The sequence below is a fragment of the Bartonella sp. MR90HLJMH genome, assembly GCF_042194115.1.
In the GTDB taxonomy this organism is placed as follows: domain Bacteria; phylum Pseudomonadota; class Alphaproteobacteria; order Rhizobiales; family Rhizobiaceae; genus Bartonella; species Bartonella grahamii.
Genome location: NZ_JBHIMM010000006.1, coordinates 57,672 through 115,342 on the forward strand (window position 1 = coordinate 57,672; position 57,671 = coordinate 115,342).

General features: G+C 35.5%; 51 protein-coding genes, 1 tRNA gene and 3 pseudogenes (1 of these 55 only partly in view). 26 read left to right on the plus strand and 29 right to left on the minus strand.

Annotated elements, in window-relative coordinates; translation table 11 throughout:
* A protein-coding gene (topA, locus tag ACFIJ9_RS05440) for a type I DNA topoisomerase (RefSeq protein ID WP_375636077.1) crosses the window boundary here: on the minus strand, positions 1–1,145 show its 5' end (the start). 1,429 nt of this gene lie to the left of the window's left edge; 1,145 of the gene's 2,574 nt are visible here — the first part of the coding sequence; the start codon lies at positions 1,143–1,145; the stop codon falls past the left edge of the window.
* Positions 1,146–1,410: 265 nt separating this feature from the next.
* On the opposite strand from topA, the gene ACFIJ9_RS05445 reads away from it, so the two are divergent.
* Positions 1,411–1,617, plus strand: a complete 207-nt coding sequence (locus ACFIJ9_RS05445; protein ID WP_005773510.1) for a hypothetical protein — start codon at positions 1,411–1,413, stop codon at positions 1,615–1,617.
* Here ACFIJ9_RS05445 and dprA read toward each other — a convergent pair.
* Genes dprA through ACFIJ9_RS05465 form a run of 4 tightly spaced genes read right to left on the minus strand, consistent with a single transcriptional unit; the run spans position 1,547 to position 5,643 of the window.
* The gene (gene dprA / locus ACFIJ9_RS05450; protein ID WP_375636078.1) at positions 1,547–2,761 is read right to left on the minus strand and encodes a DNA-processing protein DprA; all 1,215 of its coding nucleotides are present in this window, start codon (positions 2,759–2,761) and stop codon (positions 1,547–1,549) included. The two genes, ACFIJ9_RS05445 and dprA, sit on opposite strands and share 71 nt — an antisense overlap.
* Positions 2,736–3,368: a glycerol-3-phosphate 1-O-acyltransferase PlsY gene (gene plsY, locus ACFIJ9_RS05455; protein WP_375636079.1), complete on the minus strand. Its 633-nt coding sequence runs from the start codon at positions 3,366–3,368 to the stop codon at positions 2,736–2,738. Before plsY ends, dprA begins: the two co-directional genes overlap by 26 nt.
* Before the next feature lie 11 nt (positions 3,369–3,379).
* Positions 3,380–4,681: a dihydroorotase gene (locus tag ACFIJ9_RS05460; protein WP_375636080.1), complete on the minus strand. Its 1,302-nt coding sequence runs from the start codon at positions 4,679–4,681 to the stop codon at positions 3,380–3,382.
* Positions 4,678–5,643 carry an aspartate carbamoyltransferase catalytic subunit gene (locus ACFIJ9_RS05465; RefSeq protein WP_375636081.1) on the minus strand — a complete coding sequence of 322 codons (966 nt, stop codon included), beginning with the start codon at positions 5,641–5,643 and terminating at the stop codon, positions 4,678–4,680. Before ACFIJ9_RS05465 ends, ACFIJ9_RS05460 begins: the two co-directional genes overlap by 4 nt.
* A gap of 125 nt (positions 5,644–5,768) precedes the next feature.
* On the opposite strand from ACFIJ9_RS05465, the gene ACFIJ9_RS05470 reads away from it, so the two are divergent.
* On the plus strand, positions 5,769–7,388 hold the full coding sequence (locus ACFIJ9_RS05470) for an acyl-CoA dehydrogenase family protein (RefSeq protein ID WP_273787944.1): 1,620 nt from the start codon (positions 5,769–5,771) through the stop codon (positions 7,386–7,388).
* Here the strand turns inward: ACFIJ9_RS05470 and ruvX are convergent.
* Positions 7,373–7,852, minus strand: a complete 480-nt coding sequence (gene ruvX / locus ACFIJ9_RS05475; protein WP_375636082.1) for a Holliday junction resolvase RuvX — start codon at positions 7,850–7,852, stop codon at positions 7,373–7,375. The two genes, ACFIJ9_RS05470 and ruvX, sit on opposite strands and share 16 nt — an antisense overlap.
* A 138-nt stretch (positions 7,853–7,990) precedes the next feature.
* Here ruvX and gatC point away from each other — a divergent pair, with 138 nt between their 5' ends.
* Both gatC and gatA read left to right on the plus strand, forming a co-directional pair.
* Complete coding sequence (gene gatC / locus ACFIJ9_RS05480; protein ID WP_015856421.1) at positions 7,991–8,278, plus strand: Asp-tRNA(Asn)/Glu-tRNA(Gln) amidotransferase subunit GatC; 288 nt, start codon at positions 7,991–7,993, stop codon at positions 8,276–8,278.
* Positions 8,279–8,309: 31 nt separating this feature from the next.
* On the plus strand, positions 8,310–9,794 hold the full coding sequence (gene gatA / locus ACFIJ9_RS05485; RefSeq protein ID WP_375636083.1) for an Asp-tRNA(Asn)/Glu-tRNA(Gln) amidotransferase subunit GatA: 1,485 nt from the start codon (positions 8,310–8,312) through the stop codon (positions 9,792–9,794).
* Between the two features lie 95 nt (positions 9,795–9,889).
* On the opposite strand, the gene ACFIJ9_RS05490 is transcribed toward gatA, so the two are convergent.
* The 5 genes from ACFIJ9_RS05490 to ACFIJ9_RS05510 all read right to left on the minus strand — a co-directional run bounded on the left by ACFIJ9_RS05490 (position 9,890) and on the right by ACFIJ9_RS05510 (position 14,748).
* Positions 9,890–10,600, minus strand: a complete 711-nt coding sequence (locus ACFIJ9_RS05490) for an ABC transporter ATP-binding protein (RefSeq protein ID WP_015856419.1) — start codon at positions 10,598–10,600, stop codon at positions 9,890–9,892.
* The gene (locus ACFIJ9_RS05495) at positions 10,587–11,369 is read right to left on the minus strand and encodes an ABC transporter ATP-binding protein (RefSeq protein WP_015856418.1); all 783 of its coding nucleotides are present in this window, start codon (positions 11,367–11,369) and stop codon (positions 10,587–10,589) included. The genes ACFIJ9_RS05490 and ACFIJ9_RS05495 overlap by 14 nt, the downstream gene beginning before the upstream one ends.
* Positions 11,366–12,424 (minus strand): branched-chain amino acid ABC transporter permease, encoded by a 1,059-nt coding sequence (locus tag ACFIJ9_RS05500; RefSeq protein WP_273787947.1) that lies wholly within the window; start codon positions 12,422–12,424, stop codon positions 11,366–11,368. The genes ACFIJ9_RS05495 and ACFIJ9_RS05500 overlap by 4 nt, the downstream gene beginning before the upstream one ends.
* Positions 12,424–13,500, minus strand: a complete 1,077-nt coding sequence (locus ACFIJ9_RS05505) for a branched-chain amino acid ABC transporter permease (RefSeq protein WP_273787948.1) — start codon at positions 13,498–13,500, stop codon at positions 12,424–12,426. Before ACFIJ9_RS05505 ends, ACFIJ9_RS05500 begins: the two co-directional genes overlap by 1 nt.
* A gap of 114 nt (positions 13,501–13,614) precedes the next feature.
* Positions 13,615–14,748: an ABC transporter substrate-binding protein gene (locus ACFIJ9_RS05510; RefSeq protein WP_015856415.1), complete on the minus strand. Its 1,134-nt coding sequence runs from the start codon at positions 14,746–14,748 to the stop codon at positions 13,615–13,617.
* A 323-nt stretch (positions 14,749–15,071) separates the two neighbouring features.
* Here ACFIJ9_RS05510 and ACFIJ9_RS05515 point away from each other — a divergent pair, with 323 nt between their 5' ends.
* The 4 genes from ACFIJ9_RS05515 to ACFIJ9_RS05530 all read left to right on the plus strand — a co-directional run bounded on the left by ACFIJ9_RS05515 (position 15,072) and on the right by ACFIJ9_RS05530 (position 18,000).
* Entirely contained in the window at positions 15,072–15,647 is a 576-nt protein-coding gene (locus ACFIJ9_RS05515) for a cold-shock protein (protein WP_015856414.1), read from the plus strand.
* Positions 15,648–15,890: 243 nt separating this feature from the next.
* Entirely contained in the window at positions 15,891–16,403 is a 513-nt protein-coding gene (locus tag ACFIJ9_RS05520; RefSeq protein ID WP_375636084.1) for a DUF192 domain-containing protein, read from the plus strand.
* A complete protein-coding gene (locus ACFIJ9_RS05525) occupies positions 16,400–17,173 on the plus strand; it encodes an alpha/beta fold hydrolase (RefSeq protein WP_375636085.1) in 774 nt (257 codons plus the stop codon). The genes ACFIJ9_RS05520 and ACFIJ9_RS05525 overlap by 4 nt, the downstream gene beginning before the upstream one ends.
* Before the next feature lie 614 nt (positions 17,174–17,787).
* Positions 17,788–18,000, plus strand: a complete 213-nt coding sequence (locus tag ACFIJ9_RS05530) for a DUF3126 family protein (RefSeq protein ID WP_015856411.1) — start codon at positions 17,788–17,790, stop codon at positions 17,998–18,000.
* A gap of 44 nt (positions 18,001–18,044) precedes the next feature.
* Here ACFIJ9_RS05530 and radC read toward each other — a convergent pair whose 3' ends face one another.
* Genes radC through sfsA form a run of 3 tightly spaced genes read right to left on the minus strand, consistent with a single transcriptional unit; the run spans position 18,045 to position 20,396 of the window.
* Positions 18,045–18,839, minus strand: a complete 795-nt coding sequence (radC, locus tag ACFIJ9_RS05535) for a DNA repair protein RadC (RefSeq protein ID WP_375636086.1) — start codon at positions 18,837–18,839, stop codon at positions 18,045–18,047.
* Between the two features lie 17 nt (positions 18,840–18,856).
* Complete coding sequence (gene map / locus ACFIJ9_RS05540; RefSeq protein ID WP_375636087.1) at positions 18,857–19,687, minus strand: type I methionyl aminopeptidase; 831 nt, start codon at positions 19,685–19,687, stop codon at positions 18,857–18,859.
* On the minus strand, positions 19,680–20,396 hold the full coding sequence (sfsA, locus tag ACFIJ9_RS05545) for a DNA/RNA nuclease SfsA (RefSeq protein ID WP_375636088.1): 717 nt from the start codon (positions 20,394–20,396) through the stop codon (positions 19,680–19,682). The genes map and sfsA overlap by 8 nt, the downstream gene beginning before the upstream one ends.
* 285 nt (positions 20,397–20,681) lie before the next feature.
* On the opposite strand from sfsA, the pseudogene ACFIJ9_RS05550 reads away from it, so the two are divergent.
* From ACFIJ9_RS05550 to ttcA, 4 genes and pseudogenes are all read left to right on the plus strand, one after another.
* A pseudogene (locus ACFIJ9_RS05550) lies at positions 20,682–21,519 on the plus strand (RNA methyltransferase).
* Positions 21,512–22,330 carry a glutamate racemase gene (gene murI, locus ACFIJ9_RS05555; protein ID WP_273787953.1) on the plus strand — a complete coding sequence of 273 codons (819 nt, stop codon included), beginning with the start codon at positions 21,512–21,514 and terminating at the stop codon, positions 22,328–22,330. The pseudogene ACFIJ9_RS05550 and the gene murI overlap by 8 nt, the downstream one beginning before the upstream one ends.
* 179 nt (positions 22,331–22,509) lie before the next feature.
* Positions 22,510–23,127: a 30S ribosomal protein S4 gene (gene rpsD, locus ACFIJ9_RS05560; RefSeq protein ID WP_273722651.1), complete on the plus strand. Its 618-nt coding sequence runs from the start codon at positions 22,510–22,512 to the stop codon at positions 23,125–23,127.
* 267 nt (positions 23,128–23,394) lie between these two features.
* On the plus strand, positions 23,395–24,270 hold the full coding sequence (gene ttcA, locus ACFIJ9_RS05565) for a tRNA 2-thiocytidine(32) synthetase TtcA (RefSeq protein WP_375628391.1): 876 nt from the start codon (positions 23,395–23,397) through the stop codon (positions 24,268–24,270).
* 409 nt (positions 24,271–24,679) lie between these two features.
* Here the strand turns inward: ttcA and rimO are convergent, their stop codons facing one another.
* Both rimO and lexA read right to left on the minus strand, forming a co-directional pair.
* The gene (gene rimO / locus ACFIJ9_RS05570; protein ID WP_015856403.1) at positions 24,680–25,993 is read right to left on the minus strand and encodes a 30S ribosomal protein S12 methylthiotransferase RimO; all 1,314 of its coding nucleotides are present in this window, start codon (positions 25,991–25,993) and stop codon (positions 24,680–24,682) included.
* Positions 25,994–26,441: 448 nt separating this feature from the next.
* The gene (gene lexA, locus ACFIJ9_RS05575; RefSeq protein ID WP_375636089.1) at positions 26,442–27,155 is read right to left on the minus strand and encodes a transcriptional repressor LexA; all 714 of its coding nucleotides are present in this window, start codon (positions 27,153–27,155) and stop codon (positions 26,442–26,444) included.
* A 1,173-nt stretch (positions 27,156–28,328) separates the two neighbouring features.
* Between lexA and ACFIJ9_RS05580 the strand changes: the two genes are divergently transcribed.
* A tRNA-Lys gene (locus tag ACFIJ9_RS05580) sits at positions 28,329–28,404 on the plus strand.
* Positions 28,405–28,494: 90 nt separating this feature from the next.
* Here the strand turns inward: ACFIJ9_RS05580 and ACFIJ9_RS05585 are convergent.
* Positions 28,495–28,680: pseudogene (locus tag ACFIJ9_RS05585) on the minus strand (integrase); the annotation flags it as partial.
* Positions 28,681–28,965: 285 nt separating this feature from the next.
* On the opposite strand from ACFIJ9_RS05585, the gene ACFIJ9_RS05590 reads away from it, so the two are divergent.
* The 8 genes from ACFIJ9_RS05590 (at position 28,966) to ACFIJ9_RS05625 (ending at position 37,527) form a co-directional block, all read left to right on the plus strand.
* Positions 28,966–29,865, plus strand: a complete 900-nt coding sequence (locus tag ACFIJ9_RS05590; RefSeq protein ID WP_375636090.1) for a septal ring lytic transglycosylase RlpA family protein — start codon at positions 28,966–28,968, stop codon at positions 29,863–29,865.
* A 1,088-nt stretch (positions 29,866–30,953) separates the two neighbouring features.
* Positions 30,954–32,117, plus strand: a complete 1,164-nt coding sequence (locus ACFIJ9_RS05595; protein WP_375636091.1) for a D-alanyl-D-alanine carboxypeptidase family protein — start codon at positions 30,954–30,956, stop codon at positions 32,115–32,117.
* Between the two features lie 28 nt (positions 32,118–32,145).
* Entirely contained in the window at positions 32,146–32,790 is a 645-nt protein-coding gene (gene tmk / locus ACFIJ9_RS05600; RefSeq protein WP_273787959.1) for a dTMP kinase, read from the plus strand.
* On the plus strand, positions 32,787–33,830 hold the full coding sequence (locus ACFIJ9_RS05605; RefSeq protein ID WP_375636092.1) for a DNA polymerase III subunit delta': 1,044 nt from the start codon (positions 32,787–32,789) through the stop codon (positions 33,828–33,830). The genes tmk and ACFIJ9_RS05605 overlap by 4 nt, the downstream gene beginning before the upstream one ends.
* Before the next feature lie 84 nt (positions 33,831–33,914).
* Positions 33,915–35,474: a methionine--tRNA ligase gene (gene metG / locus ACFIJ9_RS05610; protein ID WP_375636093.1), complete on the plus strand. Its 1,560-nt coding sequence runs from the start codon at positions 33,915–33,917 to the stop codon at positions 35,472–35,474.
* Positions 35,464–36,237, plus strand: coding sequence for a TatD family hydrolase (locus ACFIJ9_RS05615; protein ID WP_375636094.1), 774 nt, complete (start codon positions 35,464–35,466; stop codon positions 36,235–36,237). The genes metG and ACFIJ9_RS05615 overlap by 11 nt, the downstream gene beginning before the upstream one ends.
* Positions 36,238–36,247: 10 nt before the next feature.
* Complete coding sequence (locus tag ACFIJ9_RS05620; RefSeq protein WP_375636095.1) at positions 36,248–37,057, plus strand: MBL fold metallo-hydrolase; 810 nt, start codon at positions 36,248–36,250, stop codon at positions 37,055–37,057.
* A gap of 110 nt (positions 37,058–37,167) precedes the next feature.
* Complete coding sequence (locus ACFIJ9_RS05625; protein ID WP_375636096.1) at positions 37,168–37,527, plus strand: hypothetical protein; 360 nt, start codon at positions 37,168–37,170, stop codon at positions 37,525–37,527.
* Positions 37,528–37,909: 382 nt separating this feature from the next.
* On the opposite strand, the gene ACFIJ9_RS05630 is transcribed toward ACFIJ9_RS05625, so the two are convergent.
* From ACFIJ9_RS05630 to pcsA, 3 genes are read right to left on the minus strand one after another with little or no spacing between them, the layout of a single operon-like run.
* Positions 37,910–38,302 (minus strand): DUF6163 family protein, encoded by a 393-nt coding sequence (locus ACFIJ9_RS05630; protein ID WP_375636097.1) that lies wholly within the window; start codon positions 38,300–38,302, stop codon positions 37,910–37,912.
* A complete protein-coding gene (locus ACFIJ9_RS05635) occupies positions 38,299–39,345 on the minus strand; it encodes an enoyl-CoA hydratase/isomerase family protein (RefSeq protein ID WP_375636098.1) in 1,047 nt (348 codons plus the stop codon). Before ACFIJ9_RS05635 ends, ACFIJ9_RS05630 begins: the two co-directional genes overlap by 4 nt.
* Before the next feature lie 25 nt (positions 39,346–39,370).
* Positions 39,371–40,183: a phosphatidylcholine synthase gene (gene pcsA, locus ACFIJ9_RS05640; protein WP_375636099.1), complete on the minus strand. Its 813-nt coding sequence runs from the start codon at positions 40,181–40,183 to the stop codon at positions 39,371–39,373.
* Between the two features lie 182 nt (positions 40,184–40,365).
* Between pcsA and ACFIJ9_RS05645 the strand changes: the two genes are divergently transcribed.
* From ACFIJ9_RS05645 to sodC, 4 genes are all read left to right on the plus strand, one after another.
* On the plus strand, positions 40,366–41,592 hold the full coding sequence (locus ACFIJ9_RS05645; protein WP_375636100.1) for a UbiH/UbiF family hydroxylase: 1,227 nt from the start codon (positions 40,366–40,368) through the stop codon (positions 41,590–41,592).
* A gap of 542 nt (positions 41,593–42,134) precedes the next feature.
* A complete protein-coding gene (locus tag ACFIJ9_RS05650) occupies positions 42,135–42,479 on the plus strand; it encodes a hypothetical protein (RefSeq protein WP_015856389.1) in 345 nt (114 codons plus the stop codon).
* Positions 42,457–42,813 carry a hypothetical protein gene (locus ACFIJ9_RS05655; RefSeq protein WP_375636101.1) on the plus strand — a complete coding sequence of 119 codons (357 nt, stop codon included), beginning with the start codon at positions 42,457–42,459 and terminating at the stop codon, positions 42,811–42,813. Before ACFIJ9_RS05650 ends, ACFIJ9_RS05655 begins: the two co-directional genes overlap by 23 nt.
* Positions 42,814–43,025: 212 nt before the next feature.
* Positions 43,026–43,553, plus strand: coding sequence for a superoxide dismutase [Cu-Zn] SodC (sodC, locus tag ACFIJ9_RS05660; protein WP_273787969.1), 528 nt, complete (start codon positions 43,026–43,028; stop codon positions 43,551–43,553).
* A 570-nt stretch (positions 43,554–44,123) separates the two neighbouring features.
* Here sodC and ACFIJ9_RS05665 read toward each other — a convergent pair.
* The 9 genes and pseudogenes from ACFIJ9_RS05665 to ACFIJ9_RS05705 form a co-directional block, all read right to left on the minus strand.
* Entirely contained in the window at positions 44,124–45,080 is a 957-nt protein-coding gene (locus ACFIJ9_RS05665) for a COG2958 family protein (RefSeq protein WP_375636102.1), read from the minus strand.
* Between the two features lie 443 nt (positions 45,081–45,523).
* Positions 45,524–48,274 carry a DEAD/DEAH box helicase gene (locus ACFIJ9_RS05670; protein ID WP_375636103.1) on the minus strand — a complete coding sequence of 917 codons (2,751 nt, stop codon included), beginning with the start codon at positions 48,272–48,274 and terminating at the stop codon, positions 45,524–45,526.
* Positions 48,275–48,296: 22 nt separating this feature from the next.
* Positions 48,297–49,738, minus strand: a pseudogene (locus tag ACFIJ9_RS05675) (site-specific DNA-methyltransferase).
* A gap of 281 nt (positions 49,739–50,019) precedes the next feature.
* Positions 50,020–50,421 carry an SUF system Fe-S cluster assembly protein gene (locus tag ACFIJ9_RS05680; protein ID WP_375636104.1) on the minus strand — a complete coding sequence of 134 codons (402 nt, stop codon included), beginning with the start codon at positions 50,419–50,421 and terminating at the stop codon, positions 50,020–50,022.
* A complete protein-coding gene (locus ACFIJ9_RS05685) occupies positions 50,421–51,659 on the minus strand; it encodes a cysteine desulfurase (RefSeq protein WP_375636105.1) in 1,239 nt (412 codons plus the stop codon). The genes ACFIJ9_RS05680 and ACFIJ9_RS05685 overlap by 1 nt, the downstream gene beginning before the upstream one ends.
* Before the next feature lie 10 nt (positions 51,660–51,669).
* A complete protein-coding gene (gene sufD / locus ACFIJ9_RS05690; protein WP_375636106.1) occupies positions 51,670–52,932 on the minus strand; it encodes a Fe-S cluster assembly protein SufD in 1,263 nt (420 codons plus the stop codon).
* 11 nt (positions 52,933–52,943) lie between these two features.
* On the minus strand, positions 52,944–53,699 hold the full coding sequence (gene sufC / locus ACFIJ9_RS05695) for a Fe-S cluster assembly ATPase SufC (protein WP_375636107.1): 756 nt from the start codon (positions 53,697–53,699) through the stop codon (positions 52,944–52,946).
* Between the two features lie 159 nt (positions 53,700–53,858).
* Positions 53,859–55,370 (minus strand): Fe-S cluster assembly protein SufB, encoded by a 1,512-nt coding sequence (sufB, locus tag ACFIJ9_RS05700; protein WP_375636108.1) that lies wholly within the window; start codon positions 55,368–55,370, stop codon positions 53,859–53,861.
* 192 nt (positions 55,371–55,562) lie between these two features.
* A complete protein-coding gene (locus tag ACFIJ9_RS05705; protein ID WP_015856378.1) occupies positions 55,563–56,708 on the minus strand; it encodes a cysteine desulfurase family protein in 1,146 nt (381 codons plus the stop codon).
* A gap of 161 nt (positions 56,709–56,869) precedes the next feature.
* Here ACFIJ9_RS05705 and ACFIJ9_RS05710 point away from each other — a divergent pair, with 161 nt between their 5' ends.
* Positions 56,870–57,550, plus strand: coding sequence for an alpha/beta hydrolase (locus ACFIJ9_RS05710; protein ID WP_015856377.1), 681 nt, complete (start codon positions 56,870–56,872; stop codon positions 57,548–57,550).
* Positions 57,551–57,671: the final 121 nt, after the last annotated feature.

The following is a 57,671-nucleotide window of genomic DNA, read 5'->3' on the forward strand; positions in this document are numbered from 1 at the left end:
TTCCATATCAGCTCATAGAGCTTTGCTTGATCGCTATCAAGAAAATTACGGACTTGACTAGGATTGCGTTGAAAATCTGTTGGACGGATCGCTTCGTGTGCTTCCTGTGCATTTTTTGCCTTTGTTGAATAAAAACGTGGTTTTTCAGGAATATAGTCTTTACCGAAAGTTTCATGAATAACTTTTCGTGCTGAATCTATAGCCTCTGGTGCTATTTGCACACCATCGGTACGCATATAAGTAATAAGCCCTGCCGTTTCACCATTAATTTCAATGCCTTCATAAAGCTTTTGGGCAATTTGCATAGTGCGAGAAGCTGAAAATCCTAATTTTGAAGAAGCTGCTTGTTGTAGTGTGGAGGTTGTAAATGGAGGAAGAGGATTTCTCTTTGTAGGTTTTGCTTCAACACTGAGTGTATGATATTGGGCTTTCTCCAACATAAAGCGAATTTGGTCTGCTTGTTCTTGAGATTGAATATCAAGCTTGCCTATTTTTCTTTGATTAAACATTGTCAATCTTGCTTGGAAACTATCATTTCGGATGGTTTTTAACTGTGTTGTAACGGACCAATAATCTTCTTTGATAAAATGTTCTATTTCTGATTCACGATCACAAATAATACGCAAAGCAACCGATTGAACGCGTCCTGCTGAACGTGCACCAGGGAGTTTTCGCCATAAAACAGGTGAAAGTGTAAAACCAACGAGATAATCAAGTGCGCGACGTGCAAGATAAGCATCTACAAGTGATGTATCAATATCACGTGGATTGTTCATAGCATCAAGCACAGACTTTTTTGTGATGGCATTGAAGACAACTCTTTTAATAGGTTTATCTTTTAAAACTTTTTTTTGACGAAGAACATCCAGAATATGCCATGAAATAGCCTCCCCTTCACGATCAGGGTCTGTTGCTAATATAAGGCTATCGGCTTCTTTAACGGCTTTTGCTATTTCATTTAAACGTTTAGCGGCAGAAGAATCTATATCCCATTTCATAGAAAAATCTTGATCCGGTAAAACAGAACCATCTTTTGCAGGTAAATCACGAACATGTCCAAATGATGCGACAACTTTGTATTGAGACCCAAGATATTTATTAATTGTTTTTGCTTTTGCTGGAGATTCAACGATAACGATATTCATAATTTTACCCAAATATTGAAATAAAAAACTTTTTTATAAACGCCTTTTACGCGAATAGCTAATGACAATTGCTTAAGAGCACATAAAAAAATATTAGCCATATAAAAAACATGAATATTGTACAACTTATGATTGTTATTATTAGAATACACCCTATATAGAATTACACGATTTATTTTCCACTGTTATTACAAAAACATACGACGAAATACTAAGATAACGTCTATTGAGAGGTAGGAGGGGAAATGCTCAAGGATAGAGGATTATGTTTATAAATCATTTAAAAGTTATCCAATATATTACAGACATGTCTAAGCAAATGAATCAGATGGCGCGTCAGGCGCATAGTCCGCTTTTAGCATTGCTTTTGGATATGGTTGCCAAAGAAGGGCAAAGCATTATTAATAGTGCTGAGGCTCTTGGGGAAGATCAAGATTCGACAATGACACACAACCACCAGAGTGTCGAATAAGCTTTCCAGCAAGCTCGAGTTCTACCAACAAGAGGTAGAGAGTTGGAAGTGAAACACCTGTGTGGGTGCTGAGAGTGTCTAAATCGATTGGCGTTGTTGAAAGAGCGGAGAGAACTGCTGCACGTGCTGCATCATCACCTGCTAAAGAGGGACCGCTGTTTTTTTCATCTGCTAAATTGAAATTCTCCTTTTCAAGTTGTAAAGAGGATGGTTCCTCAAAAAAATTGAGTTGCGAATTTGGAAGCGGTGAAATTAATGGCGTAAGTGTTTCTATGATGTCAGAAGGATGTGTGGTGAGTAGAGCACCGTCCTTGATAAGATTGTTTGTACCAACAGATCTTGGATCAAGTGGTGAGCCGGGAATGGCAAAAATTAACCGCCCCATTTCAGCTGCTTGACGTGCGGTAATTAAGGACCCTGAGCGCAGGGCTGCCTCTACAACCAAGAGACCAAGTGATAGAGCTGCAATAATACGGTTTCTTCTTGGAAAGTCGATAGCACGCGGCTTCCAAGAAATGGGCATTTCGCTGATGATGGCTCCACCATTGGCGATAATATCTTCATGCAACTTTTTATTTTCAGGAGGATAGATATGATCAATTCCCCCAGCCATAACTGCAACAGTTCCTGTTTTTAAACTTGCTTGATGCGCAACGCTATCAATTCCACGAGCGAGCCCAGAAATTGTTACAAAGTCTGCTTCTCCGAGAAAACGCGCAAATTGAGCCGTAAGCTTTTTTCCCGCAGCTGAAGCATTTCGAGAACCTATAATTCCAATAGAAGTTTTTTGAAAAATTGAAACATTACCTTTGATAGCAATAAGCGGCGGAGGGGCTTCTGTAACCTTAAGAAAAGCTGGATAATCTGGTTCTCCCATACCGATAAACCGAACACCTAATCTTTTCGCTTTTTGTATTTCTTTTTCTGCATCTTCTAAGCTTGCTATTTTAATAGATACAGAACCACCGCCTTTTCTACTAAGCTCTGGCAGCGCTTCCAGAGCATTTTCTGCTGTTTTATAATGATCAATGAGATTGCGAAAACTCACTGCTCCAATATTTTCACTACGCAACAACCGTAACCAATTTAGACGTTGACGATCAGTGAGCAGGATTCCTTTATTTATCCCCGTTTTGAGTCCCAATCTTACTTTCTTCCCCAATTAATAATCTACCGATATTTGCGTAATGCTTTATATACACAAATATGCTCATCACAATCAGCATAAAATAGAAATAAGGATCGGAAAAGTAAAAAACAAATATCGCAGTTATAACAACAGAAACGAGTGCGGATAATGAAGAATAGCGTGTGAGGAGAAAAATCGTTATCCATACAATAATAAAAATAATTGCTGCAGGCCAATAGATTCCTAAGCAGATCCCTAGATAGGTAGCAACACCTTTGCCGCCTTTAAATTTAAGCCATATGGGGAAAAGATGCCCTAAGAAAACAAAAAAACCTGCTAGAGAAACAAGGATACTATTGTCTAGCGGATCACTAAAAAACTTTATAACGAAAACAACGATAGTTCCTTTCAACATATCACAAAGAAGTGTTAGAGCAGCAAGTTTTTTATTTCCTGTTCGTAAAACATTTGTAGCTCCAATATTGCCGGAACCAATTGTTCTCACATCGCCAAGTTTGGCTAATCTCGTAAAAAGAAGACCAAATGGAATCGAGCCAATGATATAAGATATGAGGAAAATAAACCATGGAGTGGACTGAAAAAATATTTCTGCTTCATTCATTAAAAATCTCATTAAGTTTGTTGATCAAGTTTAAAAACGGTTTTCCCTTTCACAATGGTCTGGAGCACGCGTCCTTGAAAACGTGCATTCTCAAAAGGGGTATTTTTTGAACGTGAATAGAGCTTCTCTTTCGAAACAACCCATGGTTCTTCAAGATCAACCACAATAAGGTCTGCATGAGCACCTTTCTTCAGTGTTCCTGCATTGAGTCCAAAGAGCTTTGCAGGCGCCGTTGACAAAAGTTCAGTTATCCGTAGAAGAGATAGGCTCTCATCATGATAAAGGCGTAAGGCTGCACTCAATAAAGTCTCCATACCAATAGCGCCAACTGCTGCGTCATTAAATGGTAAATGTTTTGTATCTTTACTTTGAGGATCATGAGAAGAGACAATAACATCTATAGTCCCATCCTTTATTGCTTCAATCATTGCTATACGGTCTTCTTCTGTACGCAATGGGGGCATTAAGCGAAAAGAGGTGCGATATTCGCCAATGTCATTTTCATTGAAAGATAAATGATTAATAGATACACCCGCTGAAATTTTCTCACTGCGTTTTTTACCTAAACGAAGTGCATCAGCAGAGAGTGCTGTTGATATTTGAGCGGCATGATAGCGTGTTTGCGTTAATACTGCTAATCGCAGATCCCTTTCAAGTGGGATAACTTCTGCTTCGCGGGGGATGCCAGAAAGACCAAGCCAACTGGCGAGCAGCCCTTCATTCATCACACCTTGTCCTGTAAGATCTTTATCTTGCGTTTCATGCATCAATGGAACATCAAAATCACGCGCATAAGTCATTGCACGTCGCATAACAGATGAACTTTGAAGCGTTTTTTTTCCTTCATAAAAGGCAACAGCTCCTGCATCTTTTAGTAAGCCGAATTCCGCTATTTGCTGTCCGTTGAAACCTTGTGTGATCGCAGCAACGGGATAAATATTGACCGATGACTTTTCTTGTACTGTATGCCTAATAAATTCAACAAGTGCCACATTATCAATGACTGGACGCGTATCTGGCATCATGAGGAAAGAAGTAATACCACCTGCGGCGGCGGATTGACTTGTTGATGCGATTGTTTCACAGTGTTCATTCCCTAATTCTCCAACAAAAACGCGCGCATCAACAAGGCCAGGGAGAATTGCTTTGTTTTGTGCGTTAACAATTTCTGCTTCTTCTGGGAAACCCTGATTCAGAGCATCTTTTCCAGCGGCTATAATCCGTCCATTTTCAACAATAACTGTACCAATTTCATCGACTGCGCGTGAAGGATCAATAATACGAGCATTTTGAAAAACAATTGGTTTTATCATTTTTTTTCTCCACTGATCTTTGCGCGTGAATCTAATAAAGCCTCCATGACCGCCATACGCACTGCAATTCCCATTTCTACTTGTGTATGAATCATACTTTGTGATCCATCTGCTATGTCAGATGCAATCTCTACACCACGGTTTATTGGGCCAGGATGCAGAATAATGGAATCATTTTTGGCATAGGCTAAATTTTCTTTATGTAAGCCAAAATAATGGAAATATTCATGCGTAGAGGGAATAAAAGAACCTGTCATCCGTTCATGCTGTAAGCGTAACATCATGATAACGTCAGCATTTTTAAGACCTTCTTTCATTGTGTTAAAAACCTCAACACTCATATGAGTGATTTCTGCGGGTAAGAGTGTTGAGGGAGCAACAACACGAACACGAGCACCCAAAGCATTGAGACTCAGGATATTGGAACGGGCAACACGTGAGTGTAAGATATCTCCACAAATCGCAACAGTTAATCCTTCAATACGACCTTTTGCTCTTTTAATGGTTAGAGCATCTAATAAAGCCTGTGTTGGATGTTCATGAGCACCATCACCTGCATTAATGACACAACAATCAACTTTTTGCGCTAATAAAGCTGCCGCTCCTGCACTGTTATGGCGAAAAACCAGTATATCCGGCTTCATCGCATTGAGAGTTGCAGCTGTATCAAGTAATGTTTCTCCTTTTTTTACAGATGAGTTGCCGATCGCAAGACTCATCACGTGTGCACCTAGCCTTTTACCCGCTAATTCAAAAGAAGATTGTGTTCGCGTAGAGGCTTCAAAAAAGAGATTAATTTGAGTCCGTCCATGCAAAGTAGATTTTATTTTATCAATTTTGTTAGAAAGGATAACATTTGCTTCTGCACGATCAAGCAATGTATTAAGATCTTGTACACTTAGATCTTTAATAGCTAAAAGATGTTGATGAGGGAAAAGTGGAAAAAAATTATCTTGAATCATAGCATTCTTCTTTATCTCTCTCTAAACAGGTTAAACAAGCATTTGTTTGAATATGATAAATGTTTCTTAACTCTAAAAAGACAAATAGTCTATGATATGAATGGTTTGAATGTAGGAATATACCTATGAGTGCTGTATCTGCGCAAAATAATCGTCGAAAAAATACATTTCTTAGCGATACGCTTATGTTTCGTATTGCCTCTACTTTGCCTAAGTTTTTGTTAGCAAGTTTTGAAGAAATAGGAGATTTTGCAGCGAGTCGAGAAGCATGGAAACTCTCTTGCTTGGCAAATCATTATAAGCCTTTATTGTGTTATAATGATGAATGGGGGCAACCGACGGAAAAATTAGAGATCCATTCTTCCTATCAAGCTCTTCAACAATATTCTAGACAAGCTGGTTTGGTTACCTCACTTTGGGAAAATACGAGCTCAGAAAATGGAGTACGCTATCAAGCGCGTGCGATTCGTTTAGCTTTATCTGCTGGTTTAGAAACAGGACATTTGAATGAAGTTATCATAACGAGTGCAGCTATTGCTGTGTTAATTAGTGATATTGAGCTCTTCAAAAAATGGCAAAATGTACTTTTATCACGCCAATATGATTCCTCATCAAAGCCTATTCATCATAAAAAGGCTGCTTCTCTAACTTGTGCATTTGATGATATTGAAAAATACGCTTTTAATTTTCCAAGTGTTAAGAAGATTTCTTTCGATGAAAGTATGGAACGTGATCTATATCGTTTAAATGTTGTAAAAACCAATGTTATTAATCCTACCGCTGACGGATATCTTGTTAGTGCAGATTTAAATGGTCATTTAAGTTGTTTTTTTATTCCACGCATACAAGAAAATGGCGCATTAAATGGATTTATATCGATTCGTCATTTAATTCAGCGTTCTGGAGAACTTTTAACACCAGAGGGGGTTGTTGATTTCCAAGGCAGTTATGGTTGGCTTTTGGGAAATGCTGGAGAAGGGCTTAAAGTTATTAAAGATATCGAGACGATGATGCGTTTCGATCAATCAGTAATATCGGCAGGTGTTTTGCGAGCGGCTCTTCAATTTGGCATAGATTTTTTCCGGAAAAAAATGCCCAATCAACCTTTACCACCACTGACAGAACGTATTTTTGCAGATATTGCATTAGATATAGCTGCTTCACAAGCATTGGTTTTGCGTTTAGCGAGAGCATTTGACAATGCAGCAAATGACCGTTCTGAAGCAGCTTTTGCCCGCATTATGACACCTATTATTGCTTATCACGTAAGTCAATTGGTTGTGCCTATTATTGGCGAAATTATTGCACAACTTGGTATTGAAAGTTTTATAGAGAATAATCCATTATCGCAAATGTTGCATAATGGGCCTGCACGAATTGTGAGAAATAGTTCTGCTAATCAATTGGTAAAGGATGCCATTCTTATTGCTGAAAAAGCACCGGGACTGTTTCAGAAATTGTTAGAAAAAATTGCTCTTGATATTGGACCAGCGGGACCACGAGCAATTGAAATTATTAAGTCAGCAGGTGATATGGCATCAGCAAATGAAGGTGCAGGAAGGTTTTTTGTTGAACAGGTAGCCTATGCAGCAGCAGCAGCAGCATTACGTTCTACAGACATAGAACATGTTGCAAATGCCTATATGGAAAGCCGTCTTGGGGGACAGTGGAGATCTTCCTACGGGATGCTCATTGCACGATATAATGCAGGGCATTTGCTCAATGTCCTCTATCCTTCCATATGATGAAAGTTTTGAATTCTATTGAGAGCACCTTGCAATATAAAAGCAGCGGCTGCCGAATCAATTCGGCTTGCTCTTTTAGCGCGCGATACATTCATTTCTAGAAGAGAACGCTCTGCAGCAATTGTTGACAAACGTTCGTCCCAAAAAACAAATGGAATTTTTGTATAAGCTTTCATATTGCTCACAAAAGCTCTGGTTGCTTGAACACGAGAACCGCTGCTCCCATTCATGTTAAGGGGTAAGCCGATGATAATAACGCCTACATTTTCACGGTCAAAAGTTTTAATAAGTGTGTAAGCATCTTCTGTAAATTTTTTTCGCTGTAGTACAGGACGCGGATTTGAGACAGTCAGCCCCATATCAGAAATCGCAATTCCGATAGTTTTTGTCCCTAAATCTAAGCCTGCTATTGTTTGTCCAGGCAAAAGATGTGTCATAACTTCGTTTATATTAATAACGGTCATAAGGGTATAATGCGTTTTTTAATGTTTCAGATCTAATGGTTATATTCTTCATTCATGTTATCTAATATTCTTGCGCTTGCAAGCTCAGCCTTGTATAGCCAGAATAAAGATTAATAAAAACAGAAAGGCGTAAATAGTATGTCTGTTGATCAAGAGACCGTCAAGCGGGTCGCACATTTAGCGCGGATTGCTATCCACGATGATGAGATAGAACCTGTGACAAAAAAATTCAATGCTATTTTAGGTTTTGTAGAGCAATTGAATGAAGTTGATGTCAGTGGAGTTGAGCCATTAACATCTGTGATGCCGATGACTCTACGAATGCGTGAAGATAGTGTTACAGATGGCGATAAAGCAGCAGATATTGTAGCCAATGCCCCTGTTACAGAAGAAAATTTTTTTCTTGTCTCAAAAATTGTTGAGTAACTTTTTATATTTTTGAAATTTGAGAACCAATATGACCGATTTAACAACCCTCACAATTGCGCAAGCTCGTGATTCTCTAACAAAGAAAAATCTCAAAGCAACAGAATTAACGGAAGCTTATTTACAAGCAATAGAATCAGCTAATCCAATTTTGAATGCTTATGTAACAATAACAGCAGAACAGGCAATGAAAATGGCTGTTGAATCAGATAGTCGCTTAGCGAGAGGGCAGGGAGGGCTTTTAGAAGGAATTCCTTTGGGGATTAAAGATCTTTTTGCAACCTATGGTGTTCATACTCAAGCCTGTTCACATATCCTTGATGGTTTTAAACCGCATTATGAATCAACTGTCACGGCTAATTTATGGCAAGACGGTGCTGTAATGTTAGGAAAACTTAATATGGATGAGTTTGCTATGGGCTCATCCAATGAAACATCATATTATGGTCCCGTTATTAATCCGTGGAGAAAAAAAGACTCGAATGAAAAACTCGTACCCGGTGGTTCTTCGGGAGGATCTGCTGCCGCTGTTGCTGCACAAATTTGTGCCGGTGCAACTGCAACCGATACAGGTGGCTCAATACGTCAACCAGCAGCTTTTACTGGAACTGTAGGAATAAAGCCAACTTATGGACGTTGTTCACGGTGGGGCGTTGTTGCATTTGCTTCATCCCTTGATCAAGCTGGACCTGTTGCTAGAGATGTTCGTGATTGTGCTATCTTACTAAGATCAATGGCCTCTTTTGATGAAAAAGATTCTACTTCCGTGAATTTACCAGTTCCTGATTATGAAAGTTATCTTGGTCAATCAATTAAAGGAATGAAAATTGGTATCCCAAAAGAATATCATATGGATGGAATGTCTCCAGAAATTATTGAGCTTTGGAAAAAAGGCATAAGTTGGTTAAAGGAAGCAGGAACTGAGATTAAGAACATTTCTTTGCCCCATACAAAATATGCTCTACCTTCTTATTATATTATAGCTCCTGCAGAAGCCTCTTCTAATTTAGCACGTTATGATGGTGTGCGTTTTGGTCTACGCGTGCCTGGAAAAGACATCATTGAGATGTATGAAAACACGCGCTCTGTTGGTTTTGGTGATGAAGTCAAGCGACGTATTTTGGTTGGGACTTATGTTCTTTCATCTGGTTATTATGATGCCTGTTATCTAAGAGCTCAAAAAGTAAGAACACTCGTAAAACGTGATTTTGATCAATGTTTTGCTTCAGGCATTGATGCTATTCTAACACCAGCAACACTAACACCTGCCTTTGGTATTGCTGATGAAAAAATAAAAAATGATGCTGTAGCAATGTATCTTAATGACATTTTTACGGTACCCGTTAATATGGCTGGTTTACCAGGAATTTCTGTTCCTGCAGGTCTGTCATCAAATGGTTTGCCTCTAGGATTGCAATTGATTGGTAAACCTTTTGCTGAGGAAGTCATTTTTCAGATAGCGCACATTATTGAAAAAGAAGCAGGGATATTCAGTGCAGAAAAATGGTGGATGTAATAATCAAACTTCGTAAAGGAGCATTTCTCATTGAGGATGAGAAATGCTTTTTTAAAAGGTGGAGTGATGAACTCTATTTCCTCAATTCGTAGTCTTTATCCACCAAGATAGGCTTCTTTAACACGCGAATCAGAGAGCATAGTTTTACCTTCACCGTGAAATAAAATATGCCCTACCTCTAAAATATAAGCATAGTCAGCTATAGAAAGCGCAGCAAATGCATTTTGTTCAATAAGAAGAACAGTTTTTCCCATCTCATTAATTTTTCTAATAATCGAAAAAATTTCTCGAACGAGAAGCGGTGCCAACCCCAACGATGGTTCATCTAATATGACCATATCAGGATTGCTCATGAGTGCACGACCCACAGCAACCATCTGTTGTTCACCACCTGACATTGTTCCTCCTAACTGTTTTGCTCTTTCACGTAGACGCGGAAAAAGATCAAATATCCATTCAATATCACGGGAAATTCCCTGCTTATCGTGACGAATATAAGCGCCTAGATGAAGATTCTCTAAAACAGTGAGATGGGGCATGATACGGCGTCCTTCAGGACTTAGAGCAATACCTAATCGCAAAATCTCTTCTGGTGATTTTTTAATAATAGATTTGCCATTATAGGTAATTTTTCCATAAACAGAGCGATTAAGTCCTGTAATAGAACGTACAATACTGCTTTTTCCTGCACCATTGGCTCCAATTAAAGTGACAATACTTCCCTTTTTTATGGACATAGAAAGATTTTGGACAGCTTTAATGGCGCCATAATGAACGTAAAGATTTTTTATTTTAAGAATATCCATAAACATCTCCGCCAAGATAAGCTTCAATAACTTTAGGGTTATTACGAATTTCATCTGGTGTACCATTGGCAATGCAACAGCCATATTCCATAACCAAAATATGTTGGCAAAGCCCCATAACCACTTTCATATCGTGCTCAATAAGAAGAATTGTAAGATCAAAGTCTTTTTGCACTTTTGCTATGAATTTTCTAAGATCCTCACTTTCTTGTGGATTCATGCCAGCAACAGGTTCATCAAGAAGAAGCAATTTGGGCTTTGTGGCTAACGCGCGTGCAATTTCTAGACGTCGTTGCACACCATAAGGTAAAGCTGTTGCCGATTGATTGGCAAGGTGATCAAGTTGTAGCTGTTCAAGGAGCTCCAAGGAATTTTTATAAACTTCCTTCTTTTCTTTCATTGCTTTTGAAAAAAATAGAGCTGAAGAAAACCAAGGATATTTTTGTCGAACATGCGCTCCTACCATAACATTCTGCAAAACCGTTAACCCTGAGAAAAGACGAATATTTTGAAATGTTCTGGCAATATGGCGTCTACAGATAATATAAGGAGGCGCTCCAGAAATTTTTTGCTCATCAAAAAGAATGACGCCGCTTGTAGGAGCATAAAATCCAGAAATCATATTGAAAACTGTTGTTTTTCCAGCGCCATTGGGACCAATTAATCCAGTAATACTTCCTCGTTTAATTGCCATATTAATATTATTTACAGCAACTAATCCGCCAAAACGCATTACAATATTATTGAGTGAAAGGATGGTGTCGTTCATAGCTTTCCCTCAGTATTAGAAAGCTTTTTGCGTGTCAAAAAGCTATAAATTCCATTCCATGAGAATTCTCGTTGTCCCATCAACCCTTTTCTCCAAAACAAGATAATTACCAGCAATAAAAGAGAAAAAACAACCATGCGAAGTCCTGGTGTTTCTGGGATATGTATAAAACCTAAGTCAAATGGACTTTCAATAATACGAAGCCATTCAAGCATAACTGTAATAATAATGCTGCCAATAATGCTTCCTGTAATTGAGCCGAGACCACCAGCAACTACAATCATCAAAATATTAAAAGTTAGAAGAAAATTAAACATTTTGGGATCAATAGTTGAAATAAGAGCAGCCATTAATGCTCCACCTATACCTGCAAAAAACGCTCCAACAGTAAAAGAAAAACTACGGTAGAAAAAAGCGTTAATTCCCATAGTTTTCGCAGCAATTTCATCATCACGAATGGCACGTAATACGTTACCAGTATTGCTTTGCAGTAAAAGGACAATAAAGAGAACAGTAAATGCTAACCAACCATAGTTCCACCATAATGTTGCATTTTGAGGTATTCCCTTGATACCTAAAGAGCCATTTGTAAGCGATGTTGCGTTCGTAATGACAATGCGAATAATTTCTGCAAAACCCAATGTTGCAATTCCAAGATAATCACCACCAAGACGTAATATTGGCAAAGCAATCAATAAACCTACAACTGCAGCACATATACCACTTATAACAACAGCGACAAAAAAAGGTAATTGCAGATGATACAATGGTTCAGCGATAGGCTCCAGAATCCACATCATTTCTTTTTGTTCAGGGGAAAGAAGTAAAATTGCGCAAACATAAGCACCAATAGCCATAAATCCAGCATGTCCAAGAGAAAACATACCTGTGAAACCGTAAATCAAATTAAGCGAAATTGCTAATATCGCATTAATAGCAATCAGATTTATGATACGAAGCGTATAGTCATTAAAATGGCTATCAGCATAAAATAAAAAACCTATGAGAACTAAAACACTTATACAAGATAAAACAGTTGTCACTGACTTTGCCATTAGATTTTCTCCTGACTTTTTTTACCCATTAATCCTGTGGGCAATATCAATAAAATCAGAATCAATAAAATGAAAGCGAAGGCATCTCGATATCCAGATAGCGCGGGGAAAAATGCGATAATCATAATTTCAATAAACCCTAATAACAATCCTCCCAACATTGCTCCTGGTATCGAACCAATACCTCCGATAACAGCAGCGATAAATGCTTTGAGACCAGGAAGAACGCCCATATAAGGCTGAATTTGAGGATAACGTAAAGACCACATAATACCTGCTATAGCGGCAAGAGCTGAGCCTATTCCAAATGTAAATGCAATAACTTTATTGACAGACACACCCATCAAACGCGTCGTTTCAATATCATGGGAGATTGCACGCATAGCAAGACCCGGTTTTGTTTTATGGATAATCCATAACAGTAAAACAATAAGAATCAATGACACAACGGGAACGATCAGAGACATGGGAGCAATTCTAATGATACCATCTGCTCCTGATCCTAAATGCCATAAAAATGGTGTTACAAGAAAATCTGGTTGTTTTACACCTTTCGGAACACCACTAAAGAGTACAGTAGAAAGATTTTCAATAAAAAAAGAAACACCAATTGCACCGATAAGCGCCGAGATACGCGGAGCATGGCGTAGAGGTTTATAGGCAAGTTGATCAACAATAATACCCACTGCACTTGTAATAAAAATGGAAAAACAAAGAGCTAAAACCCAAATCGGGGTAAAATCTTGTGGAGAAATTTTAAAATAATAAACAAAACCTAACGCAAGGATTAAAAAAACAGCAATCCAGTAAATTGAAGGGCGCCTTTTAAACCCTATAAAGACCGAATAATAAATAAGAGCCGCGAGAAACAAAAGAAGAAGTGCTGCCCAAGCAGGCATAAAGCTAATTGTGGAAAAGAAAACAAAATATGCTCCCAGCATAAAGATATCACCGTGAGCAAAATTAATGAGTCTCAGTATACCGTAGACCATGGTGTAACCAATAGCGATAAGCCCATAAAGAGATCCCAATGCCAGTGCATTAAAAAAATACTGGATGAACATTTCAGTGCTCATCTCTCATCCTTCCACATTTGTTAATTTACATAGGATAACAAGAAATTTCTAAGTTTTTGGTTGAGAAAAAGATCCTCAACCAATTCTTGCATTTTAATAAGTAAAACTTTTTAATTAAAAAGCAGGTTTAACCTCTTCTAAATAAACACGTTTTCCATCCTGTATTTTAATGATACCAATAGGAATCTTAGGGTTATGATTTTCATCCATTGACATATCACCGAAGGGGGTTTGAAAATCTTTTAATTTGCTAAGAGCGATAGTAATTTTTTCACGATCAGCGCTACCAGCATTTTCAATAGCCTTCATGAACATCATATAACTCGTATATCCCAAAACAGAATTGATATTCGGCTCTTTGTCAGGATACTCTTTTTTCCATTCTGCTGTGAATTCTTGCGCAGCTACTGACATATTTGGCATATCCTCACTATAGGGAAGTGTCGTATGTAAGAAACCTTCTGAAGCTTTTCCTGCAATCGCAATGGTTTCTGGATTATCCATAGCATCTCCACCCATAATTTGAAACTTTGCTCCTAATTCTCGTGCTTGTTTCATAATGATAGCACCTTCAGAAAAGTAAGATGGAATGAATAAGATATCAGGTTTTTGCGCGATAATTTGCGTAAGAACAGCTGAAAAATCCTGATCTCCGGAATTATAGTTTAAATTTGAGACAACTTCACCACCTAATTTTTTGAAAGCACGCATAAAGTAGCTTGCAAGACCAATGGCATAATCGTTTGAAATATCTTTGAGGATAGCTGCTTTTTTTGCGTGTAAAGTTTGACTTATGTAAGTCGCGATTCCCACTCCTTGATAGGAATCAATAAAACAAGCGCGGAAATAATATTTTTTACCCTGTGTAACAAGAGGACTTGTTGAGGAAGTTGCAATGGTTGGAGTCTTTGCTTTTTCAGATATTTCACCACCTGCCAACGAAAGCGAGGAACCATAGCTACCAATGATTCCACTTACTTTTTCACTTGCTGTTAAACGCATAACAGCATTAGCTGCTTCTACTTTATCAGACTTATTATCAATAATAACAAGTTCTACTTTACGTCCTAAAATTTCTGGAATTTTTTTATGGGCTAATTCTATACCTCTAATTTCAAGCTGACCTCCAAATGCATTTTGACCACTTAATGGAAGATAAACACCAATTTTGATAGGTTCACTTGCATAAACATTTGCAGTAAATGCCATGAATGCTGTGATTGTCGTAAGGATTTTCTTCAATTGCATTGCGCATTTTCCTTAATTGAATTGTTGTTTTTTCACCTTATATTGAACTTCTTCATCATGCAAGTTACACATTTATGAAAATATCATTATGTAAAAAACCTTTCATATAACCTCTTTTGTAGGGCACTCTTTGTAAGATATGTAAAGCTTACAATCAAATAGTTTTATAAATATTCATGTTGATATTCTCTGACATTAACATAGAAGATACGACAATATGGGGAAATCTTATCTTGGGGCTTGCGTGTTGATACAAGAGCAATGTTTACTTAAACCTAGAGAATCAATATCGTACAATTTATAAGCTACAGGATCACGTTATTATGACGAGTAAGGATGCATTAAAAGATTGTCCCCTATCTGAAGATAGTATAGGTGCTTGTGGGGAGATTATCGAAATCAGTGGTGTCATTAAGTGGTTTGATGGTAGTAAGGGGTATGGATTTATTGTACCTGATTTACCTCATTTCCCCGATATATTATTGCATGTTACGGTAATGCGAAGGGATGGTTTTCAAACAGCTTTGGAGGGAGCAAAAGTTATTTGTGCTGTGGAAAAAACTGAAAGAGGATTAAAGTGCGTTCAGGTGAAATCCATAGATTGTTCTTCAGCAATTCATCCATCAGAAGTTCCAGCCCGTACCCATGTTGTTGTTACTCCAGAAAGTGGACTAGAACGTGCAATTGTTAAATGGTTTAATCGTGACAAAGGATACGGTTTTCTTAGCCGTGGGCAAGGAACAGAAGATATTTTTATTCATATGGAAACGTTGCGCCGTTTTGGTTTAGCAGAGCTTCGTTCCGGCCAAGTTGTTCTTGTACGTTTTGGTAAAGGAGAAAAAGGTTTAATGACAGCAGAGATTTATCCGGATATAGGCATTCCTTTAGCTACGCATTGAATTTCACGAATAAAAACAGTATGTTTTTAAAGGGGGTTATTCCGTAAATTTCTATAGAGGTAGGTTTTTAAAGAAAATATGGCTCTAGTGAATCCATAAACCAAATGGAGAAAGTTGCGCGTATTACGTTGAAAGAAACTAGAAAACAACAAGGGGGCACCCCTCTTATTTTTTTGACTTTTAAACTCTGGTACTTTTTATTTTAGAAACAAAATTTAAAAATTTTCTGTGGTGGAGACAAGAATGTTAAAGCCTTTTAAAAAGGGGTATATTGTTTTATTGGTAATGCTTTTTATGTTAGAAATGCGTGTTGTTGTAGCAAAAAAGCCCATAGAGATTCCTGTTCATCCGATTCCTTTAGAAATACATACAAAGCAAGGTACGGTTTATTATAAGGTAGAGATTGCTTTTACGCCGTCTCAAGCCGCGGCTGGTTTAATGTATCGGACTGATTTTCCACGCGATCGTGCAATGCTCTTTAAGCAGCTAAAAAGTTCTCAATCGGGAGATGAACAGAAAATTTTTATGTGGATGGCAAATACGCCTTTACCTTTAGATATGATTTTCTTAAACTCTGAGGGAATTATTGTATCGATTATTGAAAACACTTCTCCATTTTCGACAAATACCATTTCATCGGAAGTTCCTGCAGCTTTTGCACTTGAGATTAATGCTGGTGAAGTTTCTGAAAAAAAGATACAAAAAGGGCAACGTGTTATTCATCCTGTACTTTGTGGAAAGTGCAATAAAAAATGACCGCTGAAGATATTCGTTTTTTTGAATATAATGGTTTGCGATTTGCTTATCGAGAAGAAGGGCAGGGTGCGCCTGTTTTGTTGATCCATGGTTTTGGATCTTCTGCACGAGTGAATTGGTATGCAACGGGTTGGTTTCGCATTCTCACTGAAGCAGGATATCGTGTTATTGCTCTTGATAATCGCGGTCACGGAGATTCAGTTAAAAGTTATGACCCTGTTTTTTATACACCTCAAGCTATGGCTGGCGACGCAATAAAGTTACTACAGCATTTAGAGATATCTAAAGCCCATGTTATGGGATATTCTATGGGGGCTCGTATTAGTGCTTTCATGGCTCTTTTGCATCCAACATATGTACACAGTGTCATTTTTGGTGGTTTAGGTATTGGTATGGTAACGGGAGCGGGAAATTGGGAGCCTGTTGCTGAGGCACTTTTAGCAGAAGATATTTCTACTATTACTAATACGCGCGGTTTAATGTTCCGTAAATTTGCAGATCAAACGAAAAGCGATAAACGTGCTCTTGCTGCTTGTATTATCACATCAAAACAGGAGTTAACGGCATCTGAAGTTTACAAAATTAAGCAACCTGCACTTGTTGCCGTTGGTTCATTAGATGAAATTGGCGGTGCAGCAGAGCCGTTAGCAGCTTTATTGCCTTGTGGTGAAGCTTTATCAATTCCTGGTCGAGATCATATGCTTGCTGTAGGCGATAAAGTTTATAAAAAAGGCGTTATAGATTTTCTTTCTCGTTATCCTATAAGATAAGCATTCTTCATAGGTTCTAGCATTCACAAAAATACTCAATATTTTTATCTCGTATAAATTGAAAAACGCTTATTTAAAAATTTTTCTATTGTGACATAAGTTTTTTATAAAAAATGGGAAGAAAGCTAAACTCTTATTAGCCTATTTTGTATATTTTTTAGAGATGTAATTCTTCTAGGGTTAGATAATTATACTTTAAAATTTATTAAAAAGAATTATTTTTGAATGATATAATAATATTTTTTTCTAAAAAATGTAATTTTAAATAAAAAAAGTATTATTATTTTTATCCTTTATAAAAGGAACAAAATTATAAATTATTGATCAATTTTTCTTACGAATATGCATTCTAAATGCGTATGCTAAAATTGGAGATAAAGTAAAATTATTAAAAATATACAGTTTTTGCCATTTTTTAATCTATACGGGTATATTTAATAATGATAGAATCCTTTTGTAAAAGTTTTTTATAAATGTATAAAGCGCGTTGTAAATATATGTAATATTAAGTAAATATTCAGATTAAGCTTTTTTACTAACTTTACAGAATCATGAGGTTGTCTTATTTGCGCGACACGCAGTTATTTAAATCGTTAAAAAAACAGGAGAGCATAGTGAATGCTGATGAAATAAAAAAACTTGATAATTATTTAAAAAATATATTCCAAAACTCAGCATTGCAAGTTAGAGCACGGCCTAAAAAGAGTGATTCTTGTGAGGTTTATATGGGAGATGAGTTTTTAGGCATTATCTATCGAGATGAAGATGAAGATGAGCTCTCCTATAATTTCTCAATGGCTATATTAGATATTGATTTAGAAAATTGATTTGTTGTTCATAGTTGAATGAAGTCTTTTTTATCCCATAAGATTTATATAAGTTTTAATGCTTTAAAGCTCGTATGATTATTTCGTGCAATAATAAGATGGTCATGGATAATAATGCCTAACGCATTTGCTGCATCTTTTAATCTATATGTCATTGTTATATCTGCATCAGAGGGGGTGGAATCGCCAGAAGGATGATTGTGGACTAAGATAAGTCCTGATGCGGATAACTCTAAAGCTCGAGAAATAACTTCACGAGGATAAACAGGGGTATGATCAATGGTTCCAGTTTGTTGCACCTCATCAGCAAGTAAGCCGTTTTTCTTATCAAGAAACAAAATACGAAATTGTTCACGTGTTTCGTGAGCCATAACAGCTTTACAATAAGCTAACACTTTATCCCATGATGAAAAAATATCGCGTTTAAACAATTGCGCACGAGCAAGACGTCCAGCAACATCTGAAATAATTTTTAAATCAATTGCAGTGGCGGGACCACATCCTGGAATTTCTTGAAGTCGGTGAATATCTGCTCCCAACACATCAGCTAATGAACCAAAACGTGCTATCAAATTTTTAGCTATGGGTTTTGTGTTTGCACGGGGTATTGTACGAAAAAGCAATAATTCAAGATATTCATAATCTTCGATTGCATTTCCTTTTGACTTTAAATAACGCTTCCGAAGACGCTCACGGTGTCCTTGATAATGTTTATGGAGCTGTGCGTTTTTCTGAGGGTCTTCACTTTTTCTTTCTGATACTGGGGTGAGTGGAGAACTCGATGTTAATGCAAAGTGATCACTTTGAGTATTTTCCTTTTGATTTAATTTTTTAGCCATAACATCTCTACATTGCGTTAGGTATGCGAATTTGGAATATAAAAAATATTTTTAGGAGATTGTGTAAATATTTCATACCCTTCATTTGTGACACCAATTGTATGTTCATATTGTGCTGTCAGAGAGCGGTCACGGGTAACAGCAGTCCAACCGTCAGATAAAATCTTAACTTGTGGTTTACCAAGGTTAATCATAGGCTCAATTGTAAACATCATACCTTGTTTTAATTCTATTCCTTCTCCAGGGGTTCCATAATGGAGGATATTGGGTGCATCATGAAAAAGCTGCCCAATACCATGTCCACAAAAATCTTTCACAATTGAGCATCGTTCAGATTCTGCATACTGTTGAATGGCTGCACCAATATCACCTGTGGTTGCTCCAGGCTTAACAACAGCGATTCCTTTCATAAGACTTTCATAGGTTATTTTTAGCAGGCGTTCTGCAGCACGCCTGATTTTTCCAACAGGATACATTCGGCTTGAATCCCCATGCCAACCATCAAGGATAAAGGTTACATCCACATTCACAATATCGCCTTCTTGCAAGGGTCTTTTATTGGGAATGCCATGACAGACAACGTGATTGATAGATGTACAGCATGAATGGCTGTATCCATGATAATTTAGATCAGCAGGAAGTGCTCCTCGCTTAGCACCAAAAATGAATACAAAATCATCAATTTCTTGCGTAGTAACGCCTGGCTTAATAATATCCGTAAGCGCATCAAGGCATTCTGCAGCAATGCGACCAACTTCACGCATTTTAGCAAAAGCATAATCATCGAAAATGCGAATTTTTCCATTAAATTTTAAAGGGCTTTTATTATATTCAATATACTCAGTCATTGTTTTTTCTGTTTTCTATTTTTACTCTCTGAATCGGAAAAATGCCTTCTACACTTATGTGACACTTTACAGCATAACATTCTACTCCTGATTTTAATGCTAAATCAAATTTACGTCCATAGAGTGGATCAAGATCATGACAGATTGTAAAAGCTGCGCAATCTTCTCGTTGAATAATATAAAGCATAGCAGCTCTTTTTCCTTGTTGTACAACTCCTATGAGCTCATCAAGGTGACGTGCTCCACGTTTTGTTTCACTATCAGGAAATTCTGCTAATCCTTTTTGACGAATAAAATGAACATTTTTGACTTCTAGGTAACAGTCAGGAAGAATGTCGTCACGTAAAAGAAAGTCAATTCGTGATTGTGTTCCATAGCGTTGTTCTTTTAAAATTGTTTTATATCCACTTAATTCTGGTAGTAATCCGTTTTGAATTGCTTCTAATGCAAGTTTATTGGGTAAAGCAGTATTAATGCCAACCAAAGTATTATCGGCTTCAATAATTTCTAATTGATAGGCATATTTTCGTTTGATGTTATTATGATATGAAAGCCAGATATTGGAGTTGAAAGCTGTTAATCCAAGCATTGATCCTGTATTAGGTACAGATACGGTGAGGACATGCTGATCATCTTGTTGAACATCCGCAAGGAAACGTTTATAACGACGGATAAGCTTTGCAGGAAAAAGTTTGGGAATAAAGTGCATATCCCTTTTTTAGGATTTATGATTTCATAATTCAACTGAGATTATGATTTGTAGCGGCTATTCCCTATAAAAAAAAGATAAAATTGATGTAAAAAACGCTACGATATCCTATATAAATTGTTATAAATTCCATCGTCCACTTTAATGGCTTTTAAAATTTATTATCTTTGAGTGAAAAGATAACATTGTCTATAATTTATTATTAAACAGCATTAGAGTACTGTGAAGAAGGTTTCGTAAAAAATAGTGGAGAGGGAGATAGTTAAGTGAAACTAGGTAAGATTGATGGCTGGAACGAATAAGAATCGTGAAAATTTAACAAATGGTCCCATTATTATTTTAGTTGAACCGCAGCTTCCTGAAAACATTGGTATGGTCGCAAGGGCAATGGCAAATTTTGGGCTTTCTAAGCTTCGGTTAGTCAAACCTCGAGAAATGTTTCCAAATGAAAAAGCTATAGCTGCTGCGAGTAAAGCTGATCATGTCATTAACAACACTGTGATTTTTAATACATTGCGTGATTCAATTGCAGATTTACACTATGTTTTTGCCACAACAGCACGTGAAAGATGTGGATTTAAAACTGTAAAAAGTGCTGTCGAAGCAGCAAGCGTATTACGTCAGCGTGAAAGTATCGGACATAAGACAGGTATTGTCTTTGGAAGAGAGAGATGGGGATTAGAAAATGATGAAATCAGCCTTGTTGATGAAATTATTACTTTTCCAGTTAATCCTGCTTTTGCGTCACTTAATATTGCGCAAGCAGTTCTTTTAATGTCTTACGAATGGATGAAAACAGGTCTAGAGGATGTCAGCGATACGGCATTTCGTGCCGCAGAGATGGAACCTGCAAATAAAACAATATTTCATGGTTTTTTATCTCAGTTAGAAGAGGCTTTGAATATCCGTGGGTATTTTAGACCCCCAGAACGCAAAGAAGTAATGCTTGCAAATTTGCGCTCTGTTTTTACGCGCGCTAACTTTAGTGAACCTGAGGTTCGTTTATTGCGAGGCATTATATCTTCTTTGGATCATTTTTCGCCACAATATCCACGGGGGAGTAGAGCACCTGAAGAGCGTGATCGTGAAAAAATTAAAAATAAGTGTGAAAACTAATGGATGAACGACCTGTTCTTTTTTTTGATAGCGGTATTGGTGGTTTAACAGTGTTCAGGGAGGCACGTATTCTTATCCCTGAAATGCAATTTATCTATGTTGCTGATGATGCAGGATTTCCTTATGGAAATTGGAAAGAAAATATTTTGAAAGAGCGTATTTTAAAGATTTTTACAAATCTTTTAACACGCTACAATCCAGCCTTATGTGTGATTGCTTGCAACACCGTTTCTACACTGATGATGGCAGATTTACGACAGAATTTTTCTCATGTCCCTTTTGTAGGAACGGTTCCTGCAATTAAATCAGCTGCTGAACAAACAAAATCTGGTTTTATTTCCGTATTAGCTACTCCTGGAACAGTGAAACGTGCCTATACAAATGAATTAATTAATTCTTTTGCTGGACAGTGTCATGTTCAACTTGTGGGAAGTAAAAAGCTGGCTGGATTTGCTGAAGATTATTTACGGGGAAAATCTATCGATTCAGAAGAGTTAAGAAAAGAAATCCTACCATGTTTTGTGGAAAAAAATGGACAATATACTGATGTTATTGTTTTAGCCTGCACACATTATCCTTTTTTGATTAACTTCTTTCGTGAACATGCTTTATGGTCCGTTGAGTGGATTGATCCGGCGAAAGCGATTGCCAAACATATCAGATCATTATTACCACTGTCGGAAAAAGTACACGATCAATATATAAAAAAATATCAAGATTTTGCGTTATTAACATCGAAAAATATCACTTCTTTAACGGAGAATTTGTTTAAAGGATTTGGCTTAAAACTCATGAAAGGAGTTGACTTTGGGTTGTAAGACCAATAATGATGATCTGGCTATTTTTTCAAGAAAATAGCATTAATTGACGTGTCCCGTGGATAACTTTGCATATTGATATGTTAAGGTATTCTGTCAGTCTTTAGTATTTAAAGGCAGAGGAGGGCGCGTTTCCTTGGGGTCTTAAGATCTCGTGTTTTATTTTATAAGGAAATGCGATGAGTAAACGCGAAACAACAAAGTATAAAATTGACCGTCGTATGGGAGAAAATATTTGGGGTCGTCCGAAATCTCCTGTCAATCGTCGTGATTATGGTCCAGGTCAGCATGGACAGCGTCGTAAAGGAAAACTTTCTGACTATGGGGTGCAGTTGCGCGCTAAACAGAAATTGAAAGGGTTTTATGGAGATATTTCAGAAAAACAATTTCATAAAACATATGAAGAGGCTGCTCGTCGACGGGGTGATACTGGTGAAAATCTTATCGGTCTGTTAGAATCACGTTTGGATGCTGTTGTTTATCGTGCAAAATTCGTGCCTACGATTTTCGCTTCTCGCCAATTTATCAATCACGGTCATGTTAATGTAAATGGTCGGCGCACAAATATTCAATCTTATCGTTGTAAACCTGGTGATGTTATTGAGGTTCGGGAAAAGTCAAAACAACTTGTTTTAGTTTTAGAATCAGTGCAATTGGCAGAACGTGATGTCCCTGATTATATTGAAGCAGATCATAAACAGATGAAAGCAACCTTTACACGTATTCCTGCTTTTGCAGATGTTCCTTATGCTGTGCAAATGGAACCTAATTTGGTTGTTGAGTTTTATTCTCGATAATTTTTCTGCAAGAGAAGTTATTTTTTTCTTCTATTATTATAACTTCAAGATATTGTGTTATTTTTACAATCTCTGAAGTTAATAAGTGCTTTTTGTAAATGGTTCTATATTAAGTTTATTGCTATGTTTTATAGTCATAGACTTATATAGTTCCATTTCTTTTTTGTGTATCTAATTTATAAGTTCAAAAAACATAAATGTAAGCTTGCTTTAATATTTGTTTTTATCTTTGCAAAACGAGCTGTTTATTGTGCAGGATATGGTATTATGAATGATGTTTCAGTTGAATATCAGGCAATAGAAGAAAACGAAGGGAGAGATGATCCTTTAATAAGCGAAGCAGATAGTTGTCATCCAATGTTTCGTGTTGCTCCTTCAAGCGTAGAATTTAATAAATTGCGCAAACGACTTTTGCGTCATATGCGACAAGCTTTGGATGATTTTTCTATGCTCTCTACAGGAAAAAAATGGCTTGTTGCTTTATCGGGTGGAAAAGACTCTTATGGTTTATTAGCGCTTCTTTTAGACTTAAAGTGGCGAGGTCTTTTATCCGTTGAAATTCTTGCCTGTAATCTTGATCAAGGGCAACCTGGATTTCCTAAGCATATTCTTCCAGACTTTTTAAGTTCTTATAAAATTCCATATCGTATTGAATATCAGGATACTTATTCCATTGTTACAGATAAATTGGCAGAGTCGCAGACATATTGTTCACTTTGTTCTCGATTACGACGTGGTAATCTCTATCGTATTGCACGTGAAGAGGGATGTTCTGCATTAGTTTTAGGTCATCATCGTGATGATGTTTTAGAAACATTTTTTATGAATTTGTTTCACGGTGGCCGATTAGCTGCCATGCCTGGAAAACTTAAAAATGATGAAGGAGATCTTTTTGTGTTACGTCCTCTTGTTTATGCAGCTGAGGAGGATATGGAAAAATTTTCTCAAGCAATGCAATTTCCGATTATTCCTTGTAATCTTTGCGGTAGTCAAGATGGTTTACAACGTAATGCAATGAAAGAAATGCTGAAAAATATCGAAAGACAAATGCCAGGACGTAAAGATACGATGATTCGCGCTTTAACAAATGTACGCCCAAGTCATTTGCTTGATAAGAAATTCTTTGATTTTAAGACCTGTTAATAAAGATTAGATATTTAAAAAAATAAGTTCAAAGAGTTTAAGATAAGATACTTATTTATTAAGACACTATTGAAAAAAGTTTCCTTTCACTAACTAATGACTGTCGCAATATGAAAAATGGGAAAATAGTACGATTGTCGATTTTCTCTTTTGTTAAGTAAAAATGGTGAACCTTGAGGATTTTATTCTTTTGCGCCGCCGTCACCTCATTTAAGGCATTAAATTAAGAGAATATATAACTGCTTGGTATTTGTGGAGTGTATAGCAAACATTCAGGGCGAGGATTGCTCGTAAATTCTCATGAAGTGAGTTACATAAGTGATCAAGTTCGATTGTGAGTAGCCGATCTTTTTATAAACCAATGCTGATAGAAATCTTCATCATTGAGGACAGGGAAGAAGTTAAATTTTCAAACTGCTACACCATAAAGATCATAGGCATCCGACTGTTCAATTTTAACGCTGACAAATTCACCAACACGCAACGGGCGTCGTGATGATATATGGACAACACCATCTATTTCTGGAGCATCGTATTGACTACGTCCTTTGGCAACTTTTCCTTGACTTTCATCGATAAGCACTTGGAGTCTTTTTCCAATTTTTTTCTTTAAAAGATGTGTAGAAATTTGTTGTTGTTTTGCCATAAAACGATGCCAGCGATTTTCTTTCACCTCTTCAGGAATATTTTCTAATCCCAAATCATTTGCGGCGGCTCCTTTTACCTCTTCATATTTAAAGCACCCAGCGCGTTCAATTTTTGCTTCTTCTAGCCATTCTAGGAGTATATTAAAATCTTCATTCGTTTCGCCAGGAAAACCAACAATAAATGTTGACCGCAAAGTAAGATCTGGGCATATTTTTCGCCATTTTTCAATTCTACGGTTTGTTTTTTCTATGAGTGCAGGACGCTTCATATGACGCAAAATAGCTGGTGATGCATGCTGAAAAGGAATATCCAGATAAGGAAGAATTTTTTTTGCAGCCATAAGTTCGATAACTTCATCAACATGGGGATAAGGATAAACGTAATGCATACGTATCCAAATACCCATATCGCCTAGTTCGCGACAAAGATCAAAGAATTTTGTTTTTATTGTACGATCTTTCCAAGAATTTTCGAGATATTTTAGATCAATACCATAAGCACTCGTATCTTGTGAAATAACTAAAAGTTCTTTTACACCCGCTTGCACGAGTTTTTCAGCTTCACGAAGAACATCGCTGATGGGACGTGAAGTGAGATCACCACGCAGAGTAGGGATGATACAAAAACTACACTGGTTAGAGCATCCTTCAGAAATCTTTAGGTAGGCGTAATGGCGAGGTGTTAAACGAATACCTTGGGGAGGAACTAAATCAAGAAAAGGATCATGAACAGGAGGAATTGCTGTATGAACAGCTTCTATAACACTTTCATAAGCTTGCGGTTTTGTAATAGCCAATACATTAGGATACGTTTGGCGAATAACATCAGGATCAGCACCAAGACACCCCGTTACAATAACTTTTCCATTTTTTTTGAGAGCTTCATCAATATTGGCTAATGATTCTCTCCTTGCCGAGTCAAGAAAGCCACAGGTATTCACAATAACGACATCAGCTCCTTGATGTTGACGTGAAATTTCATACCCTTCAGAGCGAAGGCGTGTAATAATTCGCTCAGAATCTACGAGTGCTTTTGGGCATCCGAGGGAGACAAAACTAATACGAGGTGCTACCATGATGATCCTACAATTATTGTGAATGATTGAGTTACACTTTTATAACTGAAAAATAATGTTCTTTATTTTTATACCTATGCAATAAAATCTGTTACAAAGTTATTTGATTTTTTTCTACAAAATTTTATGTGTTTTTATGCATGCATACAATTTATATCGTAAAATTCTGTCATTGAGGACGATGATATAAGGTTGCTTCCTTCAAAGCATTCAAGTTCTTTTATAAAGTACGTGGTGAATATTTTAAAGCTTACTTGTCGCTCCTTGCGTAAGTGAAGGAGATGTAGGGAAGGAAAAATGAAACCCGCTCGATAAGGATCTGGACTGTTTATAGACCGAATTGGGGCATCCTTTGGCAGTGGAGAGGAAGTCAACTGCGTGTGGCACAATAAAAAAATACTCAACAACTCCTTATTGCGATATCTATCGCGTACTATAAGGTTTATTTTTAATATTTGCGAATAAGTCCGGTAAGTTTGCCTTGTATTTCTACACGTTCGGATTCGTATGTACGTGCTTCATAATGAGGATTTGCGGCTTCTAATGCAATAGAAGCTCCTTTGCGTCGATAACGTTTTAATGTGGCTTCTTTTTTATCAATAAACGCAACAATAATTTCACCTGTTATTGCTGTATTTTGACGTTTCACAATGATCGTATCTTTATTAAGGATACCAGCCTCCATCATAGAATCATCTTTAACTTCTAATGCGTAGTGCTCACCTGTATTAACCATATTGCGTGGGAGAGAAAGAGTGTTTATTTGTTGCAGTATAGCAGAGGCGGGCACGCTCGCAGAAATACGTCCCATAATAGGAATGGTGATATTTTTTTTTTCTTCTTCATCAAAGTTGTCAAGGTTACTCAAGTTTTTTGATATTTCCCTTTTATTTTTTTCTATCATACTGGGAGAAATTTTACGTGCTAAAGAAAGGTTAAATGTTATTTTCTCAGGGAGTCGAATCACCTCCACTGCACGAGCGCGATTGGGTAAACGACGTATAAACCCTCGTTGTTCTAAGGCTATAATGAGCTTATGAATACCAGACTTTGAAGAAAGTTCTAATGCATTTTTCATTTCTTCAAAAGAAGGAGGAACACCAGTTTCTTTTGTATGGTTATGAATAAACAAGAGTAGCTCATATTGTTTACATGTTAGCATTCAATATTCCAATCAAAATAATAAAAAAGGAGTAAAGTAAAAATACATGTATATATAACAATTTTACAATTTTTTTTCCGCCAAATCAAAATTATTTTCTTTATTTTTGATCCTATAAGTTAAGTTAATGAAGCAATATGTTTATTTATAGACATATTTAAATTATTATTTATATAAAACTTACTTTAAGAATTTTATGAAATTATTATTTATATATTATATATCTACATTAATATTAAACAATGTATAAAAATACTTTATAGCTCTGACTGGATTATCCAACACTAAATTTTATGACCAGTGTTATCCTTTTCTTCTAAAAATATATCTACGTATTTTGTAATTTCTTGATATAAAAAAGTTAATTAGAAGGCATTTTATATATTTAGAACACTCTATGGGTATTTAGATCATTTTGCACACTGCATATTATTTCTGCTTTTTTTAAGTAAAATTATCTACAGCTATAATAGTGAGCATAATTTATAGTCATTCGGGATACTTTCAATGAGACTGAATTTTATGTCTGTTTTATTCTATAGGATAAATTGGCTTTCGTTATATATTCATTATGCATGAATAAAAATCATACCCTCAAAATGCCATTGTTGCTCATTGTCCCATTTTCAGGTCTAACGTACCAACCGCTATATACTATTTTGCTGAACCCTAATGTTGAGATAATTTTTGGTTATTGAAAGGAGGTATAAAAGGTATTTTCATTTCTTTTTTATAGTTTTATTCTCTCACTCAAGTGATGAAATTATAAATTGTTATAAATCAATATGTTATATTGTAAATCTGTATTCATATTTGAAAATTGAAAACTAAAATATGAAGATATAAAAATAATATTATAGTAAAAGGTATTTTTTCTCTATCCATTATGCTCAACAACCCATGTGAGGGAAGGAGGGTAATTTCTTATAATTTTAGCGCTCCGAATCTATGCAATATTTTGCAATGAAATTGTTCCTTGATTGAAACTTCAAAAAGAAGATTAAAGAGTATCTATACAATGATGAAAAAAGGAGGGGAAAACGGAAAATTATTGATAACTGAAGAAAATAATAATATTTTTCTTCAAAAGGTGTTGACCAAATGAAAAGTCAACCGTATGTTCCCTTCACTTTCTGCAAATTAGATAGTCTACAAACTAGATAGCTTGTGTGAGAGCGCGTAGCTCAGCTGGTAGAGCAACTGACTTTTAATCAGTAGGTCCAGGGTTCGAATCCCTGCGCGCTCACCAAATTTAAATAATATCAATAGACTATACAAAAATTTAAGAATCTTTCTCGTTTTGATTCTTTTTGAAGTTTTTTATTGATTCTATAATCAGTCATTTTCTATCAGATGTTTTGGAATAGAGCGATGCTATGCTGTCTCCTGTCCAAAATAAAGAGCTTTAAGCTTACGATACGGTTGTACCTGCGTTGGCAGCAAATGTGGTTGCTCCTTTTCTCAATCCATAGATTGATTTTTTAATACCTACTGCATTACATGATTCGCAAAACAAGTTGCTAAAATCACCACTTATTCACAGTTTATATTATGAAATAACTTTTCTATAAGATGTTGATTTGTTTAATTTTCATTCTTTTAAACATCTACTATAGTACATTTATTTCTTACAAAAATCATAAAAAGGTTAACAATGTGTTAATTTCTTGATAAAAGGAGCCAATTCAAGGGTGGTATATGCGCGAGGGAAATCATTTAAAAACGTAAATTCTTCCGTCGCATATAAAAAGCGTGACAGCGTGACGTGGTTTTTACAGTAGTACTTAACAGAAATAAGTGGACTGAATAGATGCCTTCAAATAGAAAAAAGAAATTTACTTTTATTATTAAACCATCACTTCAATTGTTTTCTATGATCGTCATTTCTCAGTCACTGGTATCTTGTTGCGCAAGCCAAACTATGAATTTTTCAATAAAAGATTCCTATCATAATAAACCAATTGACGTAAACACTTCTGTACTACCTCAACACGTATCCAATAAGAAGAATCAATCGGAAGAAAAAAAGCGTGGACGAGTTGTTGTTGGTAAACCTTATCAAATAAAAGGAAAGTGGTATTATCCTCAAAATGATCCAACTTATAAACGTGTTGGCGAAGCATCATGGTATGGTTCAGATTTTCATGGGCGTTTAACTGCCAACGGTGAAATTTATGACATGAATCTTTTGACTGCTGCTCATCCTACAATGCCTTTACCGAGCTATGCTCGTGTTACTAATTTGAAAAATGGATCTTCAATCATTGTTAGAGTGAATGATCGCGGACCTTTTATGAAAGACAGAATCATTGATTTATCAAGGCAAGCTGCGGCAATACTGGGGTATGTAGATAGGGGGGTTGCAGATGTTAAGGTAGAATATATTGCTGAAGCACCCGTTGGCTATTATGATGGTGCATATTTAATGGCCTCTTATACTCCTGGAAATGCTGCCTCGTATTCATTAGCGTCAGAAAATGTTTCGAAAAAAAGAGAAACTGTTTTGTTAAAAGACAAGCGCAATACAGGAAACAAAGAAGGATTAGCTAAAGCAGCTGCTGTTGAACAGGAACAACGTAATAAAACTGTTGCAGTTAAATTGCCAGAAATTGGTCCTATCATGGTTGATAAGCCGATGCCATTCGATCAAGTTGCTTCTATAAATAAGCTAAACAAAAAAACAAAGGTCAATTGGCTACAACTGTTTTAAGAAAATATGCGTTGATTTTTTATCTATATAATTCTCTAGTAAAAAAGATAAGAACTTACGGATTTAGTGGAAGATTTTCATCTTAAAGCGCGTTGTCCTTTTAAAAAAGCGTGGTTGGGTGCTATTATAAATTCAATACGTTCTTTCCGCTCCATTACTGGTCTATTCGTCGTTTTATGATATTTCTTGCTTTAATAAAGCGCGTACTTTTCTTGCTGTAATAGCTTTTGCTAGACGAGGGGAGATTATTGTATCAGTCTGTTTGTGTAATCTCCAAAGCAACTATACAATCAATTTGATAGGAATAAAAAGCTTGAAAAATATTTTCTTTTGATTCGGTTTTGCAGCTTTCCAAAAAGCATCCACGGTAATATCTTATGAAGAGATTATGCATTACTTCATGCTTTTGTTTATCATGTTCTTTAATGGAGTAAGTCCCCTCACGAGAAACAGAGCGTCTCAAACAAAATACACATACATTGCCAATTCACGTACTTATTTAAAAGGGAAATATTTCAACACGTTACAAGCCTATTTTACGATAGCGCCTATGAATGGTATGATTGGTAACGCCTTTAGACATCACTATCTTTACACTTATGAAGATATAAACCGACACCATCGTACACTTTGTAAGCCTCCAATGTTTTGTGCGATAATTTTTAACACTTGAGAGGTTGATAAGAGGTATTTTTATTCTCTTTTTTAATAATTTTTATCCATATACGAACTTTATTTATGACGCGTAAGTAAGCGAATTTTATTAAATTCAATATGAAAAGAAATATAACGAAGAAATCTTACAGCATTTTTAATAATATATAAGTTAAAATATTATAATTTTTATAATAAACAATGTACTATAAATATAAAACAAAAAACTTAAAAATATTTTTGTCTTTGTATACTTTAAAATATTAAACTAAACCTATGTAGAAGATAAAAAGTGCATCATATTACTTTTGATAACGTTGAATAAAAATAAAGTCTTTTCTTGAGTTGTCAATAATTCCTCAATTTGCGGAAATAAAAAAGTTTTTTCCTATATAAGATTCTTTATGTTGATCTTTGGGATGGGAGGAGAAGCTATGTATACAACATTAAGGATCTTATTGACTTTATGGGGGATATTGGCATTTGACACGTGGGGGAGAGCAGAAGGTTTTCAAATTTCTGCATCACAATTGTTGTTACTCGATGATGATACAGGGACAATACTTTATGAAAAACAAAGTGATATTCCTTTTTTTCCTGCTTCATTAGCAAAATTGATGACAGTGGAAGTCGTATTTCATCACTTAAAGGAGGGAATGTTAAAGAGTACGCAGAAATTCAAGGTCAGTGAAAATGCTTGGCGTAAAGGTGGAGCACCTTCCGGTACAACCACTATGTTTGCAAAGATAAAGACAGAAATCAGTGTTTCTGATCTTTTACGTGGTTTAATTATTATGAATGGAAATGATGCTGCTATTATTCTTGCTGAAGGAATATCTGGACATGAGGCTCATTTTGCAAAACTGATGAATCAGCGCGCGAAAATAGTCGGATTATCTCAGAGTCATTTTGTTAACGCAACAGGGCTACCCGAAGATGGACAATTTGTAACCGTGCGTGATATGATTATATTAGCACGTCATATTGTTCAGGAATATCCGGATTATTATGCACTTTATCGTGAGCCTCATTTTACGTGGAATAATATTTTTCAACGTAATAAAAATCCTCTTATTTCTAAGGAAATTGGTGTAGAAGGATTTGGTTTTGGCTACAGCGAAAAAGAAGGTTTTTCAATGGTTGCCACCATTTCTAAAAATCATCGACGTCTTTTTTTAGCAATCAATGGTTTGCAAGATGGTAAAAAATATACAAAAGAAATAGAACGCATTCTTCAATGGGGAATGACAGCATTTGATCTCAAAACGATTTTCATAAAAGAAGAAACGGTTGGTCGTGCTTCTGTTTATGGTGGTACGCAAAATTTTGTTCCACTCATTGTTAAAAAACCAATAAGTTTTATGCTTTCGAATGAAAAAAAAGTAAATGTTAAAGCAAAAATTAAATATCATGGTCCATTGAAAGCTCCTATCGTTTCTGGACAATCAGTTGGCGTTATTCAAATTTTAGAAGATAAAAAGGTTCTTCTGGAAAAACCAGTTTTTGCCGGAATGAATGTTCAGGAAGGAAGTTTCTTTGCAAAAGTAAAAAATGCATTCTATGAAATAACAATTGGATGGTTACGGAAATATTTGTAGTTACGTGCTAATAAGGTTAAGGTCATACGTGTCAGGTTATTTTATTACATTCGAAGGAGGGGACGGGGTAGGAAAAACGGTGCAGATTTCTTTACTTGCTGAGTCTCTCTCACACCAAGGTTATGATGTTGTCACAACACGAGAACCAGGGGGAACGCTAGGAGCAGAAGCAATCCGGCATATTTTGTTGTCAGGGCAGGCGCAACAGTATGGACCGTTGATTGAAGCTGTTTTGTTTACAGCTGCACGTGTCGACCATGTTACCGAGGTTATCGCGCCTTCTTTGCAAAAAGGTAAAATCGTTTTATGTGACCGCTTTATTGATTCTACACGCGTTTATCAAGGACTCAATGATACAGTCAGTTCTTCTCTTCTTGCTGTTTTAGAGTGTATTGCACTCAATGGTATCTTGCCCCATTTAACATTTTTATTAGATATGCCAGCAATGTGTGGTATGAAACGTGCAAATTTACGAAGAAAAGAAACAGAAGAAATTGATTATTTTGAAAAAGATCAGTTGGAAATTCAAGAACAAAGGCGTCAAGCTTTTCTTCAATTGGCCAAACAGGAACCCCATAGATTTCGAGTCATTGATGCCACTGGCTCAGTGGAAGCCGTTGCACATCAAATAAAAAATATTTGTCATCAGGTATTGTTGGATCAGCTTTCATGAGTAATGTAAATATCTTACGCCAATATGATGATATTGATACAATTTTATCACCATCCCAGAATGATGTTGTCTTTGGTCATGAGGATGTTCGTCATTTTTTGACACAAATGCTTAAAGAAGAGCGTTTGCATCATGCATTGTTATTTGAAGGAGAATATGGGATTGGAAAAGCTACATTAGCCTTTCATCTTGCTTGGAACATTTTAAGTTCTCAACAGGAGGCTTTCTTGAAACCCGATCCTTATTCTACTCCATGGCGCCAAATTACACAAGGAAGTCACCCTGGTCTTTTGTATATTTCACGTCGATTTGATGTAAAAACGCAAAAGTTTAAAACAGGAATACTCGTTGATGATGTCCGTGATATTATGCATTTTTTAAGCCGAACATCGCAAGATGATGGATGGCGTATTGTTATTATTGATTCTGCAGATGATATGAATAGAAATGCAGCAAATGCAATTCTCAAAATACTTGAAGAACCACCTTCAAAAACGTTATTTGTTATTATCGCGCATTCTTCAGGAAAATTGCTTCCAACAATCCACTCACGGTGTCAAAAAATTTCTTTTCGTCCGTTAAATAACGATGAAATGAAAAAAGTTATTATACATATTTTCGCCAATCAGAACTTACCTGATGAGAAAACAATTGAAATAATTATTAAAAAATCTAAAGGAAGTCCTCGAAAAGCTGCTTTACTTATCTGCCATGACGGTCTTGAAATTATTAAAACAATTGATGCTCTCTTAGAGAAACCTGTTTGTAACGCAACGATTGTACATACTCTTGCACAAACATTTTCATCTGTTTCTTCTACATTCCAATTTCAACAATTTTGTGATGAAATTCTTAATAAAATTCAAAAAAAAGCTATCATGCTCGTTGAAAAGGGTGACTTATTCCTCTCAAAAAAATATGCGGAAAAATGGCAAGAGATTCATCAAGAAATAGAGGAAATACAACTGTTTAATCTCGATAAAAAGCAGTTTGTTATTAACTTACTTTTTAAAGTTCATAAGATCATTCATGAGGATTAGTTTTTCCGTGACAATACGATGAACAGACGTTATGTCATTATATCTTTATATCTTTTATTTATAGCGTTTTACAACGAGTATGACATGCGTGACACATATTACATAACAACTCCCATTTTTTATCCTAATGGTGCTCCACATATTGGACATGCCTATAGTGCAATTGCAAGCGATGTCTTAGCCCGCTTTCAACGATTAAACGGAAAAAATGTATTTTTTCTTTCTGGTACAGATGAGCATGGTCTAAAGATGCAACAAACCGCAGCAGCATTAGGTATGACACCTCAGCAACTTGCAGATCGTAATAGTGCTGTGTTTCAAAAAATGCTTGCAGTATTAAATTGTTCTAACGACGATTTTATCCGTACGACAGAAGAACGCCATTATCAAGCTTGTCAAGAAATTTGGAAAAAGATGGAAGCAAATGGCGATATTTATCTCGGTCGTTATACGGGATGGTATTCGGTTCGCCAAGAAGCCTATTATGAAGAGAAAGATACGGAAATTGGATCAGACAACATCCGCCGTGAGAAGGAATTAGGCTCTCCAGTTGAATGGAATGAAGAAGAAAGTTATTTTTTTAGACTTTCTCATTATGAAAAGGCTCTTCTTGAATATTATGAAAAACATCCTGATTTTATTGCTCCATTTGAGCGGCGTAATGAAATTATAAGTTTTATCAAATCAGGTTTAAAAGATATCTCTATTTCACGCGCAAGTTTTAACTGGGGCATTGCTGTTCCTGAGAATCCAAAGCATGTGATGTATGTCTGGGTTGATGCGCTTACAAATTATCTATCAGCAATTGGTTTTTTCAATGAAAATTCAAAAAAACGTGATTTTTGGCCTGCAAATACGCATATTATTGGTAAGGATATTATTCGTTTTCATGCAGTTTATTGGCCGGCATTTTTAATGTCTGCTGGAATTGAATTGCCTAAAAATATTTTTGCACATGGTTTTTTACTTAATCGTGGTGCAAAAATGTCAAAATCTATTGGAAATGTCGTTGATCCTTTTGAAATGGTTGATCATTATGGTCTTGATCAGGTCCGTTATTTCCTTCTCCGTGAAGTACCATTCGGACAAGATGGTAGTTATAGCCATGAAAGCCTTGTGAACCGTATTAATGCTGATCTTGCTAATGATCTTGGTAATTTAGCACAGCGCTGTTTGTCTATGATTGCCAAAAATTGTAATGCACAAGTCCCGAGACCAACTTCATTTTTAGCTCAAGATAAACAGCTTTTAGAACAATCTCTTCAAGTACTTGAAACTGTACATCAAGCTATGTCTTCTTATAGTATGCATTTAGCACTTTCAGCTATTTTTTCAATTGTAGCAGATGCCAATCGCTATTTTGCCAACGAACAACCTTGGAGTTTACGTAAAAATGACCAAGAGCGATTTTCTACAGTTCTTTATATCACTGTAGAAATCTTGCGGAGAATAGGAATTATGCTTTTGCCTTTCATACCCCAATCAGCAGCGAAACTTCTTGATAGCCTTGCGGTTGCTGAAGATGATCGGTTATTGTATCATATAAGTCATTCAAAAATTCAAGAAGGGCTTGATCTTCCACCACCAGAACCGATTTTTCCTCGTTATATCTTGAAGAAAGAAGATACTTATCATGTTGATTGATACACATTGTCATCTTGATTTTGAAGATTTTTCACAAGATTTGGATAATGTCATCCAACGGGCTTTAGATGCTGACGTTAAACGTATGATAACAATTTCAACCCATGTTCATAAGTTAGATAAGCTGTTAGCCATTGCGCAAAGCTATGATCAAGTCTTTTGTTCTGTTGGAACACACCCCAATCATGCGCATGAAGAACAAAATATTACAGCGGAAGAGCTTATACAGCTCTCGAATCACCCTAAAATTGTTGCGTTTGGGGAAGGGGGGCTTGATTATCATTATGATTATTCTACACCAGAAGAGCAAAAGAAAGTTTTTCAAGAACATATCATTGCTTCTCGAGAAACACAGATTCCTCTTGTTATACATTCACGCAATGCCGATATCGATATGGAGACAATATTACGTGAACAGATAAAAGAAGGAGTTTTCCCCTTTATCCTTCATTGTTATTCGTCTGGAATGCAACTTGCTCGTGCTGGAATCGAACTTGGTGGTTATATTTCTTTTTCAGGTATTCTTACTTTTAAAAATGCACTTGAAATCCGTAAAATAGCAAAAATTGTGCCCCATGAGCATTTGTTAGTGGAAACAGATGCTCCATTCTTAGCACCTAGTCCCCATCGGGGAAAAACAAATGAACCATCTTTTGTATGCTATACAGCAGCTGTTTTGGCTGAAACAATTGGCTTAAGCATTGAAGAAACAGCTCAAATAACAACGCGTAACGCTTTTCGTTTATTTAGTAAAATGAAATAAGGCAAAAGATATGTGTGATCAATACCGATTTACAATATTAGGTTGTGGTCCTTCTCCAGGAGTGCCACGACCCAATGGTGATTGGGGAACATGTGATCCGAATAACCCTAAAAATAAACGCTACAGAAGTTCTTTATTAGTTGAACGTATTAAACCTTCAGGAGACAAAACAACAATCGTTATTGATACAGGTCCAGATTTTCGCTCACAAATGATTGATGCGCGTGTAAGCCATCTTGATGCTGCTCTTTACACACATTCTCATGCAGACCATATCCACGGTATTGATGATTTACGCAGCTATGCACTTGCACAAAAATGTTTAATAGATATCTATGCCGACAGATTTACACTAGAGCATCTCAAAAGTGCTTTCGGATATTGTTTTCAAACACCAAAAGCTTCATCTTATTCTCCCATTTTAAAAGAGCATCTTATCAATGAAGATAGCCAATTTATTATTCATGGGCAGGGCGGAGCAATAAGCGTCAATACATATTTACAACACCACGGGAACATTCATTCCTTAGGTTTTCGGATTGGGAATGTTGCCTATTGTACGGATGTTAGTGAATTTCCTGAAAAAACTTTATCCAAATTAATGGATTTGGATGTTCTCATCATTGAAGCTCTTCAATTTAAATCCCATCCGAGTCATTTTTCTGTTGATCAAGCATTACAATGGATAGAATATTTAAAGCCAAAACAAGCAATACTTACACATATGGATAGATCGCTGGATTACAACAAGGTTATAAATTATGTTCCATCCCATGTAAAACCTGCATATCAAGGTCTTACTTTTGAAACAGATGCGTAAGCTTATTATGCGCAATATTTTAAGTTAAATAAAACACTTTTAAATTTATCCTTTATTTTATTTCAATTTTGACATATTTAGTGCTTTTTTATGTCGAAAATGAGGCTTTTATGTATAAGAATTTTAAGCGGGGTGTATGTATTGTGGTTTTAGCGGTTTCCTTGACAGCATGTGGAGGGCGTTTAGAAAAAAATATTTCAACGACAACATTACATGACGGATCAATGAGTTGTGCCGATATTCAACGGGAGTTTTTTGCTAATAAACGTCAGATTAATGATACAATTGCAGAGCGTTCTAAAGCAAGAAATAAAAACGTGGCTTTAGCAGCAGCAGGTGTTATATTTGTACCTGCTTTGTTTTTTATGGATGTAAAATCAAGTGAAAGTAATGAAATTTCAGCTTTAAATAATCGTAATGCTGTTTTGAGTGATCTTGCACGTATGAAACGTTGTAAAATAGTACAGTAATTTTTATTATTTATACGACGTAATTTCATCACAACTATTTTGGTCTTTGAGGAATATTCTCAAAGACCGAATATTTTAATGTGCGGTTCAATTATTATCGCCATTACCATAATTTTTTTTAAAAGTGAGTTGTACGATTACAAATGTGATTTATGTTTTAAAAAAGTAGGGTTTGCTTTATTTTTCTGTATCGTATTATCGCATAATATATATTATGGAACTTTATGGAGGGAGTATATCTAGCATTAGCACTTTGAGGAACGTATGTTTGAAAACTGTGGTGAGCTACTTTTAAAAACTTGATGACCTTTGAAGTTGTATGATTGAAAATCGAGCCTGTTATTCTGGCTCGAAAATTTCAATCACGATGTTTTTTTATTTTTTACTCTTTTAAAAAAATCATCACAATTTGTAGTATTATGAAAGCTAAAAACAATATTCCATGAAATAACGGTACAAATGGCTGATAAATAAAATCAGAATAATATATTGTTATTGCTTCAATCAATGCTGCAATACACCACACAATGATACCCCATAATGAATACATCCAAAGTCCAACTAAGGCAATAGGATAGAGAATAGCCAATATAGCTGATGCAACTTGCCACTGCCAAGGCATAAGATCAAAACGCCATAGAATACCTGGAAAAACACCAACAAGGCGTATCCAATAACAAATACCTAGGACTAAGCAAATGAGTGCCAAAAACCGTAAATAACAGTTATAGATTAAATTGATTTTTGAAATCCGTTTGTGTGAATTATTTTTCACAATAATAACTCTTGCTCAACAGGTTGGAAGTAAGAATCTACCATTTCATCTGTCACATTTGAAAGTTTATCTGGCTGCCATTGAGGTCTTTTATCCTTATCGATTAACATAGCACGTATACCTTCATGAAAATCATGTGAATTAATCATATGATGTGCAATACGGTTTTCAATTTTCATACAATCTTCCAACGTTTGAGATGAATTTTGTTTCATTTGTTTCCAGATAACTTTTAAACTTATCGGAGAACGTGACTGCAAAATATCATAACATTCTTTAGCAAATAAAATACCTTCATTACTTTTTTTATGTAGCAACTCAAGACATTCTTCTAAGGTATGGGCACTAAAACAAGTGTTAATAATACAACGTGTTTCATGACTCGTTTCATAGTCTTTTGTAATTGCTCGCTCGTTTAAAGCTAAAGTAGGATCTCCTTGCTCAATAATAGCTTTTCTAATCATATCGAATTCAATTTCAGCAACGGCGTGTGTTGCTAATCCTAAATTTAAGCAATCTCCCCACTTTATGCGTGCGCCCGTTAATGCAAGATAGATGCCAAAATGATTGGGAAGAGATGGTAAGAAAAAACTTGCACCTACATCTGGAAAAAATCCAATTGCACCTTCTGGCATAGCAAAAACTGTATTTTCTGTAACAATTCGATGCGAACCATAGAGAGAAATACCTACCCCTCCTCCCATCCAAATACCGTTTAAGAAAGAAATGTAGGGCTTTGAAAAATGTTTAATATAAGCATTTAAACTATATTCATCACTAAAGTATTGACAAGCAGAGGCACTTTTCCCCATATGGTAGATTTCTACAACATCTCCACCAGCACAAAAAGCACGCCCCTCCCCTTCAATTAAAACACAAGAAACATTATCATCTATTTCCCATGTCCTGAGAGCTTTTTTTAAAGCTGAAACCATTCGTTGATTCAGAGCGTTTAATGCTGAAGGGCGTGTGAGCTTTATAATACCAGCACGCCCTTCTTTCGTAAAAGAAATATCATCATCTGCTCCAAAATCAATTTGCATCTTACACCCTTCTTAAAACAACTATTTATTGTTTTTTTATATTTTTTGCCCCAAGTTGAGGAAATATTTGCATGATTGCGCCAATACAATATATATAAAATCCTGTTACTGAAATTCCTATTTTAACCCAAGAGGGAGCCTCTAGTTGATAAAAGAATGCAGAAACACCAAAAAAACACCATAAGAGAAAAATTGGAAAATTAACTCTGCGTAAACGAAGGACTCTTACTGGATGAATAAAATAAATTGGCAAAAAAGATATAATCGCCGATAAAACAATAATGATAAAAGTAATCCACTCTCCCGGTCTTACAACAAAAAGCGTAAAAATCATCATATTCCAAACAACAGGAAATCCTTTAAAAAAGTTTTCTTTGGTTTTCATGCTAGTATCTGCATAATAAATAGCAGATGAAATAACAATAATTGCACTCAATGAAAACGATAACCCTACCCCCATAAAACCACTTTGATAGAGTGCAAAAGCAGGAATTAAGACATAAGTCACGTAATCAATAATATTATCTAACAGCTCTCCAGACCATGTTGGAAGAACGTATTTAACATCAAGTTTGCGTGCAATTGGTCCATCTATACCATCGACGAGAAGTGCAAGCCCAAGCCAACAGAACATAGCTGTCCATTCTTTTTGAGAGGCTGATATAAGAGAAAGAAACGCTAAAAATGATCCCGAAGCTGTTAGTAAATGAACAGAAAAAGCCTTTGCTTGTGGCATTGTTACTTTTTTATGGCGTAATAATTTAGCATTTGTTTTGATTTTCTTTGTTAGTTTACGTTTCAAGGTTTTCTTATCCTCGTTTTTAAAGTCTTCAACCATCTATTAATACGCCATTTTTTACCGATGATATAACCCAGCATTTAAAAAAATCATAAAAAGGTTACTTTTTTATATCGCATTATTTATTACATACTATAATAGAAGAGCTTCATATAATAAAAAGAGAGTGATCATTTGGAAATGTTAAAATATTTTCTCAATGGATAAAGGTTCAAATCGTTGTGATATTTGAAAAGAAAGAGCATAAAGATATTGCTGTTATTGGTGCAGGTCCTGTGGGAATGTTGTCCGCACTGAGTCTTGCACATGAGGGGTTTTCTGTTTTTCTTGTCGGCCCCCCTGCTCATACAGATGAGTTACGGACAACTGCTCTTATGATGCCTGCAATACGCATGCTTCAAAAACTCAATATTTGGAATAATATTCAAAAATATGCTGCTTCTTTATCCTATATGAGAATTGTAGATATAACTTCTAGAATTGTGCATGCTCCTACGGTGCATTTTTCTTCTGCTGAAATTGGTGAAAAAGCTTTTGGCTATAATATACCTAATGTAAAATTGAACAGTGCTTTAGTCGATGCTGTTGCACATACGCCCAATATTACAAGATTTGTTTCGGCAGCCAAATCTTTTCATCACACAAAAAACCATGTATGTATTACTCTTGCTGATCATAGAGTCATTCAAGCACCACTTGTTGTTGCTGCTGATGGACGTCACTCTCTTACACGTGCCGCAGCAGGAATAAGTGTCAAACAGTGGAATTATCCACAAAAAGCACTTGTTCTCAACTTTTCTCATGAGTTTTCTCATCAAAATACATCAACCGAATTTCATACAGAACATGGTCCATTTACACAGGTTCCTTTACCAGGGCGAAGATCTAGTCTTGTATGGGTTGTTCATCCTTCTCGTGCTGAGGAATTATTGAATATAGAACCAAAAGAAATTGCAAAAATGATCGAAAACCAAATGCAATCAATGCTTGGAAAGCTACGCTTAGAAACATCAATTCAAGCATGGCCGCTTTCAGGACTTCTTTCTCATCATTTTGCTGCTAATCGAACAATTTTAGTGGGTGAAGCCGCTCATGTTTTTCCCCCTATTGGAGCACAGGGATTGAATTTAGGATTCCGTGATGTCCAAACGTTGATTGATATTTTACCCAATAAAATGTCCAACTCTAACTCTGAAATGATTGTTGCGCATTATAACAAATGCCGCAAACCAGATATATTAATCCGAAGTGGAGCTGTTCATACACTTAACTCTGCTCTACTTTCTCATATGTTGCCTGTTCATATGATACGAAGCGTTGGGCTTGGTTTGTTACATAGTTTTTCACCATTACGTAATTTATTTATGCGCGAAGGAATGTATCCCGGTTATGGATTCAAGGAAATTATGCAAATATTTCCAACAAAATCATCTAAACAGCTCTACTGAGCAATAATGGATAATAACGTAAAATAAACAAATAATAATAAGTCAATAAGGTATCAATACCACAGAAAAATTATTTCTATTTGAGTTTTTGTAATAAAACATGTAAAATTAGTAGTACTATACATCATTTTTTATTAAAAATTATTATATATATTTAGCATACTAATATAAAATAAGAAAAAATAATTATAATAAATATATTTCTTATAGTTTTGTATGAAATATAAAAATTACAGATAAAAAAATAATAAGCATAATAATTAAGTTAATTATAGACTACAGATGGAATTGTAAAGATATCTTGCTAAATCATGTCTGTTAAATTTTACACTATAAAGCAAATGAAAAATAATACCATTTTGAAATAGTTATTTTATAACATTAATTTTAATAAGAAAATAAATAATAAAAAACATTTTTATTTAATCAATAGAGTTTCAAAACTTTTTATCATTAAGTATAATATTAAAAATAAAATCATCTTGGGAACTTGTTAGTAACACAGAGGTTAATGAAGTGTTGTTTCAACAAATGGTGACAAGATGAAACTAAATAAATTTTTGAAATTAAGTATTTTTTTTATAATGATTGTATGTGTCTCGTTGACAGTCACTACTTCAATCAGTGAGGTTTTTCATCTTCCTTATTGTCAAGCCTTTACCTATAGCTCTACTCAAAATGTCACTAAAATAGGTCAGAACTCATTTACTGCTTCACAAGTTAAAAATTGTCTTATGCAAAATGGTTTTGAGAATATTAAACGATTGCGTTTAGATGACAAAGGCATCTGGCGTGCTTTAGTAAAATTTAAAAAGTCCCATTTTTTCGTATCCGTTGACTATTCAGGAACAGTTAGCATTCAAAATGAAAGAAAAAAATATGATTGATTTTAAAACTTACAGCAACGTTTCTGTTCATAGCTGTAAGGAAAAAAAATTAAAAAAGTGCTGTCATTCTATTAAAGAATTTGCTTTCATTGGCGGTTTAAATGGTAGCATATCAGGAGCTATCGCAGCAACTCTTGCAACTTATGGTTATATTGCTCTTCCAGGATTTGGTCCAGTTATCGCAATGGGTATAGGAGTAGCACTTTCTGCCGGAGTGATAATAGGAACACTGATAGGATCAGGAATGGGAGGAAGTGTCGGTATATGCTGTATTTTATGGGAAATTTATATGAATCATAATAATTCTTTCTCTTATAAATTTCATAATGAATAAAAATTTTTCGTCATTTTTTCTATGAAAAATAATTAAGTCATCAACAAATTATATGTTCTGTTTTTGATGAAATGATTATCGTATTATAAATGAAATAATATTTCTATGTAAATTATTTTTCTTAAATTTCAATTTAATACAATCATATATATTTAATAATATAGATTATTTTTATAGATAAAATTTATTTAAATATAATTATAAGGTATTTTATGAAAAAAATATTATTATCATTATTGATTTTTATGGCATTTTTAATTCATAAAAATTCTGCATTAGCACTATCAACACAAGTAAATATTTATAAATTAGAAGATAATAATTCCAAAAAGGCTATTGGTAGCATTAAAATTGAAGAAAACACATACGGTTTGATTTTCATCCCTAATTTATCTACTTTATCAGAAGGGATGCATGGTTTTCATGTACATGTAAATCCTTCATGTGATACAAAAGATGGCATAATTGGTGGAAGCGCAGGTGGACATTATGATCCGGAACATACCGGAAAACATTTAGGACCTTATAATGTCAATGGTCATCTTGGTGATTTACCAGCACTTTATGTTGATAAGCAAGGGTATGCTATGATGAGCGTTCTTGCTCCACGATTAAAAAAAATCTCTGAAATTAAAGGGCACTCTTTAGTCATTCATTTAGGAGCAGATAATCAATCAGACAAACCATTACCGCTTGGCGGAGGTGGTGCGCGTTTGGCGTGCGGTATTATTGAAAAATAAAGAGAATATTCTGGCAAACTGTGTGAATATTTTATAAGAGTAAAGTTTTTTGAATGTTTAATTTGGATAACAAAAAACTTAATAATAATCAAAACGAATAACAATGGAAATTAAAGAAATAGTGGTATAAATTCTCCGTAAGAAGACTTCAATATGAGGAAGTAATATTTTCAATGTTTGATGTAAACAAAGCAAGAAAATTGAATTTCACTTTCTAAAATATCAAATTTGTAATAAATTATAATTATTAAGTCTAGTATCTAATAGAATTACGCCCCACGTACAAAATAGAACGGGTCTAAAACAGAATTTTTACTCTTCCCCTACTCAAGCCCACTCATGAGATGCACGCAAACAATTTTGATTGATACAATATCAATATAAGGTGGTTTTAAAAGATTGAATGCTAGGATATTTCCCCCCCTCATTTAAGTTTAAAACAAATGACTCATTATCATTATAAATCAATATATTATATCAATATAATAAGTCAAATAAAATAGTTAGAGTAATTTTTTATTACTCTGAAAAAAGGGTTTTTAAACAATAGAGTCTTTTTTAAAATACCTCTCATGGATACATATGATCCCAATCTAGTGGACGCATCTCGCCAGTTTGATAAAATTGACGAATGAGTTTAATATAATCAAGAAAATCTTTGTTTTCCTCCACTAATCTATTAGCAGTATCCCAGTCAATATCACTACGTTCTTTGGCAGGAATTAAGATCTCACTCTCGGAAGAGTTTTCCTTATTAAGTCTTATAAATCCAACTCCATGCAAACTTGAAAGCATTCGAAGCTCTTTTAATGTATCAACCCCTTCAATTTCACTAGCAACTAAATAACTCAAATTAGCCCATGACGAATTACTAACTGTTTGAAAAAATGCTTTTCGTAAATTTGAACGATTGATGAGAATTTTTACTTCAAAAGACCGAAGCTTCGTTTTTTTATCAAAATATTGCAAAACACAATCTTTGATTTCACGATTCCATTCACTGCTTAAATCTTGCATTCCTACGAGATCTGGATAAAGCCATTTATTTCCGCCTGCACCATGTTTATTACGAGAACATTTCTCATTAATGCGCTTGCTGTAAACTGCAAGCTCTGACCATAAAAATTTAGATAATAACGGATAAAGATCATGCTCTTTAACAGAGCCATCTTCTGTTCTACTCTTTGCATTGTCCTCTGCTGCATCAATGTCCTCTACTGCATCAATTTCAGCACTATCTGTTTGTTTAGTAAAATAATATTGCCGTGGTCGTCCTTCAGTGGTTTTAATTTCTGAATAACGTTTTTGTAACTGAGGGCGTCCTGCTCCTATTTCAGCAACAATTTGCTGAATAAGAGCTGCATCACTATTAAGGGGAGTAATTATTGCCGTTGAATGCTTTTGTTTTTGACGGCATTTTTCTGGGTAATTTTCAAATATCCATTGAGCAATTTCTCGAGCTGTAAATTTTTTTGTCGGGTTTTTCTTTAAAAAATTAAAAACAGTATTTGTTAAATTCAAAGTCATATGAAAAAATTTCCCCTTTCACCCTCCAGATATTTCATTATATTCAGGTTTTTTAAATGAAAGAACAATAAAATATTTAAGTTTTTTAAAAAAAGCATATTTATAAAATTACCCAATGAAATTAAAATATTTTTTTAAATTTGTGACTATAAACTCAAAGATCTTTTCACATAAGGAAAGTAAGATTGTACTTTTATCAAAAATTGTAAATGTGCTAAAAATCCCCATAAAAAATCATAATCTTGTGTAACTTTTCTATACATTTTTCCTTTTATTTTAATGTTGTTAGAAAAAAATATTAATTTTATGATTTAAGAAACCCCTAATATTTTTAAATTAATGGTGCAATAGTGCAAAAAATTAAAAATAATTATTCAAACATTTGATTGGACCTCACATCGGTCAATTAAAAAACTTATGTGTTTTATTTTTGAAACGAAATGTTATGAGCTCTCAAGTATAGATTCTGCAATGGTAAACTCTGCACATAAACCTTCAAAACTACTATTTGCTTTAATAGCATCATGGGGAATAAGAACATAATACCATTTTTTGCCGCCATAAGTAGCTGCGTAGCGCGTTGCATGACAACACCATTGAACTGCAGCTTCTCCCTTTTTTAAAATAATAGGATTTTGCATTTCAGAGGTTTTTTTAGGCTCACAAAGATATTTGGCATCCTTCGTTTCTACAACAAAGTCCGGTTCATAGATTGATCCTTTATCATATTCTATCTTGAAAAAACCTCGAGCGGCTTTCATCCATTTCAATACTTGTACATCATCCTCTAATATTTGAGCAAATCGTAATTCCCCTTCTACTGAATCAAACTTTTGTAAAGGATAACAACATTTTCTAAAGCCGCTGAATACAAGTTTTTTAATATCGCTTTTAATGGCAGGAATATTACGAAAATCAAGAGGAGACGTCCCTTGCGGCAACACATAATGGATAGGTGTTAAAGTTGTAAAACCTCGTGTCACTTTAACCTCATAATCTTTTTGTGTTTCCCATTGATGTTCTCTTAATTGCGCAACAATAAAATTAGTAAGCTTATTCTGATAGTGAATTAATACGTTTTCAACAGCTGTATCATTGGGTAAATAAGATCGGAAATGTTCTACCATCTGACCAGCTAATTTTCGTAATAAGAGCGTATGGCTATCATAATCGATAAAATCATTATCAATTAAACCACGAATGATGTAGTTTTCAAGATAAGGCTCTTTGACATATTCATTCTTAGAAGTGAGAAAAATACTTTTATGGGTACGCAATTCTCGAATTAAAAGTTCTTTACTAACAGGTTGCAAATTTAAGCTTTCTAGATTTTTCAAATCGAAATCAGAAAAACCATAAGTCACGTCACGCGAAGGTATGAATACAATATTAGGAATATCTATCATCAATTCTGCTAATTGTTTTGTCAAAATTGTAACCACTTTTGATACAAGAGACTTTTGTGATGAAGGCTTAATATTCATAACTTTATTAGCAATTTTTTCTTGTATCGGTGCAGAATAAAGCATTTGAGAACTTGGCAATTTATCATTCTCTTTGATAAGATCCCACGCGATCGCTGCAATTTCTTGCTCTTCAGGCGTTAATGTAGGGGAATCTGTATTACGTAATATGATACCTTGTAAATCAGATGCTCCATTTATATCGGAATTACGTGTTACCATCGTTTGCATCAATAAAGCTTCTACTTGACATGGAACTGCCACAATATCTGTCTTTTCAGAGGGGATATCCCCTCCTGTTCCAATCTCAATATGCTTTTTTATAATTGAGTTTGGATCGTTTGCACGATCAATAATATCTTGAAAACGATCATGCGCAATAATTGTTAAACGATCAATAGCTTCCATGCCTGTTCTATACCCATAAGGCAAACGCAATCCACGCCCAATTGTTTGCTCTGTTAAAATTTCTGAAGCCGATGCACGCAACGGTACAATAGTATAGAGATTAGTAACATCCCACCCCTCCTTTAATTTATTAACGTGAATAACAATTTCCGTTGGCTCATGAGGATCCTCAATAGCAATAATTTTTTGAATATTTTGATCTTCTTCTATATTTGACTGTTTTGTATGAATCTCTAAAACTTTTCCCTTATAAGCCCCTGCAAAAAATTCATCTGATTCCAATAAATTCCGTAGTTTTTGTGCATGATTTGTATCTTGAGCAACAACTAAAATAAAAGGCTTAACGAACTTTTTGTTATAATCTTTTGCATAGACAATTAAATCTGCTTTCACATTTTCATGGGCATGAATTGCATCTTGTAATTTGATATGTTCTAATTGCTCAGATGTATGATTTTGAGCTTGAAAATCTTTACGTGTAGCAACAGCAGGTTCTTTTACAAAACCATCCCTCATAGCCTCTGCAAGTGAATAACTATAGACAACATTTTTAAAATCTACGGGTTTTGCACCTATTGTTTTTGGTGTCGCTGTAAGCTCTATTCCTAAAACAGGTTTTAACTCATTAATTGCCGCTGCACCAGCAGAAGCACGATAACGATGTGCTTCATCCATTAACAAAACTAAATCAGGAAGATTTGCGAGATAATCAAAATAACTTTCGCCAATTGTCTCTTGTAAGCGTTTAATCCTCGGCATACTAGATTTTAGTGCGCCTTTTTTATTATCTGTTGTATTAATTTTAGAAATATTAAAAATATTGATAAAAGCCGTATCTCTATTCTCAAACAAACGCTTTTGTCCTTGAAAATAGTGTTCATCAGCGCGAATACCTTTACCACTTTCATAATCTTCACCTGTAATAATAACGGGTCTATTGGCAATAAATTCACTCATTCCACTGAAAACATACTTCGGACTTTGGGGACTAAAATCCTGTTTTAACTTTTCATAAATAGTCAAATTTGGCGCTAAAACAAAAAAATGGCGACTGCGACCTGTTAAATAAAGATAGCTGATAAAAGCACCCATAAGTCGCGTTTTCCCAACCCCCGTTGCTAAGGCAAAACAAAAAGAGGGAAAGTTTCGTTCAAAATCTTGTACAGAAGGATAAAGATTTTTTATCACTTCTAACTCTGCAACCAAATCAGCATTTTTAGAAAGCTCTATATTTTCTAAGATTTTTACCAAAATATTTAAAGATTCACGTTGAGGATCACGTAACGATAAGCGAGCAGAAATCCTTTTTTCAATAGTGTTCATGAAAAACTCCGCTTTTTATATACTATTCAAATAAATCTAATTCTGCTTGCACAATATCTTTATTTTTGTTGTTTTCTTTTACCACAATCACTGGTTCAAGATTGGCTACATTTAAACTGTAATCGTCCCTTCCCCATTCGCATTTTTCTAATACTGCACGGGGGATTTTAGTGAGTGTCAGATTTTCAAAGGATGCTGATTTTGTATCAAAGGCTGTACCACAAATCAGCAACGTGCGATGAGAGCCTACCTCTTCACTCATTATACGGAGTTGTTCATGGGTCATAGCGCTTGTTGTGACATAAATATAATCTGTTTCGGTTGAATACCCTTGCATCCAATAATGATTTTCATCAGGTGCGTAGGTAAATCCCATATGTTTGCACATTGCTTCTGAAAGCATCGCAGCATTATATTCGCGACTAATAATCCATTGTCCCCATGGATCTTTTTGTAACAGAGAAGGTGCAAGGCGATAATAGCGAAATCCACCGCCACCTTGCCAATTGACACTTTTGGAAATTCCCCCTTGATCAGTTCCATCAATGACTTGTTTTAAACGAGGGATAATGTGGGTGTGACAATGCTCACCAAGTTCAATCATAATCCACTTTCTTCCCATTTTATGGGCAACAGCACCGGTTGTGCCAGAACCAGCAAAAGAATCCAGTACAAGATCACCGGGATTAGTGGCAAGTTGAATAATGCGTTCCATTAAACGCTCAGGTTTAGGAGTTGTAAAGACACTATCAGAATTGAAGACTTTGGCTTCTTTTTTTGCATCTTGATTATGGCCAACTTCCTGATAAGGCCAAATGGTCATTGAAACCATACCATTTTTTACCTCTGATAAAAAACGCTTCATAGAAGGAACATTACTTCCTGTTGGACCAAACCAAACACGATTATCTTCTAATAGCTTAGCAAATTTTTGTTTACTAACGCGCCAACTCGTTCCAGCAGGAGGCATCACACTGCGCCCAGAAGGCGTAACAATTTCATAAACATCTTTTAAATTCATAGTCTTAACTGAAAGATTATCTGATTTCCAAGGACCGCGAGGATCATTATCAGGGTTTTTATAGCGCGCATCCATATCGCTTGAACGAGGAAGCAATTGAGGGCGCCAAACAGTTTTATCTTTAGCATAAACCATTACAAAATCATGGTTGTCTGAAAGCCACTTTGCATCATTTTGTGGAGCATATTTTTTTGCCAAATGATATTGTTTATAAAATTTTTTCGACCAAAAATTTCATCCATTAACACTTTAAGGTAAGCTTGCTCGTCATCATCAATTGATATCCAGATACTTCCATCATCTGCCAGTAAATGATGTAACAATTCTAGCCTGTCTCTCATAAGGCTTAGCCATAGGGAATGCTCTAAACCATCTTCATAATGTTCAAAGGCATTGCCTGTATTATAAGGTGGATCGATATAGATGCATTTTACCTTCCCCATATATTCTTGTTCAAGCGCTTTGAGTGCGAGCAAATTGTCACCAAAAATAAGTTTATTATCAAAAATATCTTGGGATGATATTTGATGCGAAGCGTGATAAGATTTTTCAAGATCTTCTAATAAGATACGAGGCTCTAGTTTTGGGCGTTTTTCTTTTCCAATCCAGTTAAGTTCTAATTTTTGTTTATTATAACTCATGCGATTGTCCTTAAATTTAAACGCTTGTGAAAAGTAAACAGCTTATTCATGAATGGCTAAATTAGAGTCTCTTAACAATATTTTTAGTACCATCCGACAGCAATTTGAGCTTCTTCTGACATACAATCAGGTGTCCATGGTGGATCAAAAGTCATAGTGACTTCAACATACGAAACCCCTTCAACTGCACTGACTGCATTTTCTACCCACCCCGGCATTTCACCAGCAACAGGACATCCCGGTGCTGTAAGAGTCATTTCAATTTTTACTGAACGATCATCTTCAATATCAATACGATAAATCAGTCCTAGCTCATAAATATCAGCAGGAATCTCTGGGTCATAAACTGTTTTGAGAGCAGCAATAATATCATTCGTCATACGATCAATTTCATCTGCTGGAATCGCTGATACATAAGACTTTTTATTTTCGCTTACAGTTTCAACAGATTCTGTAGAATGACGCTCTTCAATTGATTCAGCCATTAAAAAAATGTCCTTGTTTCTTTCAATGCTTCTACTAATTGATCTACATCTTCTTGAGTGTTATACATGGCTAACGATGCCCGACAAATAGATGTTAGACCAAAGCGCTGTAATAAAGGCTGTGCACAATGGGTTCCCGCGCGTATTGCAACTCCTTTTCTATCAATAAACATAGCGATATCATGGGCGTGAATCCCTTCAATTGTAAATGATATAATAGCTCCTTTATTGGGAGAATGACCATAAATACGCAATGACTCAACAGTTTTAAGTTTTTCCTGCGCATAAGCTAAAAGGGACCTCTCATGGGCATGAATCGTGCTACGACCTTTCTCTTGTATATAATCAATAGCCGCAGTTAATCCAATAGCTTCAACAATAGGAGGAGTGCCTGCTTCAAAACGGTAAGGAGGAGCATTATAAAAAACCTTATCGGTTGTTACCTCCTCGATCATTTCCCCTCCTCCTTGAAAAGGACGCATTTCTTCTAATCTATCTTCCTTACCATACAAAACACCAATACCAGTGGGACCATAAAGCTTATGACCTGTAAAGACATACCAATCACAATCGAGATCTTGCACATCAACGGTTAAATGTACTGCTCCTTGAGAACCATCAACAAGAACAGGAATAGAATTTTGATGTGCGAGCTTAATAAGCTCTTTAACAGGAGGTACAGTTCCTAATATATTGGACATATGCGTAATAGCAACAAGCCGCGTTTTTTCGCTTAAAGCCTTTTGGAAATCTTCAATGTGCAGAACACCATTTTCATCGACAGGAACAAAAATAAGTTTCACACCTTTTTGTTCACGGAGAAAATGCCAAGGAATAATATTTGAATGATGTTCCATGATCGTTAGAACAATCTCATCACCTTCTTTGAGTTTGGGCATAGCCCAACCATAAGCAACGGTATTAATAGCTTCTGTTGCATTTTTCGTAAAAACAATTTCTTCAGCTTTTTGAGCATTTAGAAAAACACGAACGGTTTCACGAGAATTTTCATATGATTGTGTTGCTATGTTGGCTAAAAAATACATTCCCCTATGCACATTAGCATAACTATAGTGATAATAATTATTCATTGCATTGAGTACTGACATTGGTTTTTGGGCAGAAGCACTACTATCAAGATATGCTAATCGCTTTCCATAAACTTGATGGTGCAAAAGAGGAAAATCACGCCGAATTTCTTCGACATTATAAGTAAATGTTTTTACGTTATTTTCCATTTTTTTTACCTTAAACATTTTTTGCAAGCCATTTACTAATGATATTCTCCAAAGCAATTTGAATATTATCTTGCTTGATCTCATCAATGAGCTCAGAGATAAATCCTTTAATCAAAAGTGCACGCGCCGTTTTAAATGGGATACCACGCGCCATAAGATAAAAAAGATAATCATGATTAATATTAGCAACTGTTGCACCATGACCGCATGCAACATCATCAGCAAAAATCTCCAGTTCAGGCTTTGCATTAAATTCTGCATCATCTGAAAGAATAAGGCTATTACAAGCCATGCGTGCATCTGTTTTTTGCGCTTTTTGAGACACACGTATTATTCCTTGGAAAACACCAACAGCCTTATCTGTGACCACATTGCGTATAATTTCGGTTGATGTTGATTTTTCTTCCACGTGACGAACAGTCATTGTAAGATCACTATGTGTTTGTCCTGATAATAAATTTATAACGCGTAATTGAAAATCAGATTCTTCTCCCTGTAATTCAATATCGACTTCTTGGCGATTTAATTGGCTCCCTATATTAATGACATAAAGTGATAACTTCGCTCTTTGATCAAGAACAGCACAAAATCGACCAAATTGTGTAGAATTAAAATCACGATTGCGAATGAGAATCCACGTAACATCGCTATCAGCAGCAACATTTAATGAAAATATTGAACTGATAAAGGTATCTTTATCATTGCCAATCTGATGTTCAATAAACATAACTTGACTATTTTTATCAATTTTTATATCCGAAAAAATATGAGACTGTCCCCCCATTTGTATATTTTGTAATTCAATGGGTATATTTAACTTTGTATTTTCAGGGATGTGAAAAAGCCAACCATCTGTAACAAAAGCTGTATTTAACTGTCCAATAAAATCCTCATCAGAAATGTTTTGATTTATCTGTACAGAATTATCTTCTAATGCGTCTGAAAGGCGTTTTACTGTAATATTATCTACCTTTGACTCTATCGATGTTTTTCCATTGTTTATGGAGAAAACAGCACTTTCTGAAAGCAAAGAATCAACCAATTGATTGTTTTGAACTTTTGAAAAATTGCTAATAGACTTCAGTAAGGTACGCAGATTGGTATAATGCCAGCTTTCGATTTTACGGGAAGGAAGCCGTGTTGTTTGAAACTGCTCAATAGTTTTCTTGCGGATTTCCTGTACAGCTTTATCACCAGGTAAGTCGTTTACATACTGATTGAAATTACTGAGTATATTTTCTTCAACTGCTAACAAGTTTTGCTGTGTATTCATATTCAATAACCTCAAACCGCTTCCCTGATAAGATCAGCATACCCATTTTGCTCTAAATAAAGCGCTAAGGATTTATCTCCGCTTTTGATAATTTGTCCTTTATAAAGAACATGTACCGTGTCAGGAATAATATAATTAAGCAGCCGTTGATAATGGGTAATCACCAAAAATGAACGTTTTGAATCCCGAAGTTTATTAACACCATCTGCAACAATTTTTAATGCATCAATATCTAAACCAGAATCCGTTTCATCTAAAATGCAAAGTCTAGGTTCAAGAAGTGCCATTTGTAAAATTTCAGCGCGTTTTTTTTCTCCACCTGAAAAACCTACATTTAATGGACGCTTTAGCATATCCATATCTATTTCAAGTTTGGCTGAAACTTCTTTAACACATTTTATAAATTCAGGAATTTTAAGCTCTTTGTCACCACGCGCTTTGCGTTGAGAATTCATCGCAACTTTTAAAAATTCCATCGTTGCTACCCCTGGTATTTCCATTGGATATTGAAATGCAAGAAAAACACCATATGTAGCACGTTCTGCTGGATCCATTTCTAAAAGCGATTTTCCATTATAGAGAATATCTCCTTCTGTTATTTCATAATCATCACGACCAGCAAGCAAATAAGACAAAGTTGATTTTCCGGCTCCATTTTGTCCCATGATAGCGGCAACTTCTCCATCTTGAACTGTCAAGTTTAAACCACGAATAACTTCTGTATCGGTCCCAGCAATACGGGCGTGCAATTTTTTTATCTCTAACATAATTTAATCCTGTTTTGGCTGTTTTTCAGATACCAATGCGTATTATTTTGCCTTAGCATCCATCTACTTTTGTAATTACCATAGAGGTCATTTTTAGCATTATTTGCTACTGTTACAGCCCTTTTACATCAAGTCTTCTATTTATCTAATTACAATAAATTATCCAACACTACCTTCAAGGCTGATACCAATAAGCTTTTGTGCTTCGACAGCAAATTCCATGGGAAGTTTTTGAATGACCTCTTTTACAAAACCATTTACAATTAATGCGATAGCTTCTTCTTCGGGAATTCCTCTCTGCATAACATAAAAAAGTTGGTCATCAGAAATTTTTGATGTTGTGGCTTCATGTTCAAACTGAGCTGTTGCATTTTTTGCTTCAATATAAGGAACTGTATGCGCACCACAATCATTTCCGATTAACAAACTATCACATTGCGTAAAATTACGCGCATTTTGTGCTTTTCGATATGCTGTAACTTGTCCTCGATAAGTGTTATTTGAAAAACCTGCAGAAATGCCCTTGGAAATAATACGACTGGATGTATTTTTTCCCAAATGAATCATTTTTGTACCGGAATCAATTTGTTGATGACCGTTTGCAACAGCAATAGAATAAAATTCTCCACGCGCATTATCACCACGGAGTAAGCAGGATGGATATTTCCAAGTAATCGCAGAACCAGTCTCAACTTGTGTCCATGAGATTTTAGAGCTATCACCTCGACAATCTCCACGCTTCGTCACAAAATTATAAATACCGCCCTTTCCATCTTTATCGCCAGGATACCAGTTTTGTACTGTAGAATATTTAATCTCTGCATTTTTAAGGGCAATAAGTTCAACGACAGCCGCATGAAGTTGGTTTTCATCACGTTGGGGTGCTGTACACCCTTCAAGATAAGAAACATAGGAATCTTCAGCGGCGATAATCAATGTTCGTTCAAATTGGCCAGTGTTGCGTTCATTAATCCTAAAATAAGTTGAAAGCTCCATAGGACAACGAACCCCTTTGGGAATATAAACAAATGAACCATCTGTGAAGACAGCTGCATTTAAGGCCGCATAATAATTATCACTTATAGGTACAACTGTTCCTAAATATTCCTTAATAAGCTCAGAATGTTCAATAATCGCCTCTGAAATAGAACAAAAAATCACACCAGCACGTGCCAGCTCTTTTTTGAATGTTGTTACAACAGAAACAGAATCAAAGACTGCATCAACAGCCACCTGCCCCGATACAGACATACTGTCATCGAAAGTAGAGGGATCAGACTGTTTTCTTACTCCTGCCAAAATCTCTTGTTCTTTAAGGGGAATGCCAAGTTTTTCGTACGTTGCTAATAACTCAGGATCCACTTCATCCAAAGATTTTGGTCCTGTATGATTTTTTGGAGCAGCATAATAATAAAGCTCCTGAAAATCAATTTTAGGATATTCAAGACGCGCCCAATGAGGCTCTTGCATTGTCAGCCAACGTCGGTAAGCTTTTAAGCGCCATGTTAGCATCCATTCAGGCTCATGTTTTTTAGCAGAAATAAATTTGATAATATCTTCATTTAAGCCTTTTGGAGCTTTATCTGTTTCAATATTGGTTTCAAAACCATATTTATATTGGTCAACATCTATTTCACGTACTTGGCGTATTGTTTCTTGTACTGCCGGCATCAATTTTCTCCATTTTTTGGCGTCAAAAACCGGTAACTATTGGCGTCAAAAACCGGTAACTAAAAGTCTTGTTTTTTTACAAGATTAAAGTAGCAAGTTATTTCCTAGGCTATAGGTAAAGTGCAAAAATTTCAATCAAACTTATCTTATTTTTAAAATAATTCTAATTTTATAACTTTCTGATGATAAATCTTACCCTTTTTTCTTGCTTATAATTTGAGAAAAAAACGATAGAAAATCATCAATATCCTCAGAAGTTGTGTCCCGCCCTAGCGAAATGCGAATGGCACCATTTGGAACATGATACCCCATTGCCTCCAACACTTTGCTTTGTTTTACTTTTCCCGAAGAACAAGCCGAGCCGGATGATATAGAAAACCCTTCTAAATCAAAAGCAATTTGCATCGTTTCAGCTTTTATATTTTTCACGGTAAAGTAAGTTGTATTTGGCAAACGTTGAACTCTTTTGCCAAAAATTTCAACATTTTTACTTATTTTTTGTAGTCCATCTTCTAATTTATTGCGTAAATATATTAACTGTTTTATTTCTTCCTGTGTGAAACAATCAGCCATTGCTGCCCCAAAAGCAGCAATAAGGGGCAATGCTTCTGTTCCTCCACGGAGACCTTTTTCTTGTCCTCCCCCAATAATAAGAGGTTGTGGCATAAGAAGATTACCACATGAAACAAAAGCACCTATTCCTTTAGGACCACCAATTTTATGTGCAGACAGTATAAAAAAATCTCCTCCTAGCTGATTAATATCCACGAAATTTTTATCGACATATTGTGTCAAATCAACAATAAGAGTACCTCCTAAATCCCGAACAATAGCGGCGATTTCTGTTAACGGTTGAATAACACCCGTTTCACTATTTGCAGCTTGAATAGCAACAAGAGGTAAACCTTTTGTTTTATCGTGAACCGTTAAGAGTGATGTTAATTTATCTTGTTGAATGAGCCCGTCTTGATCAACAGCAATGACGCTTATCAATTCTTTAGAAAAACGCCCTCCCTCTGCAACAGAGGGATGTTCAGTCGCTCCAAGGTAAAGATGAGAAAATTGAACTTTTGCATTCCCCATATTGTAAAAGGGTGTTAACAAAGTCATCGCTGCTTCACTCGCACCAGAGGTAAATACCACGTGATCTGGATCTGTTTTAAGATTTTCAGCGATTTGTCGACGTGCCTTTTGCAACAAGGTTTTAGCCGCACGCCCTTCCTTATGAACCGATGATGGATTACCAAATATCTCTAAAGATTCCACTAACGCCATCCGTGCCATTTTTTTGAGCGGTGTTGTTGCGTTATGATCAAAATATCGGCGTCTTATAACCATTTTACATCGCAATCATTAATCTTATGAATTGATTAAAAAAATAGCGCAATTTTCTTGAAAAGTGCACTAAAAAAAGAATATCTAATAATTATTTAAGAGATTCTATGGTAAAAGTCGACCAAGGTCAATGAAAGCCTTTTATTGCATTTAAGGAGCATTTTATGCCAGAAATTATTTTTAACGGTCCCGCGGGTCGGCTCGAAGGGCGTTATCAACCTTCACAACAAAAAAATGCACCCATTGCGATCATTTTGCATCCTCATCCCCAATTTGGTGGAACTATGAATCATAAAATTGTCTATGACCTCTTTTATATGTTCCAACAACGTGGCTTTACAACTTTACGTTTTAACTTTCGTGGTATTGGTCGTAGTCAGGGTGAATTTGATTATGGAATAGGAGAACTTTCAGATGCTGCTGCTGCTCTCGATTGGGTGCAAACACAACATCCAGACTCTAAAAATTGTTGGGTAGCAGGATATTCATTTGGAGCATGGATTGGTATGCAGCTTTTAATGCGCCGACCGGAAATTGAGGGATTTATCTCAGTTGCCCCTCAGCCTAATGTTTATGACTTTTCATTTCTTGCACCTTGTCCATCTTCTGGACTTATCATTCATGGCGGTATCGATAAAGTTTCCCCCCCAAAAGATGTTCAAATACTTGTCGATAAATTGAAAACACAAAAAGGAATCATCATCACACAAGAAATATTGGAAGAGGCTAATCACTTTTTCAGTGGATGTCATGAAGAACTTATTGAACGATGTGCCCACTATTTGGATAACCATATCACCAATGAACTTCTCGCTCCTCCTCCTGAAATACTTTCACTAACTTAGGAAAACACGATGGATTTATAAAAAATCAGAAAAAATCGTCTTTGATCATAACTAAAGTAATTTTTTTAGTCTGTACTTAAAACTTTTCTAAATTTTATTCTAGGATAGAAATGAGAATAAC

Bases quoted from the DNA above. Each gene is read 5' to 3' on its own strand.
- ACFIJ9_RS05520 (WP_375636084.1), top strand. From the start codon at position 15,891: ATGTTAAAGCCTTTTAAAAAGGGGTATATTGTTTTATTGGTAATGCTT.
- sufC (WP_375636107.1), bottom strand. From the start codon at position 53,699: ATGTTAGAGATAAAAAAATTGCACGCCCGTATTGCTGGGACCGATACA.
- ACFIJ9_RS05680 (WP_375636104.1), bottom strand. From the start codon at position 50,421: ATGGCTGAATCAATTGAAGAGCGTCATTCTACAGAATCTGTTGAAACT.
- plsY (WP_375636079.1), bottom strand. From the start codon at position 3,368: ATGAATGAAGCAGAAATATTTTTTCAGTCCACTCCATGGTTTATTTTC.
- ACFIJ9_RS05620 (WP_375636095.1), top strand. From the start codon at position 36,248: ATGTGTGATCAATACCGATTTACAATATTAGGTTGTGGTCCTTCTCCA.
- ACFIJ9_RS05665 (WP_375636102.1), bottom strand. From the start codon at position 45,080: ATGACTTTGAATTTAACAAATACTGTTTTTAATTTTTTAAAGAAAAAC.
- gatA (WP_375636083.1), top strand. From the start codon at position 8,310: ATGACCGATTTAACAACCCTCACAATTGCGCAAGCTCGTGATTCTCTA.
- ttcA (WP_375628391.1), top strand. From the start codon at position 23,395: ATGAATGATGTTTCAGTTGAATATCAGGCAATAGAAGAAAACGAAGGG.
- ACFIJ9_RS05655 (WP_375636101.1), top strand. From the start codon at position 42,457: ATGAAAGAAAAAAATATGATTGATTTTAAAACTTACAGCAACGTTTCT.
- rpsD (WP_273722651.1), top strand. From the start codon at position 22,510: ATGAGTAAACGCGAAACAACAAAGTATAAAATTGACCGTCGTATGGGA.
- ACFIJ9_RS05465 (WP_375636081.1), bottom strand. From the start codon at position 5,643: ATGATTCAAGATAATTTTTTTCCACTTTTCCCTCATCAACATCTTTTA.
- ACFIJ9_RS05515 (WP_015856414.1), top strand. From the start codon at position 15,072: ATGACGAGTAAGGATGCATTAAAAGATTGTCCCCTATCTGAAGATAGT.
- ruvX (WP_375636082.1), bottom strand. From the start codon at position 7,852: ATGACCGTTATTAATATAAACGAAGTTATGACACATCTTTTGCCTGGA.
- ACFIJ9_RS05490 (WP_015856419.1), bottom strand. From the start codon at position 10,600: ATGGATATTCTTAAAATAAAAAATCTTTACGTTCATTATGGCGCCATT.
- map (WP_375636087.1), bottom strand. From the start codon at position 19,687: ATGACTGAGTATATTGAATATAATAAAAGCCCTTTAAAATTTAATGGA.
- ACFIJ9_RS05500 (WP_273787947.1), bottom strand. From the start codon at position 12,424: ATGGCAAAGTCAGTGACAACTGTTTTATCTTGTATAAGTGTTTTAGTT.
- sufD (WP_375636106.1), bottom strand. From the start codon at position 52,932: ATGAATACACAGCAAAACTTGTTAGCAGTTGAAGAAAATATACTCAGT.
- ACFIJ9_RS05445 (WP_005773510.1), top strand. From the start codon at position 1,411: ATGTTTATAAATCATTTAAAAGTTATCCAATATATTACAGACATGTCT.
- murI (WP_273787953.1), top strand. From the start codon at position 21,512: ATGGATGAACGACCTGTTCTTTTTTTTGATAGCGGTATTGGTGGTTTA.
- ACFIJ9_RS05470 (WP_273787944.1), top strand. From the start codon at position 5,769: ATGAGTGCTGTATCTGCGCAAAATAATCGTCGAAAAAATACATTTCTT.
- ACFIJ9_RS05650 (WP_015856389.1), top strand. From the start codon at position 42,135: ATGAAACTAAATAAATTTTTGAAATTAAGTATTTTTTTTATAATGATT.
- ACFIJ9_RS05615 (WP_375636094.1), top strand. From the start codon at position 35,464: ATGTTGATTGATACACATTGTCATCTTGATTTTGAAGATTTTTCACAA.
- ACFIJ9_RS05460 (WP_375636080.1), bottom strand. From the start codon at position 4,681: ATGATAAAACCAATTGTTTTTCAAAATGCTCGTATTATTGATCCTTCA.
- ACFIJ9_RS05495 (WP_015856418.1), bottom strand. From the start codon at position 11,369: ATGAACGACACCATCCTTTCACTCAATAATATTGTAATGCGTTTTGGC.
- sufB (WP_375636108.1), bottom strand. From the start codon at position 55,370: ATGCCGGCAGTACAAGAAACAATACGCCAAGTACGTGAAATAGATGTT.
- metG (WP_375636093.1), top strand. From the start codon at position 33,915: ATGCGTGACACATATTACATAACAACTCCCATTTTTTATCCTAATGGT.
- radC (WP_375636086.1), bottom strand. From the start codon at position 18,839: ATGGCTAAAAAATTAAATCAAAAGGAAAATACTCAAAGTGATCACTTT.
- ACFIJ9_RS05605 (WP_375636092.1), top strand. From the start codon at position 32,787: ATGAGTAATGTAAATATCTTACGCCAATATGATGATATTGATACAATT.
- ACFIJ9_RS05625 (WP_375636096.1), top strand. From the start codon at position 37,168: ATGTATAAGAATTTTAAGCGGGGTGTATGTATTGTGGTTTTAGCGGTT.
- sodC (WP_273787969.1), top strand. From the start codon at position 43,026: ATGAAAAAAATATTATTATCATTATTGATTTTTATGGCATTTTTAATT.
- ACFIJ9_RS05590 (WP_375636090.1), top strand. From the start codon at position 28,966: ATGCCTTCAAATAGAAAAAAGAAATTTACTTTTATTATTAAACCATCA.
- ACFIJ9_RS05710 (WP_015856377.1), top strand. From the start codon at position 56,870: ATGCCAGAAATTATTTTTAACGGTCCCGCGGGTCGGCTCGAAGGGCGT.
- ACFIJ9_RS05705 (WP_015856378.1), bottom strand. From the start codon at position 56,708: ATGGTTATAAGACGCCGATATTTTGATCATAACGCAACAACACCGCTC.
- rimO (WP_015856403.1), bottom strand. From the start codon at position 25,993: ATGGTAGCACCTCGTATTAGTTTTGTCTCCCTCGGATGCCCAAAAGCA.
- ACFIJ9_RS05525 (WP_375636085.1), top strand. From the start codon at position 16,400: ATGACCGCTGAAGATATTCGTTTTTTTGAATATAATGGTTTGCGATTT.
- sfsA (WP_375636088.1), bottom strand. From the start codon at position 20,396: ATGCACTTTATTCCCAAACTTTTTCCTGCAAAGCTTATCCGTCGTTAT.
- gatC (WP_015856421.1), top strand. From the start codon at position 7,991: ATGTCTGTTGATCAAGAGACCGTCAAGCGGGTCGCACATTTAGCGCGG.
- lexA (WP_375636089.1), bottom strand. From the start codon at position 27,155: ATGCTAACATGTAAACAATATGAGCTACTCTTGTTTATTCATAACCAT.
- ACFIJ9_RS05685 (WP_375636105.1), bottom strand. From the start codon at position 51,659: ATGGAAAATAACGTAAAAACATTTACTTATAATGTCGAAGAAATTCGG.
- ACFIJ9_RS05595 (WP_375636091.1), top strand. From the start codon at position 30,954: ATGTATACAACATTAAGGATCTTATTGACTTTATGGGGGATATTGGCA.
- ACFIJ9_RS05670 (WP_375636103.1), bottom strand. From the start codon at position 48,274: ATGAACACTATTGAAAAAAGGATTTCTGCTCGCTTATCGTTACGTGAT.
- ACFIJ9_RS05635 (WP_375636098.1), bottom strand. From the start codon at position 39,345: ATGCAAATTGATTTTGGAGCAGATGATGATATTTCTTTTACGAAAGAA.
- ACFIJ9_RS05510 (WP_015856415.1), bottom strand. From the start codon at position 14,748: ATGCAATTGAAGAAAATCCTTACGACAATCACAGCATTCATGGCATTT.
- ACFIJ9_RS05505 (WP_273787948.1), bottom strand. From the start codon at position 13,500: ATGAGCACTGAAATGTTCATCCAGTATTTTTTTAATGCACTGGCATTG.
- pcsA (WP_375636099.1), bottom strand. From the start codon at position 40,183: ATGGTTGAAGACTTTAAAAACGAGGATAAGAAAACCTTGAAACGTAAA.